This is a genomic window from Nostoc sp., from assembly GCF_036917615.1.
Classification (GTDB): Bacteria; Cyanobacteriota; Cyanobacteriia; order Cyanobacteriales; family Nostocaceae; genus Nostoc.
Map to the genome: position 1 here is coordinate 173,014 of NZ_JBALCZ010000092.1, position 47,043 is coordinate 220,056.

Annotated in this window: 32 protein-coding genes and 4 pseudogenes (1 of these 36 only partly in view); 11 read left to right on the forward strand and 25 right to left on the reverse strand. The window is 43.7% G+C overall.

The window, feature by feature from the left end; all coding sequences use genetic code 11:
- From V7K85_RS34985 to V7K85_RS35045, 13 genes and pseudogenes are all read right to left on the reverse strand, one after another.
- Positions 1-1,651: the 5' portion of a CHASE2 domain-containing protein gene (locus tag V7K85_RS34985; RefSeq protein ID WP_334821140.1), read on the reverse strand. Its footprint begins 1,136 nt before the window's first position; 1,651 of the gene's 2,787 nt are visible here — the first part of the coding sequence; its start codon is at positions 1,649-1,651; its stop codon lies beyond the left edge, outside the window.
- A gap of 74 nt (positions 1,652-1,725) precedes the next feature.
- A pseudogene (locus V7K85_RS34990) lies at positions 1,726-2,032 on the reverse strand (four helix bundle protein).
- 95 nt (positions 2,033-2,127) lie between these two features.
- Positions 2,128-3,048, reverse strand: coding sequence for a DUF928 domain-containing protein (locus V7K85_RS34995; RefSeq protein ID WP_334821076.1), 921 nt, complete (start codon positions 3,046-3,048; stop codon positions 2,128-2,130).
- A gap of 190 nt (positions 3,049-3,238) precedes the next feature.
- Complete coding sequence (locus tag V7K85_RS35000) at positions 3,239-5,791, reverse strand: CHAT domain-containing protein (protein ID WP_334821078.1); 2,553 nt, start codon at positions 5,789-5,791, stop codon at positions 3,239-3,241.
- A gap of 30 nt (positions 5,792-5,821) precedes the next feature.
- Positions 5,822-8,266, reverse strand: a complete 2,445-nt coding sequence (locus tag V7K85_RS35005; protein WP_334821080.1) for an S-layer family protein — start codon at positions 8,264-8,266, stop codon at positions 5,822-5,824.
- Between the two features lie 70 nt (positions 8,267-8,336).
- Positions 8,337-10,838 carry an S-layer family protein gene (locus V7K85_RS35010; protein WP_334821082.1) on the reverse strand — a complete coding sequence of 834 codons (2,502 nt, stop codon included), beginning with the start codon at positions 10,836-10,838 and terminating at the stop codon, positions 8,337-8,339.
- Between the two features lie 64 nt (positions 10,839-10,902).
- Positions 10,903-13,383, reverse strand: coding sequence for an S-layer family protein (locus tag V7K85_RS35015; protein WP_334821142.1), 2,481 nt, complete (start codon positions 13,381-13,383; stop codon positions 10,903-10,905).
- Positions 13,384-13,449: 66 nt separating this feature from the next.
- On the reverse strand, positions 13,450-14,679 hold the full coding sequence (locus V7K85_RS35020; RefSeq protein WP_334821084.1) for an S-layer family protein: 1,230 nt from the start codon (positions 14,677-14,679) through the stop codon (positions 13,450-13,452).
- Positions 14,633-15,658: a filamentous hemagglutinin N-terminal domain-containing protein gene (locus V7K85_RS35025; protein ID WP_334821087.1), complete on the reverse strand. Its 1,026-nt coding sequence runs from the start codon at positions 15,656-15,658 to the stop codon at positions 14,633-14,635. The genes V7K85_RS35020 and V7K85_RS35025 overlap by 47 nt, the downstream gene beginning before the upstream one ends.
- 104 nt (positions 15,659-15,762) lie before the next feature.
- Complete coding sequence (locus tag V7K85_RS35030; protein WP_334821089.1) at positions 15,763-18,198, reverse strand: two-partner secretion domain-containing protein; 2,436 nt, start codon at positions 18,196-18,198, stop codon at positions 15,763-15,765.
- Between the two features lie 532 nt (positions 18,199-18,730).
- Positions 18,731-19,055: pseudogene (locus V7K85_RS35035) on the reverse strand (two-partner secretion domain-containing protein); the annotation flags it as partial.
- Positions 19,056-19,187: 132 nt separating this feature from the next.
- Positions 19,188-20,987 (reverse strand): ShlB/FhaC/HecB family hemolysin secretion/activation protein, encoded by a 1,800-nt coding sequence (locus tag V7K85_RS35040; protein WP_334821091.1) that lies wholly within the window; start codon positions 20,985-20,987, stop codon positions 19,188-19,190.
- Positions 20,988-21,355: 368 nt separating this feature from the next.
- Positions 21,356-21,568, reverse strand: coding sequence for a hypothetical protein (locus tag V7K85_RS35045; protein ID WP_334821147.1), 213 nt, complete (start codon positions 21,566-21,568; stop codon positions 21,356-21,358).
- Between the two features lie 260 nt (positions 21,569-21,828).
- On the opposite strand from V7K85_RS35045, the gene V7K85_RS35050 reads away from it, so the two are divergent.
- Entirely contained in the window at positions 21,829-22,998 is a 1,170-nt protein-coding gene (locus V7K85_RS35050) for a substrate-binding domain-containing protein (protein WP_334821093.1), read from the forward strand.
- Positions 22,999-23,092: 94 nt separating this feature from the next.
- Here V7K85_RS35050 and V7K85_RS35055 read toward each other — a convergent pair whose 3' ends face one another.
- Entirely contained in the window at positions 23,093-23,341 is a 249-nt protein-coding gene (locus V7K85_RS35055; RefSeq protein WP_334821095.1) for a hypothetical protein, read from the reverse strand.
- A gap of 253 nt (positions 23,342-23,594) precedes the next feature.
- Here V7K85_RS35055 and nifH point away from each other — a divergent pair, with 253 nt between their 5' ends.
- The 5 genes from nifH to V7K85_RS35080 all read left to right on the forward strand — a co-directional run bounded on the left by nifH (position 23,595) and on the right by V7K85_RS35080 (position 30,767).
- Positions 23,595-24,563: a nitrogenase iron protein gene (gene nifH, locus V7K85_RS35060; RefSeq protein ID WP_334821098.1), complete on the forward strand. Its 969-nt coding sequence runs from the start codon at positions 23,595-23,597 to the stop codon at positions 24,561-24,563.
- A 382-nt stretch (positions 24,564-24,945) separates the two neighbouring features.
- On the forward strand, positions 24,946-26,352 hold the full coding sequence (nifE, locus tag V7K85_RS35065) for a nitrogenase iron-molybdenum cofactor biosynthesis protein NifE (protein ID WP_334821100.1): 1,407 nt from the start codon (positions 24,946-24,948) through the stop codon (positions 26,350-26,352).
- On the forward strand, positions 26,352-27,683 hold the full coding sequence (gene nifN / locus V7K85_RS35070; protein ID WP_334821102.1) for a nitrogenase iron-molybdenum cofactor biosynthesis protein NifN: 1,332 nt from the start codon (positions 26,352-26,354) through the stop codon (positions 27,681-27,683). The genes nifE and nifN overlap by 1 nt, the downstream gene beginning before the upstream one ends.
- A gap of 287 nt (positions 27,684-27,970) precedes the next feature.
- The gene (locus V7K85_RS35075) at positions 27,971-28,864 is read left to right on the forward strand and encodes a type I restriction endonuclease (RefSeq protein WP_334821104.1); all 894 of its coding nucleotides are present in this window, start codon (positions 27,971-27,973) and stop codon (positions 28,862-28,864) included.
- A gap of 559 nt (positions 28,865-29,423) precedes the next feature.
- On the forward strand, positions 29,424-30,767 hold the full coding sequence (locus V7K85_RS35080; protein ID WP_334821106.1) for a cytochrome P450: 1,344 nt from the start codon (positions 29,424-29,426) through the stop codon (positions 30,765-30,767).
- Positions 30,768-30,805: 38 nt separating this feature from the next.
- Here the strand turns inward: V7K85_RS35080 and V7K85_RS35085 are convergent, their stop codons facing one another.
- The 8 genes from V7K85_RS35085 to V7K85_RS35120 form a co-directional block, all read right to left on the reverse strand.
- A complete protein-coding gene (locus tag V7K85_RS35085; protein WP_334821108.1) occupies positions 30,806-30,961 on the reverse strand; it encodes a hypothetical protein in 156 nt (51 codons plus the stop codon).
- Positions 30,958-33,621: a CHAT domain-containing protein gene (locus tag V7K85_RS35090; protein WP_442940647.1), complete on the reverse strand. Its 2,664-nt coding sequence runs from the start codon at positions 33,619-33,621 to the stop codon at positions 30,958-30,960. The genes V7K85_RS35085 and V7K85_RS35090 overlap by 4 nt, the downstream gene beginning before the upstream one ends.
- Positions 33,622-33,654: 33 nt before the next feature.
- Positions 33,655-33,849, reverse strand: a complete 195-nt coding sequence (locus tag V7K85_RS35095; protein ID WP_334821110.1) for a hypothetical protein — start codon at positions 33,847-33,849, stop codon at positions 33,655-33,657.
- A 39-nt stretch (positions 33,850-33,888) separates the two neighbouring features.
- The gene (locus V7K85_RS35100; protein WP_334821111.1) at positions 33,889-35,157 is read right to left on the reverse strand and encodes a filamentous hemagglutinin N-terminal domain-containing protein; all 1,269 of its coding nucleotides are present in this window, start codon (positions 35,155-35,157) and stop codon (positions 33,889-33,891) included.
- A gap of 199 nt (positions 35,158-35,356) precedes the next feature.
- Positions 35,357-36,859: an HlyD family efflux transporter periplasmic adaptor subunit gene (locus V7K85_RS35105; protein ID WP_334821113.1), complete on the reverse strand. Its 1,503-nt coding sequence runs from the start codon at positions 36,857-36,859 to the stop codon at positions 35,357-35,359.
- A 71-nt stretch (positions 36,860-36,930) separates the two neighbouring features.
- Positions 36,931-39,150, reverse strand: a complete 2,220-nt coding sequence (locus V7K85_RS35110) for a peptidase domain-containing ABC transporter (RefSeq protein ID WP_334821115.1) — start codon at positions 39,148-39,150, stop codon at positions 36,931-36,933.
- 224 nt (positions 39,151-39,374) lie between these two features.
- Entirely contained in the window at positions 39,375-39,932 is a 558-nt protein-coding gene (locus V7K85_RS35115) for a hypothetical protein (RefSeq protein WP_334821117.1), read from the reverse strand.
- A 399-nt stretch (positions 39,933-40,331) separates the two neighbouring features.
- Positions 40,332-40,658, reverse strand: coding sequence for a beta/gamma crystallin-related protein (locus V7K85_RS35120; RefSeq protein ID WP_334821119.1), 327 nt, complete (start codon positions 40,656-40,658; stop codon positions 40,332-40,334).
- 313 nt (positions 40,659-40,971) lie between these two features.
- Here V7K85_RS35120 and V7K85_RS36770 point away from each other — a divergent pair, with 313 nt between their 5' ends.
- The 3 genes from V7K85_RS36770 (at position 40,972) to V7K85_RS35130 (ending at position 42,005) form a co-directional block, all read left to right on the forward strand.
- A complete protein-coding gene (locus tag V7K85_RS36770) occupies positions 40,972-41,136 on the forward strand; it encodes a hypothetical protein (RefSeq protein WP_442940648.1) in 165 nt (54 codons plus the stop codon).
- A 119-nt stretch (positions 41,137-41,255) separates the two neighbouring features.
- Positions 41,256-41,558 (forward strand): hypothetical protein, encoded by a 303-nt coding sequence (locus V7K85_RS36775; RefSeq protein WP_442940649.1) that lies wholly within the window; start codon positions 41,256-41,258, stop codon positions 41,556-41,558.
- 303 nt (positions 41,559-41,861) lie between these two features.
- Positions 41,862-42,005, forward strand: coding sequence for a hypothetical protein (locus V7K85_RS35130; RefSeq protein ID WP_334821122.1), 144 nt, complete (start codon positions 41,862-41,864; stop codon positions 42,003-42,005).
- 135 nt (positions 42,006-42,140) lie between these two features.
- Here the strand turns inward: V7K85_RS35130 and V7K85_RS36780 are convergent.
- Positions 42,141-42,275 (reverse strand): annotated as a pseudogene (locus V7K85_RS36780) (cysteine peptidase family C39 domain-containing protein); the annotation flags it as partial.
- 124 nt (positions 42,276-42,399) lie between these two features.
- Positions 42,400-42,762: a hypothetical protein gene (locus tag V7K85_RS35140; protein WP_334821126.1), complete on the reverse strand. Its 363-nt coding sequence runs from the start codon at positions 42,760-42,762 to the stop codon at positions 42,400-42,402.
- Positions 42,763-43,802: 1,040 nt separating this feature from the next.
- Between V7K85_RS35140 and V7K85_RS35145 the strand changes: the two genes are divergently transcribed.
- Positions 43,803-44,993: a sigma-70 family RNA polymerase sigma factor gene (locus V7K85_RS35145; protein ID WP_334821128.1), complete on the forward strand. Its 1,191-nt coding sequence runs from the start codon at positions 43,803-43,805 to the stop codon at positions 44,991-44,993.
- A 77-nt stretch (positions 44,994-45,070) separates the two neighbouring features.
- Positions 45,071-46,222: a DUF1822 family protein gene (locus V7K85_RS35150; protein ID WP_334821130.1), complete on the forward strand. Its 1,152-nt coding sequence runs from the start codon at positions 45,071-45,073 to the stop codon at positions 46,220-46,222.
- A gap of 500 nt (positions 46,223-46,722) precedes the next feature.
- Here the strand turns inward: V7K85_RS35150 and V7K85_RS35155 are convergent.
- Positions 46,723-47,043 (reverse strand): annotated as a pseudogene (locus tag V7K85_RS35155) (dihydroxy-acid dehydratase domain-containing protein); the annotation flags it as partial.

Sequence of the window (47,043 nt, forward strand, 5' to 3'; positions counted from 1 at the left end):
CAATCCCTTTCTGTTCAGCCCGGATACCACAAATCTCAGTCACACCATGTAAGAAATTGGGCAGATGCACACTGGTGACAACCAAATCCAATTTCCTCGCTTCTATCTTCGAGAGATCGAGAATGTCATTGATCAGCATTAGGAGGTGTGATCCGCATTGGTAGATAATGCTGACTCCTTCCAGGTTTTTAGCTGTCATGTTTGGCGATGCTTCTAGTACCTGGGCAAAACCAAGGATGCCATTGAGAGGTGTGCGTAGTTCGTGGCTCATATTGGCGAGAAACTCGCTTTTCGCCTGATTGGCGGCATCGGCAGCTTGCTTTGCCTCAACCAATTCATGAGTTCGTTCTTCGACTTTTGTCTCTAGGGTTTTGGAATAATCTAATAGTTGACTGTTGGCAATTTCTAGTTGGCGATTTGTTTCTTCTAATTTCTGCTGTTTATAGGCATTCGTTGTTGCAATCACACTACCGATAAACGCGGCTAAGGCGGGTGTTAGCGGAATTAAAACACCATGCAAAAACATCCCATAGCCACCCCCGATGCAGGCTCCACTAATGCCTACAGTTGCCCAAAGAATTTTGCCACCGGGAATCCGTCGCCCACTACGCGCACTAGCCAACCACCAACTGCCAGTAGAACCGATGACAGACCAAAAAACAATCCAGAGTGAGAAAAAATTGCCAGAAACGCCATGCAGGCTGGCTTTTCCTGTTTTTGCCCCTCGTACTAGTTGATGAGCAATATTGGCATGAATAACGACACCTGGAGTCGGTTTTTGAGCAGATAACCAAGAAGAGAAGGGTGTGCTGAAGAAATCATTGGTACTGGAGGCGATTGATCCAATAAATACCATGCGATCGCGCATCAAATCTGCCGGAATTCGCCCTGCTAAGACATCGCGCATAGCAACTGTACGAAATGCTGCATCCGTTCCATACCAGTTGAGCAGAATTTGATAGCCTCCGAAATCGGCATCGGTATAACCTGCTTCTTGATTTTGCAGTGGCAGGTAAATTTCCTTGCCCAACTGAAACTTTTGCTTTTGGGGGTCAATGCTTTCTAAGCTAATTTTCTCAGTTTCGAGATATTTAAGGGCTACAAGGGTTGCTAGTCCGGGTTTAATGGTGTTTTTCTCTTTGGCATCTTCAGATGTCAGGAGCGCACGACGCACAAAGCGATCGCCATCCAACACCAAATCAGCTAATCCTACCTGATCCTTTTTTTTCAATTCCGGGGGGGGATTGACGCGTTCACCGGTAATTTTCTCAACTCCAATTAAAGTGGGAGTGTTGCGGAAGACTTGAACAAGTTGCTCATGTCCGCTTCCTTCCGGTAAATCTCGATAGAGATCCAATCCAATGGCGCGGGGCTGCTGCGCCCGGATTTTTTCTAGTAATTGCGCCAGCGCCCAGTCTGGAACTGGCCATTTACGCACCGATTGGATATCGCGCTCATCGATTGTGACAATCACAATCTCATCAGCGATCGTCTGTGGCGAGCGCTGACGAACCCATTCGTCGCGAATTTTCCATTCCGGTAAATTGAAAAGTCCCAATGATTGCCCAACCATAATCGTCAAAGCAACACTGGGAGTAATAATCAAAACGCTGCGAGTGCGTTGGATAAAAGCCTGAAATCTGCGCCACATATTTGTGCCATACAGTTCATTGATCTCGGTCAACGTTGATAAAGGAACGCGAAAAAGTGGGAAGCAGGGGGAGATTAATGATTCATCAACCAAGGTGATGGATTATTAATTATACTTACTAGACCTGATAAAACTTGGTTGTAATTACTGTAAAGTTCTCGTCTTGTTTCCAGATTCATGGCGTTTTCGCCAAGCTTCTGCCATGTTGGCACACACAGAACGTGTTAGGGAAGCGGTCGCGACCCCAGGAGCGTCTTAGCGCCGAATTTGGTCAGTTAACGAATATCTTTGTTCTACAGGAAACTTCTTTGATACCTCAAAAATTTTCATTGCTGCTTCAAAAGCAATTTTGTAAATTCCTAAATCTTTATGGTCTTTAATTGCTTATTTAGTCATTATCTTGCCTCCCCTGCTTCCCCTGCTCTCTGATTATGATCCTATTTTTTCGTGTTGCACCTTCTAGGATTGACCTGGCATTAATTAGTAGATGCTAATAAGTTCGCTGTTAAAATCTCCTTCAAACTCACTGAGGACAGAAGTTCTTCCCATTGTTTGCGAAGGGTTGCATTGCTAGGTTGGACAGTGTATACCGTTGCAAGTGTTGCCACACAGTCATACCAAACACCGTTTTTACCCAAAGCAGTAGCCCGCTTCAGAGCATCTTGTTCTTGCATTGCTATTGCTAACTCAGCACTAGGCTGGATACGCTGAACCCAACCATCGACATAAGGCGTACTCGGACTGAGTTGTCCATCTACTTTCAATGCTAGGAACCATTGATAGTTTTTCCCAACTGTTAAAGCGGGTGCATTAGCTGGTAATTTGATCGCGATTACCCCAGTTTTCCCCGCAACTGGAATGTTCATTTGATGTTGCATGTTGCCGGCTTCATCCTTGAGGCTGAACACGGCTTCTTGGGCATTGGAAGCCGGGAGATATACCAGAATTGTGGGACGTTCAGACACTGTTGTGCCATAGAAGCTTTGGGGCAAGAGGGCGATTAGCGCTGCTGGTTCTGTTGTACTCACAGTCGATGGATTCAAGTAGTAAGTACCAACGCGAGAAGCTCCTCCAGTTGCTTGTTGAGGCGCACCTTTTCCGGGGGTAGGTGTAAAGAGGTTGCCACGAGAAGCTCCTCCAGTTGCTTGTCTGGGCGCACCTTTCCCAGGGGTAGGTGTAAAGAGGTTGCCACGAGAAGCTCCTCCAGTTGCTTGTCTGGGCGCACCTTTCCCGGCGGGAGGAGTAAACATATTACCCCGAGAAGCTCCTCCCGTTGCTTGACTTGGAGAGCCATTGTTGGTGGGCGGGGTAAATGTAACAGCATGGGCACTAGTCCATGCACTGCTAGCGATCAGAGCGATGACACTCAATGTACTAGCTAAATATCGACGTTTCATAATGTTTTACCTCATGTAATTGAAATGTGATACAAAATACGTTTCCTTCGACTATGGACAGAAGCTCAGAGAATAAGTCCAACCAACAGTCAAATTCGATAACTTCTACTTGCAGTATAGGCGAGATTTAGCGAAAAAAGTGTAAAAAATAGCCTGATTTACTTATAGCAAACCCAGTATTATTACTGAGCTATGTCCAGTTGCCGATCAAAACAAAGCCAGACCAAAAGAACGGATCGTGGAAATCAGTTTGGCGAATTAGGCTAATTTGTGCTTGTCTTAGTGCTTCAGCTTTAGTGATTTTGGGTTGTCGCAGTTGGTCATAAAAGCGAGTCATGAGCATCGCAGCTGCCTGATCTTTGACGGGCCATAAGGTGGCGATAGTTGAGCGAGCGCCGGATTTGACAGCCAAGCCCGCCAGTCCAAGGACGGCGCGATCGTCTCCTGCTGCTGTATCACAGGCACTTAGTACCAGTAACTCAATGGCTTTCGATGGATCACTACCCCGATTTTTCAGGAGTTCAGATAACTCCTTAACGTTGACTTCTCCATCCCAAGTGAGCAAGAAGGTATCTTCGAGGCGGGAACTAAACTGTCCGTGGGTTGCTAGGTGGACAACACCTGCGCTACTGGATTTTACTCGCTCAGCAAGGGCTTGACTGGTGAATTCTTGGTTCAGCAACAGAGAGGACGACACCGCCTTGGAGATTTGTTTCACTTCTGATTCCACAGCAGGCAAAGCACTAAAGCCAGGGCGAGATTGGCTAATGCCACCCACGATCGCAGTAATGTGGTTTTGATGATCCGATCGCGTAGCCATTAGTTGCAATCCTGGTGAGAGCGCCACAGCATACTTCTCAATCAGATATTGCTTACCGTCATATAGAGCTGCTATGGGAATGTTCCGCAACCGACCATCCAAAACAAACACCAATGTCTTGCTATCAATGAATGCTTGATCTCCTTCGGCTGGACGAATCAACCAATTATAAATCTGTTGGGACACTCGATCCCGGTCTTTGGAATCCGAGACAGGGTTAAGAGCAACCAGAAAATTGTCTAGAGTCTGTTCAATTTCAGCTTGAGATTTGTGAGTAACATAGGAACGGAGTGGTTGCCCTGCTTTTGAGAGGATTACTGTTAAACGATCTGGCAGGATGATCGGATAAAGGACGGTTGCAGTGGAATCAACCTGATCAATCTGTTGAGTTCTATCTAAACAGGCTTCCCGAAAAAAGTTATCGAGTTCGGCAATTTGGAGTGCCTCAATCAATTCACGAGCTTGTATCAGTGCTGCTTGACTCGGTTGATTATCTAGAAGTAAATCAACCAGTTCCCGGTAGACAGGCTCTACACTGGTGCGAAAAGAGAACTGGACATCAGGGTTGATAGCCACCAAATCCCCCCGCAGTGCCTTTAAGGCATTAACCGCTTCTGTATAGGCAGTAATTGCTTTTGCGCGATCGCCTTGTTGCTTATACAACTGTCCCACCTGCCAGGCAGATTGAGCAATGATATCGTTAGCTTGGAGTTGACGGGCAATATCGAGAGATTTCTGAGATAATTCCTGTGCTTGAGATATCTGCTGTTTACGACGATAGAGTTTTCCCCACTGATGCAGTGCATAAGCTTGGGCTGGTGCATCCTGGATTTGCTGTGCAGACTGGACTGTGACTGCCATCAGTTGCGCCAAATCTTTGAGCGGTAGGATTTGGTCAGGATTTGACTGGCGATTCAGGGTGGCAACAAAATTGATCGCTGCGTAGAGGGAGGTGTGACTGGGGGACAGTTCCCTAAGTTGTTGGAGTAGTTGAGGTGCGAGTGGGGTAGCAAACTCAGGTTTGTCGTAATTGAGGAAAAGTTTGAACTTAGCTAAACGCGCTTCTAACTGATCGCTTGGGTTGGTGGCTTCCTGTTGAGCCTGTTCAAAGTAATCTAATGCGGCTTCCGGATCTTGCAAGTCAACGGCAGCTTTGCCCAGACTTATAAGAATAGAACTTAATTGGGGTTTGGCTGCAATTTTGTCGGCGATCGCTAAACTTTGCTCTAACACCTGTTGACTTTTGCCATCGCCAATTATTTGCAAAGCTAAACCAAGCGATCGCAATCCGCTAACTTTGATTTCATTATCCGGCATCTCTTGGAGTGTTTGAGTCAGCACCTCCAACTGTTGTTTGGAGCGGCGGTAAAATCCTAAAGTTTGTAAAGCTTGTGCCTGATTGATCTGACTACCCAGGCTGCCCATTTTATCGCCTGCTTGCTCATAAAACTTTTGCGCTTGTTGCCAACTTTCCAGGGCAGTTTCAGCTTTGCCAGTATGCAATTGCAAATTTGCCTGCGTATTAAGTGCTTGTGCCCAAAGAATTGCATCAGCAGAGGGAATAGAGGTTTGCAATAGTTTCAGACTTTGCTCAATAGACTGTTGGGCTGCTTGCCATTGATTAAGTTCCTGTTGTGTTAGTGAGAGGTAACTTAAACTTAGAGCTTCATTAAGGCGATCGCCTTGGCTATGGTACTGCTGGGTTGCCGTTTGCCAAATCGTCACTGCTTCGGCAAAGCGTCCTGAACGATAGAGGTTCCGTCCCTGTTCTAGCCAGTTGGTGGGTTGAGAAGATGAGAGAGAAGTGGATGGTGGCAGATTTTGCAGAGATGCTTTTGCAGGTGTCATACTAACTGCTAAACATAAACTCAAGATAGTAAGACTGATATACAGCCAACGACGTTGCTTAATTAGGAAAGTCATAAATAATTATTGATGATATTTAACGGACAATTAACTCCTGGGAACAGCAGCACAGGTTAATGGTTGCTGCACATAGGTAGGAGATTTATTTGCAACTAACTCGATTTTTCCTTGGGCATTACGTAGCCAAGAAGTAGCTTGGACAAGAACCTCTGGGGATGATGATATTTGTGCTTGTACCTTCTGGATTTTGCGGTATGTAGAGATATCGCGTACATCGTCCCAAGTGCGATCGCTTGTTACTTGTTGATTGGGATTTGGCGGCACACCACCCCGTCCTGTTGCCACAAAGCTACTGCCTTCACTACCCGCGCAGCCTGTGGCAATTTGCTGAGATGGATCAATTACATTTGCTGGCAGTTCGACTAAGCCAGAATTTGGATCAACGCCAATGGTATTGACTTGAACCGTGCCGCTAACCCCAAATTGGGAACTAGCAGTGATGTCATTCTCTGGTGTCAGTTGGGGACGAAACTTCAGTCCGAAAAGCCCTTGTGTGCTGATTTGAATATTACCCCCCCTACCTTTCACCGCATTAGCAATAATGTCGCTGTTTTCTAATCCGGCGATAATAGGTGCATTGATATTGATATTACCTCCATTACCGTTACCGCCTGCTGTAGCACTAATATTGCTGCGATCCCTTATTAGCAACAAATTTCCCACTTGTAAGCTGATGTTGCCACCATTACCAGATTCTGTCTGTGCTTGGATTGAGCCTTGATTTTTTAATTGGATGCGATCTGCGGTGATGTTGAGATTGCCACCATTACCAGTTCCTTGACTCGTAACACTCACACTACCGCCATCCTTGAGTATCAAGTTTGGTGTGGTAACACTAACACTACCTGCATTTCCCGTCAGTACATCCTGTAAGCCAAATAACTTAAGTAGTAGTGGACTTGAACGGATGACAGATGAACCGAGGCTACTGTAAGTGTTAGGACTGACACCACTAATTGTGATCGCCTCCCTAGCATTAATGCTGACATTTCCTCCATTCCCAGTATAAAATACTAATGAACCAACTGCTCCTCCATCTAAGATTTGTAACTTCCCAGTATCTAGGATCAAATCTTTTGTATTTCCGCTCGCAAAGCTACTGATACTAATGTTACTAGCAATTTCAAAAGGGGTTTTCCCCATAACTGTGGTATTTTGATTGCGAATTGTCACTTTACCACTAGAGCCACTGCCATATGTATATGAAGTCAATACAGCTCCACCAGATATTACCAATCTATCCCCATTAATAGAGATATCACCTGCTGACCCAGTACCGTATGTGCCAGTGAGAATGTTTGTTGCAATGGGCGTCACGGGTGAGAAGCCGGACATCTCTATTGCTGCCGCTTCAATCTGAATGTTGCCACTGTTAGCTACTCCGTGTGTTGAGTTCTCTATCCCTGAACCCTGTTGGAGTGTTAACCGGGGAGTAATGATACTTATATTCCCACCAGTTCCGGTGCTCAAAGTGTTACTGCGAATCCCACCTCGAATTGTGGTAGCGGATGTTCCGCCAATCATATCGATGGCTTCTGATGCTTGAAAACGAATGTCTCCACCAGGAAGATTTCCATAATTCTGCGCTAAAACTAACGAACCATCGCTCAAGCGAATATTTCGTCCCTGAAGCTGAACTGAACCCGCATTTACCCCACTGACATCTAATAGTGACTTTTGTGCTAGTTGAATGTCACTAAAGCTTTGCCCGTTGCCATACTCCAATTTATATCCCTGAGTGGTTGGCACTAAACTAACTAATCCTGCACCTCCCAGGCTACCTAATTCTATACGTCCTGTTTCGGCAGTCAAGGTAGCGCCATTCAGATTCAGATTACCACCCACCAACGCTAAAGTTTTTCCCGCCTGTACTTGCAATCTTGTTGGGCTAGGATTGCGAATCGTAGGAATAATATCGCTCTCGATATCTAAATGCCCTGTACCTTGGACTTGTATCGCTGAAGGATTATTACCTAGTTGCAGTCCAATGGGAACATTGATACTTAATAATGCGTTAGTTTGGGGATTAATGGCGCTAAATTGACTTCCATCAGCAAATTTGATGCTATTGGCTGTCGTTGCAATCAATGAACCGCCTATATTTAATTGGGCATTAGCACCAAAAATGATTCCATTAGGGTTGAGTAAAAAAAGATTGGCGCTACCGTTGGCTGTGATTAAACCATCAATGTGAGAAATACTGCCCCCAGTCACACGACTAAAAATATTTTGCACATCTGCGGCATTGTTGAAGAATGCAGAACCCTTGCTAGGAATAGAGAATTGGCTGAAGCTGTGAAACAGGTTGTTGCCGACACGATTGCCGTTGGTAATGGTGAAGTTATTGCCGCTTTGGGATACTGTGGTGTTGAGAGTACCATCGGTAATTACTTGAGCATTTGCAGAACTACTCCAAATCGCACATATTAATATTCCACTGATGAAACCAAACCTAGCAGAAATTACTTTCACTACCCCGTCTCCATTTTGACCTGTGTGCTTAGGTTTCCCAAAATGGAACTGTTGCTAACTTTATTTGTTGTTAATTCTTAGCTGAAGCAGCACAGGTTAATGGTTGCTGCACATAGCTAGGAGATGGAGCTGCTATTAATTCAATTTTGCCATCAGCGTTACGATGCCAAGATGTAGCTTGTACAAGAACCTCTGAAGATGCGGGTATTTGTGCTGCCACTTCGCCTGTTTTGCGGTATGTAGAGATATCGCGTACATCATCCCAAGTGCGATCGCTCGTCACTTGTTGATTGGGATTTTCCGGCACACCACCCCGTCCCGTTGCGACAAAACTACTACCAGAATTATCAGAACAACCTGTAGCAATTTGTTGTGAGGGGTCTGTTAAGTTTACGGGTAATTCGACTAAACCAGAACTAGGGTCAACTCCAAAATTATTAATATTTACTGTACCGTTAACACCAAATTGGGAACTAGCGGTGATGTCGTTTTCTGGGGTGAGGTGATCGCGGTATTTGAGTCCAAATATGCCTTGGGCAGTGATGTTGATGTTGCCGCCATTACCCTTAAAAGCATTGGCAATGATATCGCTATTTTCTAAACCAACAATTACTGGAGCATTGATGGTGATGTTGCCGCCATTGCCGATTCCGTTTGCGGTAGTGGTGATGGTGCTATTATGTCGCAGGAACAGTAACTCTTTCAGGTTAAGGGTAATATTGCCACCCTCGCCAGATTTGGTTGCACCCGTAATTACACCTTGATGATTAAGTATCACCCGATCAGCATTAATTTGCAGATTTCCGGCATTCCCTTCTCCCTGATTATCAACCCCAATGATCGCGCGATCGCTCACCTGTAACCGTGGGGTACTTAAAATTAATGCTCCAGCATTCCCTGTGGGAAAGGACGGTAAACCATAAGCTTGGCGCTGAATTTCAGGTAACAATTCTGCTTTAGCTACAATCCGACTCGGTTGAGCAGAGGCAAATGCAATGCCGTTGATTGTCATACCTTCTGTTGCCGAGATTGTGATATCTCCACTATTACCACTTGCTAAGGTACTCGTGCCAATACCACCTCCATCCAGCATCATTATTTGAGGTGCTGTCGCGATCAAGTTTCCCCCATTACCTCGATTCAGAGTGGTTGTTGATATTGCACTGGTTCTAAAAATAATCGGATTTTCTCCAATAGCTTCAATTCTTTCAGTGGCATTCAGGGTGATATTGCCGCTTAATCCGGTTCCAGCTGTAAGGTTTAAAATACTGGCTCCATTGGCAAGCCTCAATTGCTTGCTCTCCATTGTGAGATTCCCACCAGCTCCATCCGCCAGAGTGGCCGCTCCAATTGCAGTAGCAACGGTTGGATCGATGGCAGACCAACCATCCAAATCAATAGAATCTAGCACTTTGATGGTCATATTACCACCTGCCCCAGCACTAAAGGTTTTTGTGGTAATGACTCCACCATCTTGCACTTGTAACTGTTGGGCAGAAACCATCAGATTGCTTCCGGTGCCAGTCCCAAGGTTCTCGGCAATAAGTAAGTTATTCGGAAATCCGTAGGTTCCCACTTGCCGCATCTCTAACAGACCACTGGCATTGATGACTAAATCACCCAGTGCTGCCCCGCCCAAATTTTGTAATCGGGCAACAGAACCCTCTAACAAACTGATATTTCTACCTTGCAGATGCACAGACCCCGCTGGAGCGCCACTGGCATCAACTAGAGCTTGTTGTGACAGACGGATGTCAGCAAATTGCTGAACGTTGCCATAGTCGAAATTCCATCGGGGGAATCGGGTGTTGATACCGACGCTGCCGCTACTGAGACTGCCTAGTTCAATCTGTCCTGAAGGTGCAACTAATATACCGCCTTCTAGGGCGATCGCGCCGCCGATCAGCGCCAGAGTATTCCCAGGTCTAACTCCTAAGCCAGTAGGGGTGTTCTGCTGAATAATCGGGGAATAAAATGAAGGTTGAGCCAAACGATGCCCCGTTCCCTGTACGGTTATTGCCCCTGGATTTGACCCCATTTGCAAGCCAATTGGTATCTTAATAGTGAGTAGGGGATTGGAGAGGTGAGATTGGGCAGAAAATTCTATACCGTCAGAAAATTTGATGCTGTTGGCGGTGGTTCCTACAAACGACCCACCAATATCCAAACGGGCATTTTCCCCAAACACAATTCCCGCAGGATTGATCAAAAACAAACTTACTGGATTACTACTATTAAGCGTGCGAATTAACCCATCAATATTAGAAACATTTCCACCTGTAACCCGATTAAATATGGTAGTAATATTTGGCATGTTAATTAAATCAAAGCTAGCGGAACCACCCGTCGGCACCGAAAAATTACTGAAGCTATGAAATAAATTATTACCTTTTTCTATACCATTAAGAATTATAAAATTATTACCGTTTGGGTTGACAATGGTATTAGTTGTACTATCAGATGTTACCTGAGCTATGGCTGGTAGTACCAGAGCGGAACTTAAGAACCCGGTTGTGAGTGTAGATAGAAATGAGTTCAGCCAGAGGCTTTTTGTTTTGGGAATAGCCTTCATGCTAAAATCCTCGCTTTATTCCGATGCTGTTAGAGTTCCCTAAATGGCACGATTGATAACATGATTAACTTTTAGGGACAGCAGCACAGCTTAAAGATGATTGCACCTGAGTAGAGGATTTATCTGCAACTAACTCAACTTTGCCTTGGGCATTGCGATGCCAGGAAGTAGCTGGGATAAGAGTCTCTGGGAGTGGTAGTATTTGTACTGTCACTTCGCCTGTTTTGCGGTATTCAGAGAGATCGCGGATATCAGACCAAGTGCGTAGGTGTAGCCCGTCGTAGACATCGCTCCTCACTTCCTGTGCTGGATTTTGCGGCACACCACCCCGTCCCGTTGCCACAAAACTACTACCATTTTTATTCGCACAACCTGTAGCAATTTGCTGCGATGGATCAGTTACATTCTCTGGTAATTGCACTAAACCAGAGTTGGGGTCAACATCAGAGCTAGTAATTTGCACGTTTCCGTTGACCCCAAACTGGGAACTGGCGGTGATATCATTTTCTGTTGTGAGTTGGGGGCGAAACTTCAGCCCAAAGATGCCCTGCGTCGTGATTTGGATATTGCCCCCCTGACCATTCACGGCATTGGCAATAATATCGCTATTTTCAAAGCCAGCAATAATTGGTGCATTTATTGTAATGTTGCCACCTTTACCGCTTCCTCCCGCCGTAGTGGTAATGATACTTTGATGGCGCAGCAAAAGAAGTTTTCCGAGGTTCAGCGTGATATCACCTCCCTTACCCGATGCGGTTGTAGCCGTGACTATACCTTGTCGGTCAAGCATGACACGATCGGCATTGATGATTAACTGTCCTGCATTCCCGCTCCCTTGATTTTCGACTCCCACAATGCCGCGATCGCTAACATACAAGAGCGGTGTATTCAGTAAAACACCTCCGGCATTCCCAGTGAGAGGAAAAGCAATATTAAAAATTCTTCCATTCGGAGTGTTAGCAGCTGAGGCGAGTCTGCTCTGACGACCGCTGATCGAATTCACCCCACTGACTTCGACGCGATCTAGCGCGGTGACGCTGATTCTACCATTATTCCCAGCAGCAACGGTAGTAGCATTTACAACACCCCCATCGCGCAGCGTCAGCCTGGAAGTCGTAATATTGAGATTGCCACCATTCCCTTGGTTAAAGGCAATAGAACTAATCGCACTCGGAATGCGAGCCAGGGGGTTTTCTCCAATCAATTCAATCGAGTCATTGGCATGAACCGTAACATCCCCTGCCGCCGCTTTGCTTAATGGAGTATTGGTAATTACAGCACCATTGGTCACCCTTAGTTGATTGGTTGAAACTCTAATATCACCTCCCCTTGCAGACCCGAAAGTTTTCTCACTGATGGCACTAGCCAGACTCGGATCTACAGCAGACCATCCCTCTAACGTTGTCAGACCTGAGACATTCACGCTGATGTTGCCACCAATCCCCGCACCAAAGGTTCTCGCAGCAATTTCGCCACCGTCTTGAATCTGCAATTTTTGGGCAGAGACCAGAATGTTGTTGCCGTTGCCACTCCCTAAATTGTCGCTAATCAATTGACTGTTCGCAAACCCATAAACTCCTGTTTGCCCCAGGACTAATGTCCCACTCGCATTAACCACCAAATTGCCTAATCCTGCACTGCCAAAATTTTCTAGAAGGGCAACAGACCCTTCTAACACGCTAATATTCTGTCCTTGGAACCGTAGTGATCCTGCCGGTGAACCACTTGCATTAACGAGTGCTTGCTGGGACAAATGAATATTTGCAAATTGGGATATATTGCTATAGTCAAACTTCCATCGGTCGGATGTCGTGTTGATGTCCACAATCCCTGCCTTGCTACTGCTAAGTTCAATTTGTCCCGAAGGTGCCACAAGAACCCCACCGACTAAGTTGATTTCTCCGCCAATCAGGGCAAGGATATTATCGGGTTGCACCGCTAATCCGACTGGATTGCTGCTCTGATTTATCGGTGTTACAAGTCCTCTAGTTAACCGATGTCCGGTGTTTTGCACCGTGATCGCCCCTGGATTTTGCCCCATTTGTAAGCCGATCGGCACACTAATGGTTAACAAAGGTGTGCCCGTCAGATTTGTCGCACTAAACTCTGTCCCATCAGCAAACTTAATACTATTCGCCGTCGTCCCCACAAATGAGCCGCCAATATTCAAGCTGGCATTTTTACCAAACACAATCCCCGCAGGATTCATTAAAAATAAACTCACCGGATTGGTACTATTGAGCGTGCTAATTAACCCATCAATCTTGGAAACATTTCCACCTGTAACCCGACTGAAGATGGTAGTAATATTTGGTGTGTTAATTAAATTGAATGTCGCTGAACCACCAGTTGGCACAGAGAAATTATTGAAGCTATGAAATAAATTGTTACCTTTTTCAATCCCGTTAAGAATATTAAAATTATTACCGTTTGGGTTGACAGTGGTGTTAGTTGTACCATCGGATGTCACCTGAGCGATCGCTGATCGCATTATCCCTGGAGTTAATAACCCACTTAATATAAATAGAAAGGGTACGACTCTCATCACCAAGAAATTTCCTTTACCTGATTTCAAGTTAGAGTTCCCTAAATGGGATGATTGATAACATCATTACTTTTTGGTAACAGCAGCACAGGTTAATGGTTGCTGTAAGTGTGTGGGAGAATGAGCCGCAATTAACTCAACTTTGCCCTGTGCGTTGCGATGCCAAGTTGTAGCTTCGACGAGAACTTTTGGGGATGGAGGCGTTTGGGCAGTGCCAGCACTGGTTTTTCGGTAAGCAGACAAATCTCGCAGATCATCCCAAGTGCGTAGGTGTAGCCCGTCGTAGACATCGCTCGTCAATTGCTGATTAGGATTTTGCGGTATTCCACCCCGTCCCGTTGCCACAAACCGACTGCCTTGATGACTCGCGCAACCTGTGGCAATTTGCTGCGATGGATCAACTAAATTGCCGGGGAGTTGGATCAACCCGGAATTGGGATCGACATCAGGGCTAGTAATTTGGACATTACCGTTAACTCCAAATTCCGAACTGGCAGTGATATCATTTTCAGAAGTAAGTCGAGGACGATATTTTAGACCAAAGATCCCCTGAGTGGAAATTTGAATATTGCCGCCCTTGCCCTCAAAAGCGTTGGCAATAATATCGCTATTTTCTAACCCGACGATCAGGGGAGTATTAATAGTGATATTGCCACCGTTTCCATTGCCACCTGCTTTCGTTGTGATCGTACTGCCATGACGGAGCAGGAGGAGGTTTGCAACATCTAAATTGATATCGCCACCTTGTCCAGAGGCGGTGCTTGCCCGAATCCGACCGTTATCCAAAGAAACTTGATCTGCTTGGATACTTAACTGTCCAGCATTACCCGTCCCAGAGTTAGTCAGGTTTACATAAGCATCATCGCGCACTGTGAGGCGCTTTGTGGTGATGCTTAACCTACCCGCATTTCCCGTAGGAGCATCCGGTAAACCATAAAATTGCCTGGCAGTCTTATCTATAATGGGTGCGCTAGCTGCGATCGCAGAACTCAAGATATTCTTCCCTTCGATCAAAATATCATTTGCCTGGATAGTTAATGCGCCTGCATTGCCTGTGGCTTGGGTGATTGTGCTGATTGATGCACCATCTTGGATGACTAAGTGATTGGTTTGAATTGTCACATCCCTAGCTATACCATTGCCTAATGTATTGGTTCCCAGAACAGTCGGAGCTTTTGTGAACTGATTTATACCAGTGAGGGTTAGGCGATCTGCTACATTCACGGTGACGTTGCCACCATTTCCTAAATTATTCCTGATTGACAATCCAAGCGCTGGGAGCTTGAGCCTTGGCATTGACTCCACCCAAAGAGAGCGATCGCGCTGCTGAAACTGTGATATTTCCCCCCTGTCCATTACCCGTAGTTGCACCAGCAATTTGAGATTGATTCAAGGTAATATCCCTACGTACGACTTGAATACCGCCAGTAGTATTACTGATGGGGTTGGGATTCCACAGGGAGGAGCGGTTGGTAAAGTTGATCTCTCCCAAATCTGGCGCTTGGGTGTATCCCAGTTGCCAACCCGTGGCAATGGGGGTGAGGCTGACTGTACCGCTACCTACTGCACCCACTTCAATCCTTCCAATCGGAGCAGTAATCACGCCGCCATCAAAATTGACATCACCGCCGACAAGAGCAAGTGTTTGTCCGGGAGTGGCGATTATCCCCAATTTCTTGGTGGGAACAATGCCATCATTACCCCTACCTTGTACTTGAATCGTTCCCCTGGCTTGACCAAATTGCAACCCTATGGGTACGCTTATTGTCAGTAAAGCTGATGGTAAAGGCATTTTGTTGCTACTGAATATTGCGCCATTGGCAAATTTAATCCTGTCGGCGGTTGTGCCAATAAATGAGCCGCCGATATTCAGTTGAGCATTAGCACCAAAGATTAAACCATTAGGATTGACCAAAAACAAACTTACAGGGTTGTTGCTGTTGATGGTTTGAATCAGTCCATCAATTTTGGAAACACTGCCACCAGTGACACGGCTGAAGATGGTGGAGATATTGGGCGTGTTGATTAAATTAAAGGTGGCTGAACCACTGGTGGGAACAAAAAATTGTTGGAAGCTGTGAAATAAATTACTGTTTGCGGGACTACCGTTAATGATCGTGAAGTGGTTGCCACTTTGAGAGACAGTGGTGTTGAGAGTACCGTCGGGAGTTACCTGAGTGATCGCACTGTTACACCAACAGAAGATTGCCCCCAATGGTAGTAGGATCTTACAGATTCTCTTGCTTATACCAAACCCAACAGAGGTTAGTTTCATCACCTAATTTCCATTGATATCTATGGAGCTAGGATTCCCTAAATGGTATTAAATATCACATTAATTAACTTTTGGAGTGCGATCGGCGATCGCATTGCACAAGTTTAATTTGGCACAGCCGTGCAGGTGAGCGACGGCTGTATATTATTTCCGACAGAGGGAGCGGCAATTAATTCAATTTTGCCGTCATCACGGCGATGCCAAGCTATGGCTTGAAGTAGGACATTTGAGGATGGGGGTATTTGAGTCGTGATATTGCTAGTTTTGCGGTATGCTGATAAGTCGCGCAGGTCATCCCAAGTGTGATCGCTGGTTACTTGCTGATTGGGATTTTGCGGTATTCCACCCCGTCCCGTTGCCACAAAGCGACTGCCTTGAGTATCAGAACAACCTGTGACAATTTGCTGAGATGGATCGGTAACATTTGCTGGCAGTTTTACTAAACCGGAATTTGGATCGACGCCGATGGTATTGACTTGAACCGTGCCGCTAACCCCAAATTGGGAACTAGCAGTGATGTCATTGTCTGGTGTCAGTTGAGGACGAAACTTCAGTCCGAAAAGCCCTTGTGTGGCAATTTGAATATTACCCCCACGTCCTCGCAGTGCATTAGCAATAATGTTGCTGTTTTCTAATCCAGCGACGATCGGTGCATTGATACTGATGTTACCTCCATTACCATTACCGCCTGCTGTGGCAGTAATATTGCTGTGATCGCACATCAGCAACAACTTACCAACTTGTAAGCTGATGTTGCCACCATTACCAGATTCTGTCTGTGCTTGGATTAAGCCTTGATTTTGCAATTGGATGTTATCTGCGGTGATATTCAGATTGCCACCATTGCCACTACCTTGACTGGTAACACTCACAGTACCGCCATCCGTCAATATTAGACTGGGTGTAGTAAGGCTAACACTACCTGCGTTTGCCGTAATTATATCCGGTAAGCGCAAGAACTGACGCAATTGTGGACTTAAACGGATAACAGATGAGTTGATGCTACTGTGACTGTTAGGACTGCGACCACCAATTGCGATCGCCTCTCTAGCATTGATGCTGACATTTCCTGCATTCCCAGCAAAAAATGATAATGAACCAACTGTTCCTCCATTTGAGATTTGTAACTTCCCAGTATCTAGTATCAAATCTTTTGTATTTCCGGTGGCGAAGCTAGTGATATTAATGTTACTAGGAATTTCAAAAGGGCTTTCCCCCATAACTATGGTATTTTGATTGCGAATTGTCACCTTACCACTAGAGCCACTGCCATATGTATATGAAGACAATGAAGCTCCACCAGATATTGCCAAACTATCCCCATTAATGAAGATATCACCTGCTGACCCAGTACCGTATGTGCCAGTGGTAATGTTTGTCACGCCAGTACGATTGAAGCCGGATATTTCTATTGCTGCCGCTTCAATCTGAATATTGCCACTGTCTGCTACTCCGTATCCTAAGTTACCGATCACTGAACCCTGTTGGAGTGTCAACTGGGGAGTGATGATACTGATATTCCCACCAGTTCCGATGCTCAAGGCTTCACTGCTAATCCCACCCCCAATTGTGGTATCGGATGCGCCAAGGATCTCAATGGCTTTTGATGCTTGAAAACGAATGTCTCCACCCGCAAGATTGCCATAATTCTGCGCTAAAACTAACGAACCATCGCTCAAGCGAATATTTCGTCCCTGAAGCTGAACTGAACCGGCATTTACTCCACTGACATCTAATAGTGACTTTTGTGCTAGTTGAATGTCACCAAAGCTTTGCCCGTTGCCATACTCCAATTTATAGCCCTGAGTGGTTGGCACTAAACTAACTAATCCTGAACCTCCCAGGCTACCTAATTCTATATGCCCTGTTTCCGCACTCAGGGTAGCGCCATCGAGATTCAGATTACCACCCACCAACGCCAGAGTTTTTGTTGCCTGTACTTGCAATCTTGTTGGGCTAGGATTGCGAATCACAGGAGTAAAACCACTCTTGATATCTAAATGTCCTGTACCTTGGACTTGTATTGGTGAAGGATTATTACCCAGTTGCAGTCCAATGGGAACATTAATACTTAGTAATGCGTTAGCTTGGGGATTAATGGCGCTAAATTCAGTCCCATCAGCAAATTTGATGCTGTTAGCTGTCGTGCTAATAAACGAACCACCGATATTTAATTTGGCATTAGCACCAAAAAGAATCCCATTGGGATTAAGCAAAAATAGATTGGCGCTACCGTTGGCTGTAATTAATCCATCAATATGAGAAACATTGCCCCCAGTCACACGACTAAAAATATTTTGCACATCTGCGGCATTGTTGAAAGATGCAGAACCATTGCTAGGAATAGAGAATTGACTGAAGCTGTGAAACAGGTTGTTGCCGGCACGATTGCCGTTGGTAATGGTGAAGTTATTGCCGCTTTGAGAAACTGTGGTATTGAGAGTGCCATCGGAAATTACTTGAGCATTTGCACAACTACTCCAAATCCCACATATTAACACTCCACCAATCAAACCAAACCTAGCAGAAATTACTTTCACACCTCGTCTCCATTTTGATCTGTCTACTTAGGTTTCCCAAAATGGAATTGTTGCTAACTTTATTTGTGGTTAACTCTTAGCTGAAGCAGCACAGGTTAATGGTTGCTGCACATAGGTGGGAGAATGAGACGCAATTAACTCAACTTTGCCCTGTGCCAGAGTTTTGCCAGTTTGCACTTGCAATCCACTAATGCCTATATTTAATCCCGAAACGCTGCTTATGGGAAAAAAACTGAGAGTACTAGACCTCTTGCAAAAGTGCTTTTTGCACTCTTGTGATCAAAGGGACTCATGTTAAAGGAGAAGGTGGGGCCCCTCTGGGGATAAGGGGCGGAGGAAAATACAAAAACCTTTCCCCTTTCCCCTTACCCTTTTCCCGACTTATGCAAGAAGTCTAATGTTGCTGTAAAGTCCAGAGGGGCTTTCTCCGATCACTATGGTGTTGGTGTTGCGAATCGTCACTTTACCGCTAGAGCCACTGCCAAAGGTAGCCGAAGACAGTGAGCCACCGCCTGATATTAATAGACTATTGCCCGCCAATATTCAATTGAGCATTTGTCTGGAAAATAATCCCACTAGGATTGAGCAGAAACAGATTAGCGCTACCATTCATAAATTTGGGAAACACTACCGCCAGTGATGCGGCTGAAGATATTTTGAATATCTAAGGCGTTGTCGAAGAAAGCAGAGCCATTGGTAGGAACTGAGAATTGGCTAAAGCTGTGGAAGAGGTTGTTGCCAACTCGATTACCGTTGCTGATAGTGAAGTTATCACCACTTCGAGATACAGTAGTATTCAAAGTGTTATCGGGAATTACCTGAGCAGTTACAGAGCCGCACCAAAGTGACATTACCATCAACGGCACTATTCTACCGCACAGACCCAACCAAATAGAGGTCGCACTCATCGCCAAGCCTTTATTTATACTTTGTATTTAGGATGCCCAAAATGGTATTGTCTTCAACCATCAACTGGGCGATCGCCTCGATCAAAACGGCGAATACCGCACCGAGAAGTACAGCCCATTTTCCTGGAGCGATCGCCTTTCACCGTCCACCGAGATCAGGGGAATACCCCAATCTAGGCGGGCCAAGAAGTGATCATCCTGTTTCCACAACAGCCCTAACCCAATACTAACAAGCGTAGTCGGTGATGGATTTTCGCCCTTGACATTCCAGGCTTTGCCAACATCAATGAAGGGTGTCAGTTGCAGCACTCCACCAATCTTGGCAGCGCGGACAATGGGTACTCGAAATTCCGCTGAAAATAACAGGCCATTATCTGTGAGTAATGCGTCTTGGCGATAGCCCCGCACACTTAGCTGTCCACCAAGACCAAATTGCTCCAAAGGTACTAAGGAATCCGGTGTGAATTGGAAATCGCCCCTAGCTAAAAATAGGGTATCTGGTGCTAATTGGCGTACCCACTGTGCCTGCCCCCGCCAAGCAAAAAAGCGGCTATCTGGTGCTTCCTCACTGACATTTGCACCAAACCAATCTAGCCCAAAGCTAAATTGCGATCGCAACGCAAACACTTGCTGATTGCTGCGTTGGGTATACTCTTGGAAAAAGCGTAGGGCAGAAATTTTAGTTCTTCCCTGTGCATCTGCACCGGGTGATAGTTGAAATGGACCAATATTATCAATGCCCAACGCTGTTTGGCTTGACTGGCGTGAGAACGATAGCCCTACCGCTAACTCTTGGGTTGGTTTTTGTACCAAAGGTTGTCGATAGCCCAATTCATAAGACTGGATGTCCGACTGAATATCAAGTACGCTAAATGGCCGTTCAATAACATGGTTCCACCCCTGGCTAAAATCAAAGGATAGGGTGCCATTGCGGGGATTGATCGGTAGTGTGTAATTAAGATTGATTGTATTACTACCATCGGTATTGGCGTATCCCACACTGAGCGTGTCGCCTAAGCCTAGTAAATTGGCTTCTTGTACATCTACTCCCCGGCGAAAACTGCCTACACTGGGCGAGCGTCCATTATCTAGGATTGTAGTCAGCTTGAAGGTATTTGCTTCTTCAACCTCGACTAATAATATATTGGTTCCTGGACGCACACCTGTCTGTAACTCGGCTGACAGGTTTTGAATGCGCGGATCGAGACGGAGTAGTTGGAGTTTTTCCAGCAGTCGTGGCACATTTAGGGGTGTTCCAGTACCAAGCTGGATGCGATCGCGAATGTATTGACTGTGCAATCGTCTATTACCGATAATCTTGATTTCTTGCACACTCCCTTCGATCACCTGAATTTTGATCACCCCAGCTTCTACTGTCTGCGGTGTAACCACAGCCCCCGTGGTTACATAGCCCTTATCAGTGTAGAGCTTCGTGATCGCATTTCTAACTTGCAGCAACTCCGCAAACGTCAGTTCCCGTCCGACAAAGGGATCTGTGACGGCGGCAAACTGTTCTGCTTTGAAAACTGTACTGCCAACAACGTCAATGCGATCTACCCGAAATCTGGCATTAGGGTCATTCTGCTCTAGAATCGGCTGATTTGGTAGTTTTGGGGATGGAAGCAATTGATTCTTGTCTGGTGGCTTGGACAGCACATCCGACGGTAACGGAGTCTCAGGAATATCCTCTAACCGACCTGAGGGTAATGTTTGAGGATTGGGAGTCTGGGCGTAGGCGTAGCCCGTCGTAGACATCGCATCCTGATAGCATAATACTGCTGCTATCACAAAGCTGAGTCTTATAAATCCAGCAAAAATCCTCAGTTTGCCCACGAACTTGCCGACCTCTGGCTGATTTCTAACCAAGGTTTTTCTAATCATTATTTGTAATTAAATAAATTACAGATTGAATATTTAATACTTGAGAAGTATAAGTAAATACCTAACAGGTACTATATCTAACTTAAATTCTTCTCGAAAAAAACAGTAATACTACTAGAGTTGTCGCTAAATAAGACCTAACAGATGAAATGGAATTCTCAACTTATGGAGCCATGTAAGAATTCAGCTGTTTTAAACCTAGTTAGAGAGGCTTTCAAAATTGGCTTTGTCGTTTAGTCCAAACTTTATTTGCGATCAGCTCCGAAGTTCAGGTATTTTCCGAAGGTTTATTGAAAACATGAGTTTCGGACTTTTTTCGCAAACTGTTATATGACAATAACTTGAGCAATTTTCGCATGACCGAATCCTTACGGAGCCATTAAGTAGAAATTCCAGAGTCCGGTAGCAGTCAGCATGAAGCGATCGCCCAAATCATCAATGACTACAATAATTGGGGTTGCATTAATAATAGTGATGATTAGTGTTGTTTGGGATAAGAGGTATATCCTTATATATTTTGAACTGTTAGATAAATTAGGTTCTAGTAACTTTATTACCAATTTAATTGATAATAATTTCATGCTAGACAAATCCTCTGTTTATTGGAATTTGGGGTTTTTGAGCGATAATAGCAGGTAAAAAACAACCACCCGCAAAAATAATTTGCGCTTGGCAAGCAAATTGGCAATTTCTGTGATAGTCTATTTATATAGGGAATCAAGATAGCGAAAGCACAGTCATGTCGTCAAAGAGAAATCATATAAACTCAAAGACCACACTTTCGTCTTGACAAATGCAAGTTAAATCCGCTAAGGCTTTTAGAAACTAAGAGACAAAGCCAATGAAGCAGGAGAGTGACCTCCGTAATAACTTGAAGTCGATCAGAACTCGCTTAGGCATGAGCCAGCAAGATTTGGCTAACATCGCTAGTGTTACTCGTCAGACTATTAGTGGTGTAGAGTCGGGACAATATGCTCCCTCAGTTGCCATAACACTTCGCTTGGCCAAAGCGCTTGGCTGTCAAGTTGAGGATCTATTCTGGTTAGAGCGGGATTTACCTGAAATTGAAGCCGTTCTTGCCAAGCCTGTTCCCTGTGGTCAGCCGCTACGAGTCAGTCTGGCTCGCGTAGGAGGACAATGGATAGCTTATCCCTTGATTGGCAAAGATGCTTTTCGCCAAGATATGATTCCCGCTGATGGTGAAGCAGTTGCGGGGGTTCCCGCAAGATATCTAAAGGGTAAGGATAAGAGCCGGATAGGTACAGATAAAGTTCAAGTGCGGCTCCTAGACGATAATCTCGACACCCTTCACAACACAATTGTGATTGCTGGCTGTGCGCCTGTGATTTCACTATGGGCCAGAGCAACTGAACGTTGGCATCCCCAACTGCGAGTCCAATTTAACTTCGCCAACAGCATGGCTGCATTACATAGTCTATGCCGAGGTGAGGCGCACATCGCTGGGATGCATCTGTATGATCCTGAGACTGGTGAGTATAATACTCCCTTTGTTCGAGATGTTCTAGCTGGCAGGGAAGCAGTTTTGATTACCCTTGGTGTCTGGGAGGAGGGACTTTTGGTGAAGTCTGGTAACCCCAAGGGAATCAGAACAGTTACTGACTTAGTAGCAGGGGCGACTATTGTCAACCGCGAAATCGGTTCTGGCAGTCGTTTACTTTTGGAACAAACACTGCAAGAGCAGCAGATACCGTTCCATGCTATCCAAGGCTTTGACCATATTGTCAAAAATCACCAAGATGTCGCCCAAGCTGTAGGATTAGGAGTTGCCGATGCAGGTATTAGTACGGCATCTATAGCTACCGCCTTTGGGCTGGGATTCATTCCCCTGCATCAATCGAGATACGACTTAGTGATTCTCAAGGAATATCTAGAAGAAGCACCAGTACAGCAGTTGCTTAGTACTTTGGGACATCGGCTGGTTCACTCACAATTTGAAATTCTCGGCGGTTATGATATCAGCAAAATCGGGGAAGTTGTAGCGACTGTTTAGAGGGATTGCAATGCTTGGTTGGTTGTGTGGTTAAAGGAAAACTTGGCGTAAATTTAAATTCCTGCTGCAACCACTCTTTAGGTATGAGCAACCTTCAGGGGATTACAACAACCGATAATGCTGAAGAAAGGAGATATAGAGTTATGCCAATTCGTAATTCGTAATACTTGCCTTCTCTACGAGACGCTACGCGAACGGGGAGAAGCAAGCTACGTAATGACGCTGGCGGACTCGCTACCGTGACGCTAACGTAATTAATAAATTCGGATTGAATCTGGGTTTCCAGCTTGGAATCTGTAGCTTTCTTTTGTCCAATTGGTATTACTACCGCCAGAGAAATCATTTTAGTGAGCGGATGGTAATACTTGCAATATTCCTTGAGTGATGTCTTATCGCTCTAGCCATTAGTCATAAAAAAATAATGATTAATGGCCAACGAAAACTGACCAAAACTTGAATATGCTCTGGATTCGGACTCTTTTTGCTGTAGAACGAGCACCTCCAATGACGTTCTACACATAGTCACTGCTGTACCTTGAGAGCACAATCGCCTCATCAACTGACAGACCCACCAAACAATTACAGGAAAAATCATCATGTCCGACGAAAAAATTAGACAAATTGCTTTCTACGGTAAAGGTGGTATCGGTAAATCTACCACTTCCCAAAATACCCTTGCTGCTATGGCAGAAGTGGGTAAGCGGATTTTGATTGTGGGATGCGACCCGAAAGCTGACTCTACCCGTTTGATTCTGCACTGTAAAGCTCAAACCACCGTGTTGCACCTCGCTGCTGAACGAGGTGCTGTGGAAGATATCGAACTTGAAGAAGTAGTTATCAATGGTTTCCGAGATATCAAATGCGTGGAATCTGGTGGACCTGAACCTGGTGTAGGTTGCGCCGGTCGCGGGATCATCACTGCCATCAACTTCCTCGAAGAAAACGGCGCTTACTCAAATGTAGATTTCGTATCCTACGATGTGTTGGGCGACGTTGTGTGCGGTGGTTTCGCCATGCCAATTCGTGAAGGTAAAGCCCAAGAAATCTACATCGTTACCTCTGGTGAAATGATGGCGATGTTTGCTGCTAATAACATCTCTCGCGGTGTTCTCAAGTACGCTCATACTGGCGGCGTGCGCTTGGGAGGTCTAATTTGTAACAGTCGAAATACTGACAGAGAAGACGAACTGATTAGTACATTAGCGGCCAGATTGAGTACTCAGATGATTCACTTTGTTCCCCGCGACAACATCGTGCAACACGCAGAATTGCGCCGGATGACTGTCAACGAGTACGCACCCGATAGCAATCAAGCTAATCAATACCGGACATTAGCAGACAAGATTATCAACAATACAAATCTTGCCGTTCCCACACCGATTGAGATGGACGAGCTAGAAGATTTGTTGATTGAATTTGGTATTCTCGAAAGCGAAGAAAATGCTGCAAAACTGATCGGTGCTGCTAACGCTCAAGCAGATGGTGAGAAGAAGCTAGAAGATGCTGAAGGCGAAGCACTAGAAGCGCTGAAAAAAGGAAATGTAGAAATAGTTTCCGGTAGCTAGAAGAAGTAAGGTTTTTGTTCAGACTCAGGTGCTAAAGACAAAGTAAATATTAGGTGGGCGAGAATCGCCCACTCTCTCACAAATCCTTTAAAATGGAGGTAATAGAATAGCTAATCTTAACTTCTGCGTGTTTTTTCTTCACAGCCATAACACTAATACACTAACACTTACAGGGCAAGATTAATACTTTAATAGTCTAGTTCGTGTTTTTGTTTTCTCCTTCTCTAACCTAGTTGATGTTTATGTTTTAGGGGATGAGTAATTCTCTTTCTCATTCCCTTTTATTCCATGCTTTAGATACATAGTTAATCAATAAAATCCTATAAAAGCCTTTGGAAATTCAGTTAACACCTAAAAACTTCTACTTATTGTCACCAAACAAATGAATCCCACACCAGGAAAAATTAACGATTCACTCAGTGACTCAAATTCTGAAGATGCTCGTCAGCAGCAGATACAAAAGAAAAAAAAGTCTTCTACACAATTACCCCAACCTGGCACTACTCAAGGGAGTTGCGCTTTTGATAGTGCAATGATTACCCTAGTACCAATCACCGATGCGGCTCATGTAGTCCACGGACCAAGTGGCTGTGCTGCCAGTATTTGGGGAAGTTACAGCAGTCTCTCCTCTAGTTCGATGCTATACAAGATACGCTTTAGCAGTGACATCGATGAGAACGATATCATCTTTGGTGGAGCCAAAAAGCTGTACAAAGGTATTTTAGAATTACAAAGACGCTACAAACCTGCGGCGGTATTTGTTTACTCTACTTGCATCACCGCTTTGATTGGGGATGACATAGAGGGAGTTTGTAAAGATGCCACTGAGAAAACAGGAATACCCACTATCCCAGTACATTGCCCTGGATTCATTGGGAACCAAAATTTGGGCAACCGTGTTGCTGGTGAAGCAATGCTTTCATCTGTTATTGGAACAGCTGAACCAGATACTAGTACACCCTATGACATTAACCTAATTGGTGAATACAACATCGCAGGTGCAATATGGAATGTTCTACCGTTATTGGAGAAATTAAGTATCCGAGTTTTGGCAAAAATTACAGGTGATGCTGTCTACAAAGAAGTTTGCTATGCCCATCGTGCCAAGCTTAACGTGATCCTCTCCTCCAAAGCACTAATCAACATGGCAAAAAGCATGGAGAAACAATATGGCATCCCTTATATTGAAGAGTCTATTTATGGTGTTGAGCAAATCAATCAGTGCCTAAGGAACATTGCTGCGAAGTTAGGTCATCCTGATTTACAAGAACGTACAGAAAAACTAATTGCAGAAGAAACTGCCGCTTTAAAAGAGAAACTTGCTCTTTATATCACCCGATTGCAAGGTAAGCGCGTTATTCTTTCTATTGGAAGTTTCAAGAGTTGGTTGATTATCTTTACAGCTAAGAAATTGGGAATGGAAGTTATTGCTATTAGTACTAAGAATAATACTGAGGAGGATAGAATTAGAGTCAAAAGTTTACTGGGTCAGGATGGGATAATTCTAGAAGAAAATAGTCCTCAAGAAATCCTACAGATAATTAACGAAAATCAAGCTGATATGTTAATTGCTGATAAACGCCATCAAGACACCTCTCTCACAGCTAGGATTCCATTTCTAGACATTAATCAAGAACGCAACCATCCCTATGCAGGCTATATCGGAATCTTAGAGGTAGCACAAGAACTGTATGCCGCTTTTTATAACCCTGTGTGGGAGCAAGTATGCCAGCCAGCCCCGTGGTCAGAGGATGGGGAAGCAGGAAATTCTCCAGAGGAGGACATTTGATGGCTATTATTAGCGTTACGAGTACATCAGTTGCAGTTAATCCCCTCAAGCAAAGCCAAACTGTAGGTGCAGTTTTAGCCTTTTTGGGATTGAAGGGAATGATGCCTTTATTACACGGTTCTCAAGGCTGTACTGCTTTGGCTAAGGGAGTATTAGTACAGCATTTCCGTCAAGCAATTCCCCTTTCCAGTACGGCGATGACAGAAGTTGCAACCATTTTGGGTGGCGAGGAAAGAGTTGAACAAGCAATCTTGACTTTGGTGCAGAGATCCAAACCAGAAATTATCGGTCTTTGTAGTACTGGACTTGTGGAAACCAGAGGCGATGACATGGGGCGCTTTGTCAAGGAGATTCGCCACCGTCACCCAGAACTAGATTATTTACCAATTGTGCTTGTCTCTACACCAGATTTCAAAGGTACATTACAGGATGGCTTTGCTGGTGCAGTTGAGAGTATAATCAGGGAAATCCCCCAAAAAAGCTCCGAGCAAGAGGCTTGTCCCACACAAATCACTATTTTGGCGAGTTCTGCCTTCACACCAGGGGATGTACAGGAAATTAAAGAAATTGTCACTTCCTTTGGACTCGTACCTATTGTTGTACCTGACCTTTCTGGCTCACTAGATAGTCATATAGAAGATTACTCTAGTGCGTTGGCTTTGCCCGCCGCAGGCATCACAGCTAATGGCACAAATGCAGCACAGTTGCGCTCAATTGGCAGTTCTGTATTCACTTTGGCACTAGGTGAGAGTATGCGGGCTGGGGCGCAAATTTTGGATAAGAGATTCAATATACCTTACGAGGTATTTGGTGAACTGACAGGACTAGCAGCAGTAGATAAATTCCTGCAAGCATTGGCGGATATCAGCGGTGTCAGCGTACCAGAGAAATATCGCCATCAACGCCGTCAGTTACAACATGTGATGTTGGAAAATCACTTTTACTTTGGTTGCAAGCGAGTTTCTCTAGCGCTGGAACCAGATCTACTTTGGTCAACAGTTTCTTTCATGCGATCGCTCGGAGTTCAGATTCACGCAGCAGTGACAACAACACGCTTTCCTCTGCTGGAAAAACTTCCGATTAATAGCGTCACTATCGGCGATTTGGAAGACTTTGAGCAACTGGCGGTTGGGTCTGATTTATTAATTAGCAACTCCCATGCAGTTGCGATCGCTCAACGCTTAAAAATTCCTCTCTATCGTCAAGGGATTCCCATTTTTGACCGCTTAGATCATGGTCAGTTCACCAAAGTTGGCTACCGAGGTACTATGCAACTTTTCTTTGATATTGGCAACCTGTTTTTAGAGCAAGAAACAAAGGTTAAGCATTAATACAGAGCTAACTCTAATTGTTCATCACAATATTACCAATATTATTGGTAATATGTAGCACAAGATACAATCTTGCAGATCAACTTCAGCTTTGATAGTTACTATCAAACCGTATACTTCATCTGTGAATATACCAACCGATGCCAGTAACTAGGCACTAGCTTCTGCGTTGACTCAAATTAAGTCTTCTACTGTTGATGAATCCACCACAGCTAAAAAAAACAACTGCTAAAACGAGTCGTGTTTCAAGAAAGCTTCGCCAGCGTTTTGATTTCACACAATCTGCGATGCCTGCGGCGGGCGTACCCCTGCTCTTAAGCAAGCTACGTGTGGCGTATGGCACAGAAGCCATCGTACCATCTTTGCTGACTTGGTTCGAGGTCATTGGCTACACAGTTTTATTAGAGCCAGATATTGCTTTGGGTAAGCATCAGATAGGGCGCAGCAGTTATAGTGATGTGGTTTTGTATCAGCGCCTTTATAAAGCTTTGCTTCATATTAACCCGAAAAAACCTGATCAGGCGATCGCCGCAGCTATCCATCAGGTTACCTGCACAGAAAGTTCCGACTTGCTGGAAAATAACCACCGCTTTCACAAGTTTTTGACCGATGGTGTGCAAGTTGAATACCTGTATAACGAAGAAATAGTTCATGACAAAGTATGGCTCATTGATCCGTTTAATCTACTGAAGAATGATTGGCTAGTTATTCATCCGTTGACTGTAGTTGAAGGGAGTCATGCTCACTGTCCTGATGTAGTTGTCTTTATCAACGGTTTACCCTTGGCAGTTATTGTCTCAATTCAGCCAAATGATGAACAGGCGACTTTCAAAGAAGGTTATCAGCGAATTCAAACCTACATTGAACAAATACCGAAGCTGTTTTCATATAATACATTCTTAGTTATCACTTATGAAAATCGGGCCCGAGTTGGGACATTAACCTCGGACTGGCATGAGTTTTTACCCTGGCGCACGATTGATGGTGAGGACTTTCCTGCTAAGGGCGCAACTGAACTAGAGGTGCTAATTCAAGGCATTTTTGACAAACGGCGTTTCCTAGAGCAGGTATTGCACTTAATAGTATTTGAGGAGAACGGAACCAGCATTAGTAAAAAATTGCTTCGCCGACCTTTTTGTACTACACAGGACTACAAAAAACCTTCGCATCAAGGCTGGTAGGTATAGCGGTTATCAGTGATAGTAGAAAAACAGCATTGCAGAATATAAATATGAATTAGTACCGCAGCTACGCCCACACAACTCTTGGAGACGCTCTTGCTAGCTTTCTTCCCCGTAGGGGTACGATGAAGCTCAGTGACCATCATAGACATCGTTATGCAATGTCCAAGATGTGCATCAACTTACATTCGCAAGAATAGTAAACAGAGAAGTAAACTTGGATTACATATGTGTTAAATGTACTTGTCAATTTATTGATTTTTACGAACCGAAAGGTTAGCGAATAGCTGATCAAACGCTAACAATTACTCATATATACTTACAAATGCTAAGAGGATGTTTGAAAAGTCCTCTAAGCGAAGAGCAAAACGTTCTAGATCCCTCTAAATCCATGCCACTTGCTCTACTTGGGGAGACCCCTCTGAGCGCAGTGCCGTGGGTTGGGGGGATCTATAAGTGCCTAAAGTCACAGCGAAACACTTTTCAAACAACCTCTAAGATAGTGGTATGGCTAGTGTATTTGTTAATGAATGTTAGCAAAAAGGTATCGGGAAATATAATGTTTAGTCAATTACCGAATTGTATTACCAGTCCTTCGTGGTGGCAACTTTTAAAATGGATTGCCGATCCGATTGGATTTCAGCAAAAATATAGTCAAAAGTATGGAGATATTTTTTCCATGCAGCTGGGTGGACTCGGTTCTTATGTAATTCTTAGCCATCCCCAAGCCATTCAAGAAATTTTCAGTCAAGATTCTAAATTTGATGTTGGTCGTGGGAATAAAATTGCAGAGCCTGTGATTGGGCGAAATTCTCTAATGTTAATAGATGGTGCCCGCCATCGACGAGAACGAAAATTATTAATGCCCCCCTTTCATGGAGAAAAGCTACAAGCTTATGCAGGGCAAATCTGCTTAATTACTGAGCAAATCGCCAGCCAATGGCAAATTGGTCAACCTTTTGTGGCTCGATCTGCCATGCAGAAAGTAAGCCTAGAGGTGATTTTACAAATTGTCTTTGGCTTAACTGAAGGCGAACGTTATCAAAAACTTAAACCTCTACTGACAGCTTGGCTGGATATGACTGATTCTCCCTTGCGCTCCAGTATGCTATTTTTGCCGTTTTTACAACAAGATTGGGGAACATGGACTCCTTGGGGGCGGATGAAACGCAGACAACGCTATGTTTATGAGCTACTTCAAGCAGAAATTGAAGAGAAAAGGACAAAGAACAATCATAATCAGGGTGATGTTTTGAGCTTGATGATGGCAGCACGGGATGAAAATGGGCAAGCAATGACCGACGATGAATTAAAAGATGAATTGCTCACAATTTTATTTGCTGGACATGAAACTACTGCAACAACATTAGCGTGGGCTTTCTATCAAGTTCATCAAAATTCAGATGTACTCTTAAAATTGCAGCAGGAACTTAACAGTTTGGGAGAAAATCCTAAGCCGATGGAAATTGCCCAACTTCCTTACTTAAGTGCAGTTTGTCAAGAAACACTGCGAATGTATCCAGTCCTTCCAGTGCTTTTCCCCCGCATTACCAAATCATCCATAAATATTGCCGGATATCAGCTTGAGCCTGACACAACCTTAATGGCGAGTATCTACCTCCTGCATCACCGGGAAGATTTGTATCCTAATCCTCAACAATTTAATCCGGAACGTTTTCTTGTTCGGCAGTATTCCCCTTGGGAATACATTCCTTTTGGTGGTGGAAGCCGGCGATGTTTGGGATATGCGCTTGCTCAGTTAGAAATGAAATTAGTCTTGGCAACAGTTTTATCCAATTATCAACTTGCCTTGGTGGAAAATAAATCTATTAAACTGCAACGACGTGGGTTTACCCTTGCTCCTAATGGTGGAGTCCGGATGGTAATGATTGGAAAACGATAAACACGCGCTTGTTTTAGGCTGTTTTGGCAAAAGTTAAACTACCAGCGATCGCAAATCAATTGTCCTCTGTTTGAAGTCCAAGCAAAGCGATCGCCAGATGCTGTAGCAGTAGTCTTTAAAGAAGCACGACTGCCCAGCGCTTCAGTCTTCCCATTTTTCGCGCGGATAAAAGCGATATTAGATAAATGCGTCAAAGCCAGTTACCAACTAAAACATAAGGTGCCCAGTAGCCAGGACGACTGTAATTGGGATAATCTTTTAACAACTTTACTTGGGCACGACGCAAGGCTTCAGCCTTTGTCACCTTAGTTTTAACTAACTCACGATAAAATTCACCAATTAAGATAGCAGTAGATTTATCATTGATATGCCACAGTGAAGCCAAGGTACTACGGGCACCAGCTTTCACGGATGTTCCTGCTAGCCCTAGCGTGGCGCGATTGTCACCAGCAGCAGTTTCGCAAGCACTCAAAACCAGCATTTCCAAAGCTTGTGAGCGAGTTTCATCCCGACGTCGCAGCAGGCTATCAAATTGCATCACGTTGATCGGGCCATCAGCGGCAAGTATAAAAGTATTCTCAGCACGGGAGCTAAATTGACCGTGGGTTGCCAGATGTAACACATTAAATGGCACAGCGTTTACCTTATTCTCTAGGTTTTTGCTGTTGAAATCCCGATCTAGTAACTCGGTGGTAGACGCGATCGCTTGGGAAATGGAGTTGAATTCTGATTTAATTTCTGGTAACGGTGGAAATTGCTGTTGAAAGTTTTGTGGTGGTTGTACTAACCCGGCAGCTAGGACGTTGAGTTTTGTTTGTGTCAAGGGTTTGGGTGCGAGTAACTGGAGTCCCAAGCTGAGTGCTACAGCATATTTTTCTACCAGATATTGCTCACCGTCATACAATATACCCATTGGCACGTTTTGCAATATTCCATCCAGTACAAAAACAAGGGTTTTGACTCCACTTTCTTTTAAATCTGACTCAATTTCTTTGATTAACCACCCATAGACTTCCTGTGACAGCGCCTGCACTTCCTCAGTCCTATCAGGTTCTAAAAGATACTCTCTAAGTTCTCTGATAATCCCTTCTACTTCCTTCTTGGACTTGTTTACTGTATAATTACGCAGTGGTTGTTGAGGAATTTTGACAATCACTTGGAGTTCAGAAGGCAGAATAATTGGATAAATGATTGCGGCTGTGGGATTATCTTTATCTACCAGTGTGTCAAGCAAAACAGTTTTGGCATTAATGCAAGCTTCCCGGAAAAAGTTGTCTAATTCCGCCAGTTGCAGTGTTTCAATCCTCTGTCTAGCTTTGTCTAGGGTTGCTTCGCTCGGATGAGTTTGCTGAAACTGCAACAGTAATTCTACGGACTCTCGATATACAGGTTCTACACTTTCTTTAAAGGAAAACTGGACATCTCTATTCACAAAAACTAAGTCACTACGGAGAGTCTGCAACTCTTTGACCGCAGTATCATAGGTGGCAATAGCGCCTTCAATCTCTCCCTGCTGTTTTAACAAGCGTCCCAACTGCCAATACCAACGATAAGCGATATCTGGGGCGTTGATTGTTTGGGCTATAATCAGTGCCTGTTGGGTGAGGTTCTGGGCAATTGACCATTGTTTAGTTTGCTCGTATACACTGCCCAAAGTGCCAAGGGCAAAGCTCTCGGCTCGCTTATCTGCCAAATCTTGAGCTTGTTGCAAAGCGATCGCGCAGATTTGAGCGATCGCTTGGGGTGTAGTCCCAAATTTCATCAAGCTTTCAGCTAGATGAATGCGGGCATAGATAGTTGTCACAGAAGCAGGTAGTTCTGCGAGTTGAGTTTGGATTTGCGGCAATAGTGTCTGCGCGGCTACTGTTTGTTCAGTGTTCACTAGCAAGCTCAACTGATTAATTTGAGCCTGGACTTTGGTAATCGGGTTAGGAGCGATCGCAGCAGCTTGCTGATAAAACTTTATCGCTTCTTGCAAGTCTTGCTGTACTTGTGACGTGTTGCCTAAACTGAACAAAGCGGCGCTCACATCCTGCGGAGAATCCAATTTTTGGGCAATTTCCAAACTTTGCTGTAATACCCGACGCGATTGATCCAAATCTCCCGCCAATTGCAGAGCATCACCAAAAGACCGTAATTCTACTGCTTTAGTAATAGAGTTAGGTTGTAGTTGTAACTGCTGCTGCAATTGAGTCAAGATTGTCAAACCCCGACGGTAAAATCCCAAAACTTGCCATGCTTGTGCTTGGTTGATGCGATCGCGGGTAATGCCATTTTGATCACCTAATTGCTTATAGCTTACTTCTGCACGTTGCCAGGTGTTAAGTGCCTGTTCAGCTTGTCCCAAGTCTAGTTGAATACTACCTTGAATATCTAGAATTGGAGCCAAAACCTGAAGATTTTGGGAATTAGAGGATTTTTCGAGTAACTTCAAGCTATCTGTAATTGCCTGTTGCGCTGGTGGCAAATTACCCATTTTTTGATATGCCAACGCCAAATTACTTAATGCCACAGCCTGCTGCAATTCATTGCCTTGGCTGCCAAAACTTTTAACTGCTTGTTGTAAAACTTTAACCGCTTCTGCAAACTGTCCTGCCTCATACAGTACTTTACCCTGTTGCAGCAAGTCTTGTGTTTGTGCAGAAGGATTTTGGATTGAGACTCCAAGAGTTGCGATATGTTGTGTCTCTATAGTTGCAGCAACAGGAAAAGCAATAACGCACAAAAAAGCTGTCACTAGAACCAAGAGAATTGAAACAGGCAAGTCATGTCTTTTTAAGGAACGAATGAACCATATGTTACATCCGTTACATATCCGTTGCCACTGATTGTTTTTATGACTCTTGGGTTTCATCGGAATTCCTCGCCCAACTCTTGGGGTAACAAATCATTGACTACAGGACATAACAGAGGGAATAGAAGAACTTTGCCCAGATTGAGCCACAAGCATAATATCACCCTTACCACTAACGATCCATCCTTGAGCCTCCACAATATTGCCACCTTTACCTACACCCCCTCTTTCCACCCTGCTCAAGATGAAAGCATTATCTGCAAGAGAAACAGCATCTTGTGCGTGCACTGTCACATTCCCCGCATTCACTTGTCCAGCAGTTGAGGCTTAAAGTTGAGCGCGATCGCGTAATGAGAAAGAACCAGAATTGATAGTAATGTTTGACACAAAGTTGTGAATCCCACTAAAATCCCCAGCAATATTAACAGCACCAGTAACATTCACATTCACATTCCCCGCATTTCCTTGTCCATAATTTGAGGCAGTAAGTTGAGCGCCATCACTTAGAGAGAAGGAACCAGAATCGATAGTAATGTTACCCCCATTGCCTGACCCAAAGCCGACAAAATTACTAACTAAGCTTTCAGATGAAACTTTGATTGACCCGGTAGCATTCAGCGTAATATCTCCCGCAACAGTTTCAGATGTCCCCAAACCTTGCCCAATACCACCGCCTAAAACACTTCTTCCTAAAATCTCTAGATTAGAGGCATTGACTGCAATGTTACCGCCACCAGCCCCAGTTACATATATACCTGCTTGGTTAGTAAGGGATACCGAAGTTCGCGCAACATTCTCAGGAAATCTCAAGCTGAGATTATCGCCATCTACACTCAGCGCAACAGTACCAGGTTCCGCCAACCCTCCTAACTCAACTTGCCCACCAAAAGCATTTAATTTTCCCCCATCCATGCTGACATTACCACCGACCAGCAGTAAACTTTTACCATCTGGTACTCGCGAACCAAATGCAAAAAAGCCTGTTGGGTCTGTTCCTGCTGGTGCAATTGACCTATTTTCAATTCTGCCAGCCTGAAGTTGATTGAACAACAACGCCGAAGGATTAACTGTTAGTAATGGGGAAGGAGTCTGAGGATTAGTTGCACTAAATTCCAACCCATTGCTAAACACAAAAGAATTCGCTGTACTCGCCACAAACGAACCCGCCACATCCAGGCGTGCATTGTTCCCAAATAAAATCCCATTGGGATTGATCAAAAACAAATTTGCACCACCATCCACCCCTAAAGTGCCGAGAATATTGGAGATATTACTTCCCGTCACTCGTGTGAGAATATTGGAGATTCCCGGGGGATTAGCAAAATAAACACGCTGGCATTCTTTGATATTGAATTCACGAAAACTATGGAACAGGTTTGCACCGCGAGTTACTCCACCATCAATCCGGTCAGCCGTCAGTCCTTTAATATTGACATTGGGGGTTCTCGTTGAAGAGTTATCGCCTAATGTTCCATCAGGGGTAATCTGGGCTAAAGCGTGATTTTCACAACAAAATATGACATGAGCAAGCACTCCAATAATACTGAAAATTCCTAATAAATCTGAGTGCCAATTTCTATCTCCATAGATTGCCATGTCATAACCAGCCTCACTTGCTCATTTTATACCTGTGAATATGCAATCAATCATGCCATGACTTCAAGCCACATTTTTAAGAGTTTTCAGCTAGCCGTTCTGATAAATTTTTCTACAATTAATTTCATCAGATCTTTTTACTAGATGAAAGTAAAATTTTTAAAACTTAAAAGTAGGCAAGATATACCAAAATAAAAAGTTACAAATTACTCATCAATCTCGCCTTACGGAGAAAGAATTGCAGCACCGTTTCTTCACGGGAAATAATATCAACCCTACCCTCCATGCCCAATTGAATGTGACACTGGTTTTTCCCTTTACCTAAAACCAGAGTTTCCGGTTCAATAGTCACTTCATAGAAAGCACCAGGCGCAGCAGCTTTTGGACTAGTCGGATTAGGCATTGATGCATTTGTTTGATTATTTTGAGGAGCGATCGCATCTGGAGAAATCGCCTCTACTTTCCCATTGAGAGTACCATAATCTGGGTAAGGACAAGCGCTCACCCGCATTTGGACTTTTTGACCAATTTTTAACTTACTTTGATTTTCAGATGCCACTGCTGCTTTCAAAACCTGAGGCGCATTAGTGGGGACAATTTGCACCAGTTCCTCGCCAGCCCGCACAGTTTGACCTGGGTTTCGCAAATTAAGTTGAGATATAATACCATCGGCGGTAGCTGCGATCGTGGTTTGAGCTAAATCTATTTGAGCTTGTTTGAGTTCGCTAGTATCACGCTCTAACTGCTTTTCAATTTCAATCCGTTGCTTAACTAGGTCTTGACGTTCCTTTTCTGAAGTCGCCTTGCTGCTTTCCCCTGCGGCTTTTTCTTGAGCGATCCGCTCGGTAGCAACAGTTACTTCTGTATTACTTGGATTTACGGCAACTTGAGCGCGTTGTCTTCTAGCAATGACAGCAGATACTGCTTGTTGTAACCGTTCAATTGTTTGTTGTTGCGCTTCCACTGCTGCTTGTTGCGCCTTTACCGCTTGCTCTTGCTGTTTGGCAGCTAATTGTGCTTCTTCCAATTGATCCTTAGATAGCGCCCCTTGGGCGGCTACACTCTCATATCGGTTCTGTTTTGACTGGGCTACACCCAAGGCAGCTTCAGCCGCATGGAGATTTGCTTGTGCTGTTTTTAACTGTGCTTCCCCAGCGTGCAATTCTTTCTCAGCAATTTTGACGTTGACATCAGCTTCTTGGAGTTCAGAAACAGTAGTAATATTTTTATCTTGATATTCCCGACGACGACCCCTCAATTCGGCTTGGGCGCCAGTAATAATCCGGTTAATGCGGTCAGTTTCGGCTCTAATCTGGCTGTTGAGGGCATTAATCTGGGCATTGATTTGCACTAGTTGTAACTTAGATTGTTGAATACTAGTTTGCAATTGGCTCTTTTTGGTTTGCAGACGGGAGTCGTCGATAGTTGCGATCGCATCTCCTTTTTTGACAACTTGATTTTCCTTGACATAAATGTGCATTACCTGACCTTCTGTCGCCGCTTCCACAATTCGCAATTCACCCGCCGGACGCACAACCGCCTGTCCTTGGACTGTAACCTTATACTTAGCAACAGCAACGACTGGAACAGCTAGTCCTAAAACGCAGAGAATAAACATTCCGCCAAAACTTGTCCAACGACTAATTGGTGGGAGAAATTCGTTTGTTTGAATTGGGGGTAAAAAATTTGTGTTGCTAACCATGATGTCATATAAATAAACCGCAGAGACACAGATAAAACAGAGATTTTTACAACTGATTTAGGATTGCTATCTTAATTAATGGCAGCAGTCTTGCCGTTACGATGAGCCGGGGAAGCTGTCAGCGTCAACACATCCTGAGAGGGGACAATATTATCTAGAAAGTCTAAATGTTCACCGGGTAATTTCTGCAATTCTTCTGGTGTACCTTGGATTTTTAAACGTCCTTGTTCTAAAAGTACAATCCAATCTGCCCGCTGTATGACTTTGGGACGGTGACTAATCAGAATGGTAGTTTTATCATGACGATGGGATAAAAGTCTATCTAGTACTTGTCTTTCGCTTACTGGGTCGAGTGCGCCTGTGGATTCATCTAAAATTAAGACAGGTGGCTCAGTAACTATTGCTCTGGCTATCGCTAATCTTTGGCGTTGTCCACCCGAAAGATTTGCACCAAATTCTCCTAAGACAGTTTGATATTTATCGGGTAGTTTGCTGATAAATTCATCTGCACCAGCAATTTGACAAGCTCTCACAATTTCTTCAAAACTGATGTGAGGATAGCTAAAGTGAAAGTTATCAATAATAGAACGACTCCAGAAGTGGGGTTCTTGTGGTACTAATACCACTTGTTGTCGCAGACATTCTAAAGACAGGTCTTGCTGATTATAGAAACCATAACGAATATTGCCAGACTGAAGTTCATATAAGCCAGTCATGACTTTAGCAAGGGTACTTTTACCACAGCCAGATTTCCCAATTAAAGCAATGACTTTACCGCCAGGAATAGTTAAAGAAAAATCTTGTAGTAGGTCAACTCTACCTGCATGATGGAAGTTAAGTTCAGTGCAGGTAATATCTACATTACCAGGAATTTGTGCCCAAGGCTTTTTAAAATCATTTTCGTCTTCAGGGGTAGCATCAATAACTTCTGTCAGGCGTTGAATGACTATCTGGGCAGTGATAAACTGATCTACTAAGGCGATCGCCGCAGTTAGGAAGCCCAGAAAATTGCCACTCATGCCGTTATATGCCATCAATTGACCGATTGTTAAGGTGCGATTAATGACTAAATAGCTACCCATCCAAAGGATGCCAATACTAATGAAAGTGGAAAGAACGCCAGTCACTGTACTGCTATAAAGTCCCAACTTCATCGTACTCCAGCTCAAGTTGGCAAGGCGACCATAATTCCCTTGGTATTCTTCCCAAGCTTGGGGAGTAGCTTGGGTAGTTTTTAATACCTGAACGCCGCGAAATGTTTCCACCAAAAAGCCTTGGTTTTCCGTACCAGAAACAATCATCTTGCGCGTTTTCTGGCGCATTGCTGGTAAGAAAAGCAAGTTAACAGCTGTGACAATAATAAATGCAACTATGGAAGCTAGAGTTAGTTCCCAACTGTAAAAGAGCATAAAGCCCAAGGAAATTACAGCGATAAAAAATTGACTGGGTAATCCGAGGACGATTTGAGAAACTAAGTTATGGATGGCGTTGACATCAGCAATGCGGCTGACAACTTCCCCACTGCGTCGTCCTTCAAAGTAGGAGAGGGGTAAATGTAAGAGTTTGCGTCCGTATTCTAGGATTAGTCCTAATTGCAATCTTTGACCAAAGTGACCGATCAGGTGAGACTGGACTAAGCTAATGGCACTTCTAATTAAGTTCATGGCGATAACGCCAATGGCGACGGTGGTTAGTAGTTGGGTATCTCCTCGTACTAAGACATCATCGGTGAGTAGTTGCATCATAAAGGGAGATGCTAAAGAAAGCAGTCCAATGGCGATGTTAATAGCGATCGCTTGAGCGAGAATAGAACGATAAGGCCAAACCCGTTGCAGATATCTTCCCAAACCGCCAATTTTATCTGATTCTTGTTGATAAAAACGACTGTCGTCTGGAGTCAGCAGTAACATGACGCCATTATTCCAACCCGCCATTAACTCTTTACGGGTAAGATGACGAATCCCAACACCAGGGTCGGCTATGACATATTTTTTGGCTTTTTGTCCGTATAATACGACCCAGTGGTAGCCTTTCCAGTGGATAATTGCTGGTAGAGGAGCTTGATCTAATTGGTCGATTAGTTGGGTAGTGGCTTTTACTTGGCGGGCATTGAATCCTAGTACTTCTGCTCCTCGCTTCAATCCCAGCAAGGATGTTCCTCTAGAACCTGTGCCTACGGCTTCTCGAACGCGGTTGAGGGTAAATGTGTGTCCGTAGTGTTTGGCAATGGTGGCTAGGGACGCTGCACCACAGTCTTCTTCACTATGTTGCAGAATAACTTGGTATTTCATAACAGGACTTTGAAGTAAATTAAGGACGATTGCTGATATTAAGCGGTTTTTACATCAGTTGGCCTACCCTACAGCACCATAAGTCTTTTACTATTGTCAAAAGACTGTTTACCTTTGTGACAGACCAACAAATATTTTATTTTCACAAGCTATATGAGTATGAAGCTTTCTCAGCAATCATTTAGGATTGCTATGACTTCTAAAATACGTGCTTTGCTTGAATACTACTTTTTCTTTTTGGATGCTAGTTTTTTCTTTAGGAGCAAGCCAAAACCCATAAACGCTAAGCTTAATGTTAAGCTAGGCTCTGGGACAGAGCGTAAAGAGTACTTTGTAACTCCTCTTCCGTCTACGGTGGGTACCTTACCGTATAGGAATAAGTCTCCACCCAATTCACTTAGATGCTGTGTGCTAAATTGGAATCCAAACCCAGACTGATTTAGTGCAAGAAAGGTCAATCCCGAAAAGGAGCCGTCTTGGAACTCTAACAGGGGATAACTGGGAAAATCAAGGTCGCTAGTCTCGTCGTAAGTTTCATCTAAAAAATTGAAAGAAATAGATATTCCTTTACGGACTCCCAATGTCTCAAGCCCAATTCCCGTTAAGGTTGAGTCATCATAGCTAACAAAACCTGAATACTGCTGACCTGTCAATGAACCGCTAGTCAAATCTACAGTGAAGTCATAGGTGACGTTGGCAGCAAGAGCCGAGTTAGCTTTGAGTATGGTAAAGCTTAGGGCTGCGTTAACGGTTGCAATAGCTAATTTTTGGTAAAGATTCACTAGCTCTCCTATACTTGCGGTTGTGAACGATATTGATAAATACTCAAAATTGAGGCTTTCAAGCTGTCAATTTCCAGGCTTTTGAATTATTCAAGTAAATTTCTACAGCAAAAACCCAGAAGAACCTGGGCAATTAAATCAGTGCAGTCAGATTGAGTGTCGCTTCATAGTCAACCGTTTTGAAGATTCTCGGCATAAATTGAGATGCATTGGTATCTTACTGTCTCACTAAATAGGGTTCTTCGACAAGCTGCAACTGTAGTAGAGTTCAGCTAAACGGGTGCGGAACCGAACTCTACAACACGGTTAACGTAAGCTCATGCTATTTCCCCATTGACACTGCCGCACAATAGGGTAGCGCATGGATTTTCAACATGACCAAGTACTTTCGATCTCTTGTCACGCTATCTGGTAAAAAGATGAGATTGTGTCATTGCTTATTCCAGCGTCTTCAACCCAAGGATATGCTCCTGGTCCTAAAACTTGGTGAAAACCTCTGTGATAGCTATCTGCATAGAAGTCCCATTTTCCTGATGAGATAATAATCGAAGAAACTTGATCATTCCAATGATCACCTACGTAATCATAGCTCAAGGTTGTCCTCCAGTTCTCACCACCATAATTGATGTCTTGAAAGAGTTCTACGTCACCAAATGCGCCCTTAATGGTAGCAGCTTCTTCAGAAGTAAGCTCTGAATAAAGGGAACTTATGTCGAGAGTTTTCATGTGCTAATCCTTGTGTAAATTGTTAATTGCTAATTGATTAGACCTAGAAAAGTCACCAACTAGACACTAATTAAATCCCCGATGCAGAGATAATTAGATAAATTTTAATTCACCTTGCTTGCATCTTTTTTGTGATACTTACTACGTGAACTTCTCTGCATACCATTCTTTACGACGACTTTTATTTTTTATGCACTTGGATCAGAAAAATTTTTTAAAAATCTGTAAAATCCTTATGCAGCAAGGAATTAGCTTTTGGCTGTATTGCTGTATAATTTAGAGCAGGTATGGTTCAAACAACGGCAAATATTCCATGCAACCCCGACAGGGCATTGTTGAAATCTTTTCTACCTTTGTGCAATTTGATGTAGACCAATTTAGTGGTTGGGCAACAGATGCCAAGCTGCGACGCAGTATAAAAGTTTGCCTGGAAGGATCGTCAACTGAGAAATCAGATACCTTTTGGGCACTTTACTAATATGGAGTTTGGCAGACTGAATCTAGTGCTGTGGCAACTTACAAGAGGTGTGCTATTGGACTGCAAAAAAATTCGCTCTCAACTTTTCCACACAATCGTCTCTAGCAGACTGTTTTCAGATGGCGATCGCTCCTGTCCAGAAAATCTTAAAAAGATTCAATCCTCAATACAGTTCAAATTTGAAAGGCTACGCTGAACTTGGCTTTGAAAGTATCATCAAGGATTTAATGCGCTTACGTCGGGAAGTAGACATTTGCTCAGACTGGGCATTACATAAACTCAGCCGGAAACGATTGGTGCAGTCATTACAAAATGCAGGATTTAACGCTCAAAGCATCGAGAGTTATATTTTAGCCTGGGAATGCTTTAAAGAACTCTACACAGGTAACAACTATTGCAATTTTACTACGGTCAGAAGCTGACTCAAACAGAAATTGCTGCACAGTTAGAAATTAAGCAATATACTGTTTCTTGTCGGCTGGCTAGCATTAAAAAGTTATTGCTACTGACTCTAATGCAGTGGAGTCAAAACACCTTGCATATTTCTCTTAAATCCGACGTAATAGATACTATATAACACAAGCTTAGAGGAATGGCTCAAAGTCCAATATAGCCATACCCAGATGCAATGAGCAGACAACGCCAGAAAATTCTTTCTTGTCTCTGTTAACTCTTTATATGGAGCCATTCTAAAATTATGTTTGACGCACCTCCCCCATTCACTATTGACTCACAGCAATTATATTTGGAAATTCCCGCGTTTGGCAGTTCCATTTTCACTGTGGGGCGCACTCCTGGCACATAGCGGTTGGCGAAAAAAATTGTCTGAACTGCGTCACGGTTTACTCATGCAGTGGTCAATTCCGTAACTAAAACGTCCAAACGTTTGTATGTGTTTGGTCTGATTTAAAGTATTGTGTGGCGGGGCGAAGCCTCGCCCGCTCTTTGTGCCAGTTGCGTAAGTCCTGATTATAAAGGGAGATGCTAAAGAAAGCAGTCCAATGGCCATTGGAAAGAGTGCCTACGGCTTCCCGCACGCGGTTGAGGGCAAATGTGCGTCCGTAGTGTTTGGCAATGGTGGCTAGACACGCAGCACTGCAGTCTTCTTCAGTCGGTTGGAGGGCTATTTGGTATTTCATTTTCAAGATGACTGGTAGAGGAGAAAGAATCGTCGGGGCTTTTGCCCCGACGATAAGTGATGTTTAGCTTCTAAGTTCAGACTTTTGATTACTTAGCTATAACTACTTTCACTGGACTGAGAGGCTAGGTAGTACCTGAATTAGCTCCACTATCAGTAGTTAAGATTAAATTATCGCCATTACGATCAAAGTTATTTTTTCCTTCAGCTAGCCTTAGGATTACTGGATTAGGGTTAGATCCAATCATCCTGTCGTAGACAACAACTGGTTGCTGAGGCAAGGTATATGTAACTTGTTGGTTAGGATTCAAAGATTGAATTTGTCCGTTAAGAGTGTAATCGACGCGACCAGCCGAGTTATTGCCGATAGAGTAGTCGGCACCACCTTCAATCACGGCTCCTTCTTCGGGAGTTAATTCGATGAACAGTTGTTCTTGACCAACAACAGAATGGTTACAAGTAGAAGTGATATTGTTGATCTTCGACATTGTTTTCCTCCTTGATTTTAATTAACTTAAATCTGGAGATATTTTTTCCAGGTAAAGTTGTTATACCATTTCTTTGTGATCCTACGCTAAATTTTATTGACTTCTTATTTGTGTTCTTTGCATTCTTTACGGTTCGTTCATGATAGATGGCGCATCTTCATACAAAATTCATATTACTTCGAGCTTCAAAGTCAAATTTGGCTCAATGACTCTAGAATTAAGTTTCAATTTCAAGGAAAAAATTACTATTCAAAAATTGATTAAATGGACAATAAACAGAAAAAATTACAAGTTTTTGCTCAGTATTTTTATCAATATTTAGTAATAACTATGCGTAAAACATTTACATATACCTCTTGATGATTATTTTTAGTTTTTATGCATTTAAATCAGAAGCTTTTTGGAAAAAGATTGCAACCACTTCACTTATGCATAAAAAATCGGGGTAAGTGCCCCGACCTTATACTGTGTTCAGCTTTTTAGGTTAGATTTTTGAGTAGTTGGCTCTTTGCTCTGAACCGAGACAGAATAATCTAATCTCAGAAATTCAAATCAGTAAATCAACTTGATAATTGCACATTAGCCTACGACATAGAGCTCGATACCATATGGATTAACACTTTGGTCTTCTTGAAACTCATATACTTTTCCATTGGCCAAATCGTATTTTTTGAATTGTTTGTAGTCATTTTGAACGTCAGCATACAATTCAATAATTAGTTTTTTAATTAGGTCATCCAGAGAGAATTAGGTAAGTTTTAAGGCGTTACAATTTGCGGCTGTAACCATCGAAATTTTGTTCTATATTTGACAAGATCATCCAATGATTCAGCAAGTCACCAAAGAAAGCATTTCTTTTGTGATACTTAACTAAATGAATCTCTCTGCATATCACTCTTTACAATGACTTTTAGTTTTTATGCACTTAGCTCAGAATTTTTTTTTAATATCTGTAAAATCCTTACACAGCAAGGAATTAGCTTTTGGCTATATGGCTGTATAATTGAAATCAACTCTTGTTTAACAGCGGCAAGTATTCCATGCAACCCCGACAGGGCATTGTTGAAATCTTTTCTACGTTTGTGCAATTTGATCTAGACCAATTTAGTGGTTGGGCAACAGATGCCAAACTGCGACGCAGTATGAAAGTTTGCCTGGAAGGGTCATCAACTGAGAAATCAGATACCTTTTGGGCACTTTACTGGTATAGAATTTGGCAGACCGAATCTAGTGCTGTGGCACTGGCACATCTTTGTGCTTACTTGCAAGAGGTGTGCTATTGGACTGCAAGAAAATTCGCCCTAAATTTTCCCACACAATCATCTATAGCAGACTGTTTTCAGATGGCGATCGCTCATGTTGCCAAAATCCTCAAAACTTTCAATCCTGAATGTAGTTCGCATTTAAAAGGCTATGCAGAATTAGCTTTTGAATGGATGCTCAAGGATTTAATGCGCTTACGTCGGGAAGCAGACATTTGCTCAGACTGGGCTTTATTGCACAAACTCAGCCGTAAACGATTGGTGCAGTCATTACAAAATGCCGGATTTAACGCTCAAAGCATTGAGAGTTATATTTTAGCCTGGGAATGCTTTAAGGAACTCTACACAGGTGACAACACAAAAATTCGCCAGCTTACCAAACCAGATGCTGCGATTTGGGAGGCTATTACTAATCTTTATAATGCAGAACGTTTAAGCCGATTGAGTTCACCCACTCCCGTACTCAACCAGCAAACCATAGAAACCTGGCTATCATCTTGTGCTAAAGCTGCCCGTACTTTCCTTTATCCTAAGGTTGTTTCCGCAGACGCTCCCCTCAAAGAAGAAGATGATGGTAATTTATTAGACATATTGCCTGCGGATTTGCCAACATCTTTACTAACGGAAATCATTGAGCATGAAGAAGCTGCGAATACACGAAATCAGCAAGCTCAGTTAAACCAAGTTTTGCATCAAGCGATCGCTGCTTTGGATGCTGAGTCACAACAACTATTGCAATTTTACTACGGTCAGAAGCTGACTCAAACAGAAATTGCTGCACAGTTAGAAATGAAGCAATATACTGTTTCCCGTCGCCTTAGCAGCATTAAAAAGTCATTGCTGTTGACTTTAACGCAGTGGAGTCAAAACACCTTGCATATTTCTCCTACATCCGACGTAATAGATGGCATAAACACAAGCTTAGAGGAATGGCTCAAAGTTCAATATAGCCATACCCAGATGCAATGAGTAGACTAGAGAGAATTTTCTCTCCCCCGTCTCCCTTAACTCTTTATATGGTCTTTATATGGAGCCATTCTAAAATTATGTTTAACGCACCTCCCCTATTCACTATTGACTCACAGCAATTATATTTGGAAATTCCTCAATCTCCAGAGATGCAAGAACAACCATACTCAACAGCTGGTGCTTGTCAACGTGGGTGGATAAATCAAATTTGCTTACAAGCTTTTTTGCCTTGGTTCAAAGAGGAAATCGCCCCCACCGCTAGGCTTTATCCCAACAGTGCGGCATTGCCGAGTTTTTGGGAAGTAGTCAATGGCACAGCGATTACTTTCGATAGCGATCGCCTTGTATTAATTCCCACCCTCGCTATGGATGGGGATGAGTTGCGCGTACCGCAGGAATGGGTAGATATTCCAGAGTGGGTTGCTGACTACTACGTAGCAGTACAGGTTAATCCCGATGATGGCTGGATGAAAATTTTTGGCTACACAACCCATCAAATTCTGAAAACAAGAGGGGTTTATGATGCTGGAGACCGTACTTATAGCTTGGAAAGTGAAGATTTAATTCCAGATATTAATGTGCTGTGGGTTACACGCCAACTTAATCATCCAGAAGCTTTACGCGCCGAGATTGCACCTTTAGCTCCTATTGCCAAAACCCAGGCAGAAAACCTCTTAGAAAGGTTGGGTCATCCCGATGTGAAATTCCCGCGTTTGGCAGTTCCATTTTCACTGTGGGGCGCACTCCTGGCACATAGCGGTTGGCGAAAAAAATTGTCTCAACTGCGTCAGGGTTTACTCATGCAGTGGTCAATTCCGCAATGCTTGCAGACAGGAGTAGCCAATTTAGTTCAACAGTGGGGATGGGAAAAAAGAGAATTCGTTGTGGTGCCTACGGGAATGCGGAGTGCAGAACCAGTTCTAGGCTTATCTCGGCAAATAATAGTTGCACAAGATACATATGAGTTACGTATTTTACCAAAAGCTGCTTCTAAGAATCATGTTTGGCGCTTTGAATTGCGAAGTACAACTCCTGGTGGTCAAATTCCTGATGGGTTTAAGCTCCGACTACTGACGGAAGACTTACAACCTTTTGAGAATAATGAAGATACGGCAACAACTTCTGTAGATATGTTGTATTTGGAAGTAATTTTGGAACTAGGAGAAGGATTGGTTTGGGAAATAGAACCCGCGCCTGAAGACTATGACCGAGAGATTTTGTGGTTTTAAATCTTAAGCTGTTACACATTGAGTTTACAATAGCAGCGTTACCTTTATTTTTAATTTTTCTTCCCTATTTAATTATTAACTCTCCCTAGTTTAACAGCCTATTTACAGCAGTTTTCATGTATTTGAACCACATCTGTCGTAGGGGTACAGCATTGCTGTGCCCGTAGAGCGTGGTCTATTTAACTGAAAAGAGCTGTAATAAGTTTTTAGCTCATCTCCTGATTTAAATCATCTATGAGATATGTATTCTTTCACCATATTTATTCTGGCTTCTGACTCCTCAAAACTTTCAAAGTGAAACTTAAATGGCTATTGCCTTAATAACTAGTTATAAGGTAATACGCTTGGGTTAAGGCTTAACTCTTTGTCAAAGTCATTTTTTTTACGTAGACGCAAAGCGGCTTGCCGCAGGCTACCGCAAAGGACGCATTCGCGTAGCGTCTCGTAGAGAAGAACGCAAAGGAAGAGAAGGAAGAAATGCTTAACTGAACTGTATTGAGTTATAAGGACAAATCCAAATCCGTTACTGCACCGACACTGCTAGAAGATACCAAAAAGGCATATTTTGCCAACACGCCTTTAGTGTAACGGGGTGAAGGAGGTTGCCAGTTTGCACGGCGACGAGCTAATTCCTGCTCAGATATGTTCAACTGCAAAAGGCGTGCAGGTGCATCAATGGTAATACTATCGCCTTCTTCTACAAGAGCGATCGCACCACCAACTGCGGCTTCTGGTGCAACGTGACCAACCACCATGCCGTAAGTGCCGCCAGAAAAGCGTCCGTCGGTAATTAATCCCACAGCATCACCCAAACCAGCACC

Coding starts and splice junctions, on each gene's coding strand:
- V7K85_RS34995 (WP_334821076.1), bottom strand. CDS start 3,048: ATGAAACGTCGATATTTAGCTAGTACATTGAGTGTCATCGCTCTGATC.
- V7K85_RS35000 (WP_334821078.1), bottom strand. CDS start 5,791: ATGACTTTCCTAATTAAGCAACGTCGTTGGCTGTATATCAGTCTTACT.
- V7K85_RS35010 (WP_334821082.1), bottom strand. CDS start 10,838: ATGAAGGCTATTCCCAAAACAAAAAGCCTCTGGCTGAACTCATTTCTA.
- V7K85_RS35015 (WP_334821142.1), bottom strand. CDS start 13,383: ATGAGAGTCGTACCCTTTCTATTTATATTAAGTGGGTTATTAACTCCA.
- V7K85_RS35020 (WP_334821084.1), bottom strand. CDS start 14,679: ATGCCAAGGCTCAAGCTCCCAGCGCTTGGATTGTCAATCAGGAATAAT.
- V7K85_RS35025 (WP_334821087.1), bottom strand. CDS start 15,658: ATGAAACTAACCTCTGTTGGGTTTGGTATAAGCAAGAGAATCTGTAAG.
- V7K85_RS35040 (WP_334821091.1), bottom strand. CDS start 20,987: ATGATTAGAAAAACCTTGGTTAGAAATCAGCCAGAGGTCGGCAAGTTC.
- V7K85_RS35045 (WP_334821147.1), bottom strand. CDS start 21,568: ATGAAATTATTATCAATTAAATTGGTAATAAAGTTACTAGAACCTAAT.
- V7K85_RS35050 (WP_334821093.1), top strand. CDS start 21,829: ATGAAGCAGGAGAGTGACCTCCGTAATAACTTGAAGTCGATCAGAACT.
- V7K85_RS35055 (WP_334821095.1), bottom strand. CDS start 23,341: ATGATTTCTCTGGCGGTAGTAATACCAATTGGACAAAAGAAAGCTACA.
- nifH (WP_334821098.1), top strand. CDS start 23,595: ATGTCCGACGAAAAAATTAGACAAATTGCTTTCTACGGTAAAGGTGGT.
- nifE (WP_334821100.1), top strand. CDS start 24,946: ATGAATCCCACACCAGGAAAAATTAACGATTCACTCAGTGACTCAAAT.
- nifN (WP_334821102.1), top strand. CDS start 26,352: ATGGCTATTATTAGCGTTACGAGTACATCAGTTGCAGTTAATCCCCTC.
- V7K85_RS35075 (WP_334821104.1), top strand. CDS start 27,971: ATGCCTGCGGCGGGCGTACCCCTGCTCTTAAGCAAGCTACGTGTGGCG.
- V7K85_RS35080 (WP_334821106.1), top strand. CDS start 29,424: ATGTTTAGTCAATTACCGAATTGTATTACCAGTCCTTCGTGGTGGCAA.
- V7K85_RS35090 (WP_442940647.1), bottom strand. CDS start 33,621: ATGAAACCCAAGAGTCATAAAAACAATCAGTGGCAACGGATATGTAAC.
- V7K85_RS35100 (WP_334821111.1), bottom strand. CDS start 35,157: ATGGCAATCTATGGAGATAGAAATTGGCACTCAGATTTATTAGGAATT.
- V7K85_RS35105 (WP_334821113.1), bottom strand. CDS start 36,859: ATGGTTAGCAACACAAATTTTTTACCCCCAATTCAAACAAACGAATTT.
- V7K85_RS35110 (WP_334821115.1), bottom strand. CDS start 39,150: ATGAAATACCAAGTTATTCTGCAACATAGTGAAGAAGACTGTGGTGCA.
- V7K85_RS35120 (WP_334821119.1), bottom strand. CDS start 40,658: ATGAAAACTCTCGACATAAGTTCCCTTTATTCAGAGCTTACTTCTGAA.
- V7K85_RS36770 (WP_442940648.1), top strand. CDS start 40,972: ATGCAACCCCGACAGGGCATTGTTGAAATCTTTTCTACCTTTGTGCAA.
- V7K85_RS36775 (WP_442940649.1), top strand. CDS start 41,256: ATGGCGATCGCTCCTGTCCAGAAAATCTTAAAAAGATTCAATCCTCAA.
- V7K85_RS35140 (WP_334821126.1), bottom strand. CDS start 42,762: ATGTCGAAGATCAACAATATCACTTCTACTTGTAACCATTCTGTTGTT.
- V7K85_RS35145 (WP_334821128.1), top strand. CDS start 43,803: ATGCAACCCCGACAGGGCATTGTTGAAATCTTTTCTACGTTTGTGCAA.
- V7K85_RS35150 (WP_334821130.1), top strand. CDS start 45,071: ATGTTTAACGCACCTCCCCTATTCACTATTGACTCACAGCAATTATAT.